51 protein-coding genes and 1 pseudogene (1 of these 52 only partly in view) are annotated in these 56,709 nt (G+C 59.2%); 28 read left to right on the forward strand and 24 right to left on the reverse strand.

Annotated features, from left to right (window positions below; translation table 11 throughout):
* Positions 1–11: 11 nt before the first annotated feature.
* The 6 genes and pseudogenes from FEZ21_RS04565 to FEZ21_RS04590 all read right to left on the reverse strand — a co-directional run bounded on the left by FEZ21_RS04565 (position 12) and on the right by FEZ21_RS04590 (position 7,335).
* Complete coding sequence (locus tag FEZ21_RS04565; RefSeq protein WP_010657423.1) at positions 12–1,154, reverse strand: ABC transporter ATP-binding protein; 1,143 nt, start codon at positions 1,152–1,154, stop codon at positions 12–14.
* A 69-nt stretch (positions 1,155–1,223) separates the two neighbouring features.
* Positions 1,224–2,318, reverse strand: a complete 1,095-nt coding sequence (locus FEZ21_RS04570) for a polyamine ABC transporter substrate-binding protein (protein WP_160626541.1) — start codon at positions 2,316–2,318, stop codon at positions 1,224–1,226.
* Positions 2,319–2,553: 235 nt separating this feature from the next.
* Positions 2,554–3,666 carry a polyamine ABC transporter substrate-binding protein gene (locus FEZ21_RS04575; RefSeq protein WP_003444615.1) on the reverse strand — a complete coding sequence of 371 codons (1,113 nt, stop codon included), beginning with the start codon at positions 3,664–3,666 and terminating at the stop codon, positions 2,554–2,556.
* A gap of 184 nt (positions 3,667–3,850) precedes the next feature.
* Positions 3,851–5,215 (reverse strand): aspartate aminotransferase family protein, encoded by a 1,365-nt coding sequence (locus FEZ21_RS04580; protein ID WP_003444612.1) that lies wholly within the window; start codon positions 5,213–5,215, stop codon positions 3,851–3,853.
* Positions 5,216–5,286: 71 nt separating this feature from the next.
* The gene (locus FEZ21_RS04585; protein WP_003444610.1) at positions 5,287–6,645 is read right to left on the reverse strand and encodes a glutamine synthetase family protein; all 1,359 of its coding nucleotides are present in this window, start codon (positions 6,643–6,645) and stop codon (positions 5,287–5,289) included.
* Between the two features lie 36 nt (positions 6,646–6,681).
* A pseudogene (locus FEZ21_RS04590) lies at positions 6,682–7,335 on the reverse strand (gamma-glutamyl-gamma-aminobutyrate hydrolase family protein).
* A 278-nt stretch (positions 7,336–7,613) separates the two neighbouring features.
* On the opposite strand from FEZ21_RS04590, the gene FEZ21_RS04595 reads away from it, so the two are divergent.
* A complete protein-coding gene (locus tag FEZ21_RS04595) occupies positions 7,614–8,990 on the forward strand; it encodes a glutamine synthetase family protein (RefSeq protein ID WP_003444606.1) in 1,377 nt (458 codons plus the stop codon).
* A gap of 143 nt (positions 8,991–9,133) precedes the next feature.
* Entirely contained in the window at positions 9,134–9,793 is a 660-nt protein-coding gene (locus tag FEZ21_RS04600) for a TetR/AcrR family transcriptional regulator (RefSeq protein WP_003444604.1), read from the forward strand.
* 112 nt (positions 9,794–9,905) lie between these two features.
* On the opposite strand, the gene tauD is transcribed toward FEZ21_RS04600, so the two are convergent.
* From tauD to tauA, 4 genes are read right to left on the reverse strand one after another with little or no spacing between them, the layout of a single operon-like run.
* Complete coding sequence (gene tauD, locus FEZ21_RS04605) at positions 9,906–10,739, reverse strand: taurine dioxygenase (protein WP_003444603.1); 834 nt, start codon at positions 10,737–10,739, stop codon at positions 9,906–9,908.
* 56 nt (positions 10,740–10,795) lie between these two features.
* Positions 10,796–11,632 (reverse strand): taurine ABC transporter permease TauC, encoded by an 837-nt coding sequence (gene tauC / locus FEZ21_RS04610; RefSeq protein ID WP_003444601.1) that lies wholly within the window; start codon positions 11,630–11,632, stop codon positions 10,796–10,798.
* On the reverse strand, positions 11,629–12,423 hold the full coding sequence (tauB, locus tag FEZ21_RS04615) for a taurine ABC transporter ATP-binding subunit (RefSeq protein WP_003444599.1): 795 nt from the start codon (positions 12,421–12,423) through the stop codon (positions 11,629–11,631). The genes tauC and tauB overlap by 4 nt, the downstream gene beginning before the upstream one ends.
* A 27-nt stretch (positions 12,424–12,450) precedes the next feature.
* Positions 12,451–13,434, reverse strand: a complete 984-nt coding sequence (gene tauA, locus FEZ21_RS04620) for a taurine ABC transporter substrate-binding protein (protein WP_003444597.1) — start codon at positions 13,432–13,434, stop codon at positions 12,451–12,453.
* A gap of 497 nt (positions 13,435–13,931) precedes the next feature.
* Between tauA and FEZ21_RS04625 the strand changes: the two genes are divergently transcribed.
* The 9 genes from FEZ21_RS04625 to FEZ21_RS04665 all read left to right on the forward strand — a co-directional run bounded on the left by FEZ21_RS04625 (position 13,932) and on the right by FEZ21_RS04665 (position 21,971).
* Positions 13,932–15,293, forward strand: coding sequence for an OprD family porin (locus tag FEZ21_RS04625; protein ID WP_003444596.1), 1,362 nt, complete (start codon positions 13,932–13,934; stop codon positions 15,291–15,293).
* Between the two features lie 294 nt (positions 15,294–15,587).
* A complete protein-coding gene (locus FEZ21_RS04630) occupies positions 15,588–16,226 on the forward strand; it encodes a peroxiredoxin (protein WP_003444594.1) in 639 nt (212 codons plus the stop codon).
* A gap of 268 nt (positions 16,227–16,494) precedes the next feature.
* On the forward strand, positions 16,495–17,088 hold the full coding sequence (gene ssuE / locus FEZ21_RS04635; protein ID WP_003444592.1) for an NADPH-dependent FMN reductase: 594 nt from the start codon (positions 16,495–16,497) through the stop codon (positions 17,086–17,088).
* Between the two features lie 204 nt (positions 17,089–17,292).
* Positions 17,293–18,258: a sulfonate ABC transporter substrate-binding protein gene (locus tag FEZ21_RS04640; RefSeq protein ID WP_003444589.1), complete on the forward strand. Its 966-nt coding sequence runs from the start codon at positions 17,293–17,295 to the stop codon at positions 18,256–18,258.
* A 31-nt stretch (positions 18,259–18,289) separates the two neighbouring features.
* Positions 18,290–19,438 (forward strand): FMNH2-dependent alkanesulfonate monooxygenase, encoded by a 1,149-nt coding sequence (gene ssuD / locus FEZ21_RS04645; RefSeq protein WP_003444587.1) that lies wholly within the window; start codon positions 18,290–18,292, stop codon positions 19,436–19,438.
* A gap of 7 nt (positions 19,439–19,445) precedes the next feature.
* The gene (ssuC, locus tag FEZ21_RS04650; protein WP_003444585.1) at positions 19,446–20,252 is read left to right on the forward strand and encodes an aliphatic sulfonate ABC transporter permease SsuC; all 807 of its coding nucleotides are present in this window, start codon (positions 19,446–19,448) and stop codon (positions 20,250–20,252) included.
* Positions 20,249–21,055: an aliphatic sulfonates ABC transporter ATP-binding protein gene (gene ssuB / locus FEZ21_RS04655; protein WP_003444583.1), complete on the forward strand. Its 807-nt coding sequence runs from the start codon at positions 20,249–20,251 to the stop codon at positions 21,053–21,055. Before ssuC ends, ssuB begins: the two co-directional genes overlap by 4 nt.
* A 35-nt stretch (positions 21,056–21,090) precedes the next feature.
* Complete coding sequence (locus FEZ21_RS04660; RefSeq protein ID WP_003444581.1) at positions 21,091–21,306, forward strand: molybdopterin-binding protein; 216 nt, start codon at positions 21,091–21,093, stop codon at positions 21,304–21,306.
* 206 nt (positions 21,307–21,512) lie between these two features.
* Positions 21,513–21,971, forward strand: a complete 459-nt coding sequence (locus tag FEZ21_RS04665; RefSeq protein ID WP_039736989.1) for a transposase — start codon at positions 21,513–21,515, stop codon at positions 21,969–21,971.
* A 45-nt stretch (positions 21,972–22,016) separates the two neighbouring features.
* On the opposite strand, the gene FEZ21_RS04670 is transcribed toward FEZ21_RS04665, so the two are convergent.
* The 7 genes from FEZ21_RS04670 to FEZ21_RS04700 form a co-directional block, all read right to left on the reverse strand.
* The gene (locus tag FEZ21_RS04670) at positions 22,017–22,643 is read right to left on the reverse strand and encodes a bifunctional 2-polyprenyl-6-hydroxyphenol methylase/3-demethylubiquinol 3-O-methyltransferase UbiG (RefSeq protein WP_127197071.1); all 627 of its coding nucleotides are present in this window, start codon (positions 22,641–22,643) and stop codon (positions 22,017–22,019) included.
* Between the two features lie 40 nt (positions 22,644–22,683).
* Positions 22,684–23,328 (reverse strand): methionine ABC transporter permease, encoded by a 645-nt coding sequence (locus FEZ21_RS04675; RefSeq protein WP_003444575.1) that lies wholly within the window; start codon positions 23,326–23,328, stop codon positions 22,684–22,686.
* Positions 23,318–24,439 carry a methionine ABC transporter ATP-binding protein gene (locus tag FEZ21_RS04680; RefSeq protein WP_160626544.1) on the reverse strand — a complete coding sequence of 374 codons (1,122 nt, stop codon included), beginning with the start codon at positions 24,437–24,439 and terminating at the stop codon, positions 23,318–23,320. The genes FEZ21_RS04675 and FEZ21_RS04680 overlap by 11 nt, the downstream gene beginning before the upstream one ends.
* A 2-nt stretch (positions 24,440–24,441) precedes the next feature.
* Positions 24,442–25,239, reverse strand: a complete 798-nt coding sequence (locus tag FEZ21_RS04685) for a MetQ/NlpA family ABC transporter substrate-binding protein (RefSeq protein ID WP_160626547.1) — start codon at positions 25,237–25,239, stop codon at positions 24,442–24,444.
* Between the two features lie 82 nt (positions 25,240–25,321).
* Positions 25,322–26,683, reverse strand: a complete 1,362-nt coding sequence (locus FEZ21_RS04690; RefSeq protein WP_003444571.1) for an LLM class flavin-dependent oxidoreductase — start codon at positions 26,681–26,683, stop codon at positions 25,322–25,324.
* Positions 26,683–27,879, reverse strand: coding sequence for an SfnB family sulfur acquisition oxidoreductase (locus FEZ21_RS04695; protein ID WP_003444569.1), 1,197 nt, complete (start codon positions 27,877–27,879; stop codon positions 26,683–26,685). The genes FEZ21_RS04690 and FEZ21_RS04695 overlap by 1 nt, the downstream gene beginning before the upstream one ends.
* Positions 27,880–27,893: 14 nt before the next feature.
* The gene (locus tag FEZ21_RS04700) at positions 27,894–29,135 is read right to left on the reverse strand and encodes an SfnB family sulfur acquisition oxidoreductase (RefSeq protein ID WP_160626549.1); all 1,242 of its coding nucleotides are present in this window, start codon (positions 29,133–29,135) and stop codon (positions 27,894–27,896) included.
* Between the two features lie 969 nt (positions 29,136–30,104).
* Between FEZ21_RS04700 and FEZ21_RS04705 the strand changes: the two genes are divergently transcribed.
* Both FEZ21_RS04705 and FEZ21_RS04710 read left to right on the forward strand, forming a co-directional pair.
* The gene (locus tag FEZ21_RS04705) at positions 30,105–31,037 is read left to right on the forward strand and encodes an SdiA-regulated domain-containing protein (protein ID WP_003444565.1); all 933 of its coding nucleotides are present in this window, start codon (positions 30,105–30,107) and stop codon (positions 31,035–31,037) included.
* Between the two features lie 92 nt (positions 31,038–31,129).
* On the forward strand, positions 31,130–32,029 hold the full coding sequence (locus tag FEZ21_RS04710) for an SdiA-regulated domain-containing protein (protein ID WP_003444563.1): 900 nt from the start codon (positions 31,130–31,132) through the stop codon (positions 32,027–32,029).
* A 70-nt stretch (positions 32,030–32,099) separates the two neighbouring features.
* Here the strand turns inward: FEZ21_RS04710 and rpiA are convergent, their stop codons facing one another.
* Complete coding sequence (rpiA, locus tag FEZ21_RS04715; RefSeq protein ID WP_003444561.1) at positions 32,100–32,771, reverse strand: ribose-5-phosphate isomerase RpiA; 672 nt, start codon at positions 32,769–32,771, stop codon at positions 32,100–32,102.
* Positions 32,772–32,991: 220 nt separating this feature from the next.
* On the opposite strand from rpiA, the gene ilvA reads away from it, so the two are divergent.
* A complete protein-coding gene (gene ilvA, locus FEZ21_RS04720) occupies positions 32,992–34,509 on the forward strand; it encodes a threonine ammonia-lyase, biosynthetic (protein WP_003444559.1) in 1,518 nt (505 codons plus the stop codon).
* A 37-nt stretch (positions 34,510–34,546) separates the two neighbouring features.
* Complete coding sequence (locus FEZ21_RS04725) at positions 34,547–34,975, forward strand: DUF2269 family protein (RefSeq protein ID WP_003444557.1); 429 nt, start codon at positions 34,547–34,549, stop codon at positions 34,973–34,975.
* 61 nt (positions 34,976–35,036) lie between these two features.
* Here FEZ21_RS04725 and FEZ21_RS04730 read toward each other — a convergent pair whose 3' ends face one another.
* Positions 35,037–35,693 carry an HAD family phosphatase gene (locus FEZ21_RS04730; RefSeq protein ID WP_127196542.1) on the reverse strand — a complete coding sequence of 219 codons (657 nt, stop codon included), beginning with the start codon at positions 35,691–35,693 and terminating at the stop codon, positions 35,037–35,039.
* Positions 35,694–35,836: 143 nt separating this feature from the next.
* On the opposite strand from FEZ21_RS04730, the gene FEZ21_RS04735 reads away from it, so the two are divergent.
* Both FEZ21_RS04735 and ptsP read left to right on the forward strand, forming a co-directional pair.
* The gene (locus FEZ21_RS04735) at positions 35,837–36,316 is read left to right on the forward strand and encodes an RNA pyrophosphohydrolase (protein WP_003444551.1); all 480 of its coding nucleotides are present in this window, start codon (positions 35,837–35,839) and stop codon (positions 36,314–36,316) included.
* 21 nt (positions 36,317–36,337) lie between these two features.
* Positions 36,338–38,617, forward strand: a complete 2,280-nt coding sequence (gene ptsP / locus FEZ21_RS04740) for a phosphoenolpyruvate--protein phosphotransferase (protein ID WP_003444550.1) — start codon at positions 36,338–36,340, stop codon at positions 38,615–38,617.
* A gap of 63 nt (positions 38,618–38,680) precedes the next feature.
* Here the strand turns inward: ptsP and FEZ21_RS04745 are convergent, their stop codons facing one another.
* Positions 38,681–39,427, reverse strand: a complete 747-nt coding sequence (locus FEZ21_RS04745) for an NRDE family protein (RefSeq protein ID WP_160626551.1) — start codon at positions 39,425–39,427, stop codon at positions 38,681–38,683.
* Positions 39,428–39,594: 167 nt separating this feature from the next.
* Between FEZ21_RS04745 and lgt the strand changes: the two genes are divergently transcribed.
* Positions 39,595–40,398, forward strand: a complete 804-nt coding sequence (lgt, locus tag FEZ21_RS04750; protein WP_010657386.1) for a prolipoprotein diacylglyceryl transferase — start codon at positions 39,595–39,597, stop codon at positions 40,396–40,398.
* A 53-nt stretch (positions 40,399–40,451) separates the two neighbouring features.
* The gene (locus FEZ21_RS04755) at positions 40,452–41,423 is read left to right on the forward strand and encodes a thymidylate synthase (protein ID WP_003444545.1); all 972 of its coding nucleotides are present in this window, start codon (positions 40,452–40,454) and stop codon (positions 41,421–41,423) included.
* Positions 41,424–41,544: 121 nt separating this feature from the next.
* On the opposite strand, the gene cadR is transcribed toward FEZ21_RS04755, so the two are convergent.
* On the reverse strand, positions 41,545–41,994 hold the full coding sequence (cadR, locus tag FEZ21_RS04760; RefSeq protein WP_003444544.1) for a Cd(II)/Pb(II)-responsive transcriptional regulator: 450 nt from the start codon (positions 41,992–41,994) through the stop codon (positions 41,545–41,547).
* An 84-nt stretch (positions 41,995–42,078) separates the two neighbouring features.
* Between cadR and FEZ21_RS04765 the strand changes: the two genes are divergently transcribed.
* The 7 genes from FEZ21_RS04765 to FEZ21_RS04795 all read left to right on the forward strand — a co-directional run bounded on the left by FEZ21_RS04765 (position 42,079) and on the right by FEZ21_RS04795 (position 51,189).
* Positions 42,079–44,391, forward strand: a complete 2,313-nt coding sequence (locus FEZ21_RS04765) for a heavy metal translocating P-type ATPase (RefSeq protein ID WP_160626553.1) — start codon at positions 42,079–42,081, stop codon at positions 44,389–44,391.
* A 16-nt stretch (positions 44,392–44,407) separates the two neighbouring features.
* Positions 44,408–45,271, forward strand: coding sequence for a LysR family transcriptional regulator (locus FEZ21_RS04770; protein WP_160626555.1), 864 nt, complete (start codon positions 44,408–44,410; stop codon positions 45,269–45,271).
* 230 nt (positions 45,272–45,501) lie between these two features.
* A complete protein-coding gene (locus FEZ21_RS04775; RefSeq protein ID WP_003444536.1) occupies positions 45,502–46,578 on the forward strand; it encodes a putative 2-aminoethylphosphonate ABC transporter ATP-binding protein in 1,077 nt (358 codons plus the stop codon).
* A 1-nt stretch (position 46,579) separates the two neighbouring features.
* Positions 46,580–48,304: a putative 2-aminoethylphosphonate ABC transporter permease subunit gene (locus FEZ21_RS04780; RefSeq protein WP_160626557.1), complete on the forward strand. Its 1,725-nt coding sequence runs from the start codon at positions 46,580–46,582 to the stop codon at positions 48,302–48,304.
* A 47-nt stretch (positions 48,305–48,351) separates the two neighbouring features.
* Positions 48,352–49,374: a putative 2-aminoethylphosphonate ABC transporter substrate-binding protein gene (locus tag FEZ21_RS04785; protein WP_003444532.1), complete on the forward strand. Its 1,023-nt coding sequence runs from the start codon at positions 48,352–48,354 to the stop codon at positions 49,372–49,374.
* A 130-nt stretch (positions 49,375–49,504) separates the two neighbouring features.
* Positions 49,505–50,632, forward strand: coding sequence for a TIGR03364 family FAD-dependent oxidoreductase (locus FEZ21_RS04790; protein WP_160626559.1), 1,128 nt, complete (start codon positions 49,505–49,507; stop codon positions 50,630–50,632).
* On the forward strand, positions 50,632–51,189 hold the full coding sequence (locus FEZ21_RS04795) for a phosphonate degradation HD-domain oxygenase (RefSeq protein WP_160626561.1): 558 nt from the start codon (positions 50,632–50,634) through the stop codon (positions 51,187–51,189). Before FEZ21_RS04790 ends, FEZ21_RS04795 begins: the two co-directional genes overlap by 1 nt.
* Positions 51,190–51,308: 119 nt before the next feature.
* On the opposite strand, the gene FEZ21_RS04800 is transcribed toward FEZ21_RS04795, so the two are convergent.
* Both FEZ21_RS04800 and FEZ21_RS04805 read right to left on the reverse strand, forming a co-directional pair.
* Positions 51,309–52,673, reverse strand: a complete 1,365-nt coding sequence (locus FEZ21_RS04800) for a GTPase/DUF3482 domain-containing protein (protein ID WP_003444529.1) — start codon at positions 52,671–52,673, stop codon at positions 51,309–51,311.
* Positions 52,666–54,045 (reverse strand): DUF2868 domain-containing protein, encoded by a 1,380-nt coding sequence (locus FEZ21_RS04805; protein WP_003444528.1) that lies wholly within the window; start codon positions 54,043–54,045, stop codon positions 52,666–52,668. Before FEZ21_RS04805 ends, FEZ21_RS04800 begins: the two co-directional genes overlap by 8 nt.
* Positions 54,046–54,136: 91 nt before the next feature.
* Here FEZ21_RS04805 and FEZ21_RS04810 point away from each other — a divergent pair, with 91 nt between their 5' ends.
* Positions 54,137–54,649, forward strand: coding sequence for a dihydrofolate reductase (locus FEZ21_RS04810; RefSeq protein WP_160626563.1), 513 nt, complete (start codon positions 54,137–54,139; stop codon positions 54,647–54,649).
* 50 nt (positions 54,650–54,699) lie between these two features.
* On the opposite strand, the gene FEZ21_RS04815 is transcribed toward FEZ21_RS04810, so the two are convergent.
* Positions 54,700–56,091, reverse strand: coding sequence for an L-cystine transporter (locus tag FEZ21_RS04815; protein WP_003444526.1), 1,392 nt, complete (start codon positions 56,089–56,091; stop codon positions 54,700–54,702).
* A gap of 218 nt (positions 56,092–56,309) precedes the next feature.
* On the opposite strand from FEZ21_RS04815, the gene FEZ21_RS04820 reads away from it, so the two are divergent.
* Positions 56,310–56,709 carry the beginning of a haloacid dehalogenase-like hydrolase gene (locus tag FEZ21_RS04820; protein ID WP_160626565.1) on the forward strand. It continues 656 nt past the right edge of the window, so the window shows 400 of its 1,056 coding nt (coding positions 1–400); it begins with the start codon at positions 56,310–56,312; its stop codon lies beyond the right edge, outside the window.

The following is a 56,709-nucleotide window of genomic DNA, read 5'->3' on the forward strand; positions in this document are numbered from 1 at the left end:
TTTTCGAAGGTTCATGAGCGCAGTACCACGCCGCTGTCGTCTTCCCACCAGACGTAAACTTCGTCGTCCCAGGTCGGACGGGCGCCGCGGCGCTCGGCGTTGGCGACAAACGACTGGACGATCTTGCCGCCGGGCAGTTCGACGTAGAACACCGAGTGGCCGCCCAGGTAGGCAATGTCATGCACCTTGCCCCGCGACCAGTTGTATTCACAGGTCGGCTTTTCGGTGGTGACCAGCATTTTTTCCGGACGGATCGCGTAGGTCGTGTGTTTGTCCTCTACCGAGGTGCTCACACCATGACCCACGTAGATGTCGTTCTCCAGCTCCGGGCAGTTGATGCGCGCATAGCCTTCGGCGTCGTCCACCACTTCACCGTCGAACAGGTTGACGTTGCCGATGAATTCGCAGACCAGACGGCTGACCGGCGTTTCATAGATGTCGATCGGGCTGCCGATCTGGGCGATCCAGCCCTGGTGCATGATCGCAATGCGCTGGGCCATGGTCATGGCCTCTTCCTGGTCGTGGGTCACCATGACGCAGGTCACGCCGACGCGCTCGATGATTTCCACCAGCTCGAGCTGCATTTGCGAACGCAGTTTTTTGTCCAGTGCGCCCATCGGCTCATCGAGCAGCAGCAGCTTCGGACGCTTGGCCAGCGAACGGGCCAGGGCCACACGCTGACGCTGACCGCCGGACAGTTGATGGGGCTTGCGCTTGGCGTACTGGGTCATGTGCACCAGTTTGAGCATTTCGCCTACCCGGGCATCGATCTCCGAAGAGGACATCTTGTCCTGCTTGAGGCCAAAGGCGATGTTCTGGGCCACGGTCATGTGCGGGAACAGGGCGTAGGACTGGAACATCATGTTGATCGGCCGCTCATAGGGCGGCATGTCAGTGATGTCTACGCCATCCAGGAAAATACGGCCTTCTGTTGGGCGCTCGAAACCGGCGAGCATGCGCAGCAAGGTGGATTTGCCCGATCCCGATCCGCCGAGCATGGCGAAGATCTCGCCTTTGTTGATTTCCAGGGACACATCGTCCACGGCAATCGTCTCGTCGAATTTCTTCGTGACCCGGTCGATTTTGACCAACACCTGTTTAGGGGTGTGGTCGCCCTCGAGGGCTTTCTTATAGGCGCCGGAGGCAACAGCCATTTACGAAACTCCCAACAAATTTAGCAGCCCGATCAATAGGGTCGGGCCTTGGATAGGTGGTCTTGCGAGTTATTTACCCGTCTTGACCTTGGTCCACGTGCGCGTCATCAGACGTTGCGTTTTCGGGGGTAGTTCGGTTGAAACGTAAGTTTTGTCCAGCACCGCCTGGGTCGGGTAAACCGCTTCGTCGGTACGGATGGACTCGTCCATCACTTTGTCTGCGGCAAGATTAGGGTTGGCATAGCCAACATAATCGCTGACCTGGGCAATCACCTCAGGCTTGAGCAGGTAATTGATGAATGCGTGGGCTTCCTTGACGTTGCCGGAGTCCTGGGGGATTGCCAGCATGTCAAACCAGAGGGCGCCGCCTTCCTTGGGAACGATATAGGCGATGTTGACGCCTTTTTTGGCCTCTTCGGCACGTGCCTTGGCCTGGAATACATCACCGGAGAAGCCGATCGCAACACAGATGTTGCCGTTGGCCAGATCGGAAATGTATTTGGAAGAATGGAAGTAGGTGACGTAAGGACGCACCGACATCAGGGTAGCTTCAGCTTTTTTGTAGTCTTTGGGGTTGGTGCTGTTTGGATCCAGGCCCAGATAGTTGAGCACGGTGGGCAGCATTTCATCGGCCGAGTCCAGGAAAGCCACGCCGCACGATTGCAGCTTCTTCATGTTCTCGGGTTTGAACACCAGGTCCCAGGAGTCGATGGAATCTACGCCCAGTACTTCCTTGACCTTATCGACGTTGTAGCCAATACCGTTGGTGCCCCACAGGTACGGCACCGCGTACTGGTTACCCGGGTCATTGGCCTGCAGACGCTTGAGCAGGACCGGGTCCAGGTTGGAGTAGTCAGGCAGTTGCGACATGTCCAGCTTCTGGAATGCGCCCGCTTTGATCTGCTTGCCCAGGAAGTGGTTCGACGGAACGACCACGTCGTAACCGGTGCGGCCTGCCAGCAGTTTGCCTTCCAGGGTTTCGTTGGAGTCGAAGACGTCATACACCGGTTTGATGCCGGTAGTCTTTTCGAAATCGGCCAGTGTGTTCGGGGCTATGTAGTCCGACCAGTTGTAAATGTGCACGGTGGGTGCCGCTTGAACGCTGACGGCAAGCGTCAAACCAGCTCCGACCAGCAGGGTCTTGCGAAACAAGGATGTAGACACGTGGTGGTCCTCTAAATAGTCGGGCCTCGGTGGCCCGCGTCACACGGCAGCAGAGCTGGCAAAGACAAAACCGGCGCGCAACTTACCCTCGATAAACCGACACGGCAAAGTTTTCTGCGATTTATTGCCCTAAAGCCATGATTTTCCGTGATTTTGCCCTTCTGCAGGAGCGAGCTTGCTGGCGATCCCGGGGATCTGAACAGCTTGCGAGCAAGTGCGCTCCTGCAAAGGGACCTTATTTACCGGATTTGATCTTGGTCCAGCTGCGAGTCAGCAGGCGCAAGGTTGCAGGCGGCAAATCGCTGATGGCATACAGTTTGGCTTTCACTTCATCCGATGGATAAATGCTCGGGTCACCGGAGATGTCTTTATTCACCAGCGGCGTTGCAGCCTTGTTACCGTTCGGGAAACGCACGCTGTTGGTGATTTCAGCCATGATTTCTGGCTGCATCAGGAAGTTCATCCAGGCGTAAGCGGCATCAACGTTCTCGGCATCCTTGGGAATGGCGACCATGTCGTAGAAGCTGCCGGCGCCTTCTTTCGGAATCGCATATTTCAGTTTGACCTTGCCACCGGCTTCCTTGGCACGGGAGATGGACTGTTCCAGGTCGCCGGAGTAACCCACGGCTACGCAGATATTGCCGTTGGCCAGGTCAGAGATGTACTTGGACGAGTGGAAGTAGCCCACCGAAGGACGAATCTTCAGGAACAGTGCTTCGGCTTCAGCCAGTTGCTTCTTGTCCTGGGAGTCGGTCGGGTAGCCCAGGTAGTGCAGGGCGGCCGGGATCATTTCGGTCGGCGAGTCGAGGAAGCTGATGCCACAGCTTTTCAGCTTGGCAGCGTTTTCCGGCTTGAACAGCACGTCCCAGGAATCGATGGTATCGACGCCCAGTGCGGCTTTGACCTTCTCGGGGTTGTAGCCGATACCGATAGTGCCCCACATGTACGGGAACGCGTGTTTGTTGTCTTTGTCGCTGGCATCGCCAACGGCCTTGAGCAACGCAGGATCGAGGTTTTTCCAGTCTGGCAGCTTGGAGCGGTCCAGTTCCTGGTAAACCCCGGCCTTGATCTGCTTGGCCAGGAAATTGTTGGATGGCACGACGATGTCGTAGCCGGACTTGCCCGCCAGCAGTTTGGCCTCGAGGGTCTCGTTGCTGTCGAACACGTCGTAAACCACTTTGATACCGGTCTGGTCTTCAAACTTTTTGACGGTATCGGGCGCGATATAGTCGGACCAGTTGTAGATGTGCAGAACCTTGTCCGCGGCTTGAACTGCCCCAGCCATCACCCCCATCAAGGACAGGGCGAGAAGGGTCTTGCCAGCTTTTTTAAAACCTGATGCCTTCATCTGTAATGCTCCAATTGTTCTTTTAAACCACCGATTCAGCGACCTGATCTCAGGATGACTAAAGCCGGCGGGTAGTCTGGCAAGATCCGGGGCAGGCTTTCAAGGGAAGAGCCTTGATTCTTAAGGCTCCGAGCGCAATTGCCGGCAATAAAACCGCCGATGTCTTTCACCCGGAGCCTGGCGGTCAACCTTGCAGTACTTCCAGAGTCAGATCCAGGCACTTACGGGCCTTGGTTACCAGCTCGTCGATCTCGTCTTTGCTGATCACCAGCGGCGGCGAGATGATCATGGTGTCGCCCACGGCGCGCATGATCAGCCCGTTCTCAAAGCAGAACTGCCGGCAAATCATGCCAGCGCCACGGCCTTCATAACGTTTGCGGGTGGCTTTGTCCTGAACCAGTTCAATGGCTCCCAGCAGACCCACACCGCGCACTTCGCCCACCAACGGGTGATCGTTCAGTTCACGCAGACGCTTTTGCAAATACGGTGCCGTTTCGGCGTGAACCTTCTCGATAATTTTTTCTTCGCGCAGGATGCGGATGTTTTCCAGCGCAACTGCGGCGGCTACCGGGTGACCGGAGTAGGTGAAACCGTGGTTGAAATCGCCACCTTCGTTAAGCACGGCGACCACTTCGTCGCGCACAATCAGGCCACCCATGGGGATGTAACCCGAGGTCAGGCCCTTGGCGATGGTCATCATGTCGGGTTTGAGGTCGTAGAAATCGCTACCGAACCACTCACCGGTGCGACCAAAGCCGCAAATGACTTCGTCAGCCACGAACAGGATGTCGTACTTGGCCAGGATTTCCTTGATGCGCGGCCAGTAGGTGTCTGGCGGAATGATCACGCCGCCTGCGCCCTGAATCGGCTCGGCAATAAAGGCCCCGACCTTGTCGACGCCAATTTCGAGGATCTTTTCTTCCAGCTGGTTGGCAGCCCAGATACCGAACTCTTCCGGGGACATGTCGCCGCCTTCCGCGAACCAGTACGGTTGCGCGATGTGCGTGATGCCCGGGATCGGCAAGTCGCCCTGTTCATGCATGTAGGTCATGCCGCCCAGGCTGGCACCGGCCACGGTTGAGCCGTGGTAGCCGTTCTTGCGGCTGATGATGACCTTCTTCTCGGGCTGGCCCTTGATCGCCCAGTAGTGGCGAACCATGCGCAGCATGGTGTCGTTGCCTTCAGAGCCGGAACCGGTGAAGAACACGTGGTTCATGCCTTCAGGGGCAATCTGGGCGATGACCTTGGACAACTCGAGTACTGGCGGGTGAGCGGTCATGAAAAACAGGTTGTAGTACGGCAGCTCGCGCATTTGCTTACTGGCCGCATCGGCCAGTTCGTCACGTCCGTAGCCAATGGCAACACACCACAGGCCGGCCATGCCGTCGAGAATTTTGTGCCCTTCGCTGTCCCACAGGTACACGCCCTTGGCGTGGGTGACAATGCGTGGACCGACTTCTTTCAATTGCTTGAAATCACTGAACGGCGCCAGGTGATGGTCGTTGCTCAGTTGTTGCCAGTGGAGGGTTTGCGGGTTCTTGTTAGTCATAAAGCACTCTCCTTTATTCCGTTAGGTGCCGCGCCTTCCTGGCGCAGCACTCTGGTGACAGACGGGGTGGATCAGACGGCGAACAGCAGGAATTCCCGCTCCCACGAACTGATGACACGCTTGAAGTTTTCATGCTCGGCACGTTTGACTGCGATGTAACCCGCAATGAATTTGGTGCCCAGGTATTTCTCTACAGTCTTGCTGCTTTCCATGCGTGCCAGGGCTTCTTCCAGGGTCAGCGGCAGGCGCAGGTTGCGGCGCTCATAACCGCGGCCCACCACTGGCGCGCTCGGATTGATCCCTTCCACCATACCGATGTAGCCGCACAGCAAGCTGGCAGCAATGGCCAGGTACGGGTTGGCGTCGGCCCCCGGCAGGCGGTTCTCGACCCGGCGGTTTTGCGGGCCGGCATCCGGTACGCGCAGACCTACGGTGCGGTTCTCTTCGCCCCATTCCACGTTTACCGGCGCCGAGGTATCAGGCAGGAAGCGGCGGAAGGAGTTCACGTTCGGTGCAAACAGTGGCAGCAGTTCGGGAATGAACTTCTGCAAGCCGCCGATGTGATTCAGGAACAGCTGGCTCATGGTTCCATCTTCATTGGAGAAGATGTTTTTGCCGGTTTCGATGTCGATGATGCTCTGGTGCAAGTGCATGGCGCTGCCCGGTTCGCCGGTCATGGGTTTGGCCATGAAGGTAGCGGCTACGTCGTGCTTGAGCGCGGCTTCGCGCATGGTGCGTTTGAACACCAGAATCTGGTCGGCCAGCGACAGTGCGTCGCCGTGACGGAAATTGATTTCCATCTGCGCGGTGCCGTCTTCGTGGATCAGGGTGTCCAGATCCAGTTCTTGCAGCTCGCACCAGTCGTATACATCTTCGAACAGGGGATCGAATTCGTTGGCCGCTTCAATGGAGAACGACTGACGGCCGGTTTCCGGGCGTCCTGAACGCCCGATCGGCGGCTGCAACGGGTAGTCCGGATCGTCGCTGCGCTTGGTCAGGTAAAACTCCATTTCTGGCGCCACGATTGGCTGCCAGCCGTGGTCGGCATAGAGTTTGAGGACCTTTTTCAGCACGTTGCGCGGCGACAGCTCAATCGGGTTGCCTTGTTTGTCGTAGGTGTCGTGAATCACCTGGGCCGTAGGCTCGATCGCCCAGGGCACCATAAAGACAGCGTTCTGATCCGGCCGGCAGATCATGTCGATATCGGCAGGGTCCAGCAGCTCGTAGTAGATGTCGTCTTCGACATAGTCGCCCGTTACGGTTTGCAGCAAAACGCTCTCGGGCAGGCGCATGCCTTTTTCGGCAATGAACTTGTTGGTCGGCGAAATCTTCCCGCGTGTAATCCCGGTAAGGTCGGCGATCATGCATTCGACTTCTGTGATCTTGTGGTCTTTCAACCAATCGGTGAGCTGGTCGAGGTTGTTACTCATAAATGCCTCTGGGCTGAGTGTCCTGACTTGGATAAGTCAGGCGTTTACTGACGCATCCGCGTCGTGTTGAGTGGCGCGCCTTCTGCAGGCATCGCGAGATAAATCGGGTTAGAGCTTACCTGCCATTCGGGGTGCCATTGCACGGCTAAAGCAAAAGCCTTGCCGCCTTCGATCGAAACCGCCTCCACCAGGCCGTCCGGAGCCAGGCCTGCCAGTACGCCGCCCGGTTGAATGTTGCATGGCGTGACTCGGTGCGCTGGGGTCTTCTCGATGCTCGATGAAGCCGTCGACTTCGTGCAATTTCTGGTGAAGTGAGCCACCCGGGGCTACATTCAATTCCTGAAACCCGCCACAGATCCCCGGCACAGGAACACCTGTGGCGAGAGCGGCACGGATCAGGGGGAATGTGGTGCGATCACGGTCAGGATCATGCAGCGTGTCAGGCGCGCTGGTGGGGCCGTGATATAAATGAGGTTCGATATTGGACGGTGACCCGGTAAACAGCAGTCCGTCCAGACTGTCCAGAATATTGGTCGGATCAATCAGTTCCGCCAAGGACGGAAGGATCAGAGGCAAGCCTTTGGCGGCCACCGCGATTGCTCGCACGTACTTATCGCCAGTGATGTGATAAGGATGCAAACCGATCTGCCTGGTGCAGGCGGTGACGCCGATTAACGGCAGGCGTGACATGTAACACCCCGGTATTATTGCTGTTATGGGTTTGAATCGAGCTTAGCCTTGTTCATTTTTTTACACAACACCCCCGTAAAAAATACAATACGCCCCGCTCAAGCCTGCGGGCGGCAAGGTTTTTAAAAGGGCAAAGACGCCCTGAAAAGCGTCAAAAATGGCCTTTAAGCCCTTTTTCAGGGCAAAAAATAGGCTGCTTGACTTCGGTATGCCGTTCGGGTTGACTGAATCCCGTAGCGCTCAATGATTGATATTTTTAACAACAAAGGTGTTGCATCATGTCGGTACCCCCGCGTGCCGTTCAGCTTAACGAAGCGAACGCGTTCCTTAAGGAACATCCTGAGGTTCTGTACGTTGACCTTCTAATTGCGGATATGAATGGTGTGGTGCGCGGTAAGCGCATTGAACGCACCAGTCTCCACAAGGTTTACGAGAAAGGCATCAACCTGCCAGCCTCTCTGTTTGCGCTGGATATCAATGGCTCAACGGTGGAAAGCACCGGTCTGGGTCTGGATATCGGTGACGCAGACAGAATCTGTTATCCAATTCCTGACACCCTGTGCAATGAACCATGGCAAAAGCGCCCCACTGCGCAACTGCTGATGACCATGCACGAACTCGAAGGTGAGCCGTTCTTCGCCGACCCTCGCGAAGTATTGCGTCAAGTTGTTACGAAATTTGACGACATGGGTCTCACCATCTGCGCCGCTTTCGAGCTCGAGTTCTACCTGATTGACCAGGAGAACGTTAACGGGCGGCCACAACCGCCGCGCTCGCCGATCTCCGGCAAACGTCCGCATTCGACCCAGGTTTACCTGATCGACGATCTCGACGAATACGTCGACTGCCTCCAGGACATTCTGGAAGGTGCCAAAGAGCAAGGCATCCCGGCTGACGCCATCGTTAAAGAAAGTGCCCCGGCGCAGTTCGAAGTGAACCTGCACCACGTTGCCGACCCGATCAAGGCCTGCGACTACGCAGTACTGCTAAAACGTCTGATCAAAAACATCGCCTACGACCATGAGATGGACACCACGTTCATGGCCAAGCCTTATCCGGGCCAGGCGGGTAACGGGTTGCACGTACATATTTCGATTCTGGACAAAGAGGGCAAAAATATTTTTGCCAGCGAGGATCCCGAGCAGAACGCCGCATTGCGTCACGCGATCGGCGGTGTGCTCGAGACCCTACCGGCGCAGATGGCGTTCCTTTGCCCTAACGTCAACTCCTACCGTCGTTTCGGCGCACAGTTCTACGTGCCGAACTCGCCGTGCTGGGGCCTGGACAACCGTACGGTGGCCCTGCGGGTACCGACCGGTTCTTCTGACTCCGTGCGTCTGGAACACCGGGTGGCTGGCGCCGATGCCAACCCGTACCTGTTGATGGCCTCGGTTCTGGCGGGCGTGCACCACGGCCTGACCAACAAGATCGAGCCACCACCACCGGTAGAAGGCAACTCCTACGAGCAGAACGAGCAAAGCCTGCCGAACAACTTGCGTGATGCCCTGCGCGAGCTGGATGACAGCGAAGTGATGGCCAAATATATCGACCCTAAATACATCGATATTTTTGTGGCCTGTAAAGAGAGCGAACTGGAAGAGTTTGAACATTCCATCTCCGACCTCGAGTACAACTGGTACTTGCATACCGTGTAAGCGGTTGCAGTCCTGAAAACGCCATCGGCCAACAGCCGGTGGCGTTTTTTTATGTGCGCACCAGCACCTGCGATCCAGGCGAAGGTCTGTGGCGAACATCCAGTCCGGCTCGTACAATGCCTGCTGCCCCGCAGGAGACACCCATGACGCGCCCCGCCTCGCCCCGCGCTACACCTCGCAAGCCCCGCGCCCGCAGTCAGGTCCGAATTGATTCGATACTCGACGCCGCCCGCACATTGCTCGCCGCCGAGGGGGTGTCCAGCCTGTCGATTTACAGTGTGGCGCAGCGTGCGGCAATTGCGCCGTCATCGGTCTATCACTTTTTCCCCAGTGTGCCGGCGTTGCTCCAGGCCCTGACGAGTGATGTCCACGGCGCGTTCCGCGCCTGCCTGAAACAACCGGTTGCCCATGACGAGCTCAATGGCTGGCGTGATCTTTCGCGGATTATCGAGCAACGCATGCTGACTATTTACCACCAGGATGCGGCCGCCCGGCAGCTGATTCTGGCCCAGCACGGGCTTACCGAAGTGACCCGGGCCGACAGTCAGCACGACCTTGAACTGGGCCAGTTGATGCACGGGTTGTTTATGCGCCACTTCGAGCTTCCGGTACTGCCGCAAGAGGTGGACGTTTTTGCCCTGGCCATGGAGTTGGGTGACCGCGTGTATGCGCGCTCCATCCAGATAAACGGCAGCATCACCCCGCGCATGGCCGAGGAAGGCGCGCGGGTGGTCGATGCCTATCTGGGGTTGTACCTGCCGCCGTACCTGCCCAAACGCCCAAGCCCGGCCTTACCCCTGTAGGAGCGAGCTTGCCTCGCGAGCTTTTAACGCTGTATCCCGGGTCGTGAAGAGCTCGCGAGGCAAGCTCGCTCCTACAACAGGCTCGCTCCTGCAACAAGCTTGCCTCTGCAGGTCAGAAGGGCGCATCACCGAGGATAGTTGCGCGGTGCATCACGCGGCGATTCGGGCGGTAATCATCCACGGCGTAATGCTGGGTCACGCGATTGTCCCAGAACGCTACGTCGTTCTCCTGCCAGCGCCAGCGGATGGTGTACTCCGGGCGGGTGCTGTGGGCGAACAGCAACTTGAGGATCGCTTCGCTTTCAGCCTCTGAAAGTTCATTGATTCTGGTGGTGAAGCCTTCGTTGACGAACAACGATTTGCGCCCGCTGACCGGGTGCGTGCGGATCACCGGGTGCGACAGCGGCGGGTTGTTTTTGCGGGTCTGTTCCCAGCGCTGCAAATCTTCGGGTGTCGAACCAAAACGCTCCAGCGGGAACGACTTGGTGAAGTCGTGGGTAGCGGTCAAACCATCCAGCAGCACTTGCAGTGGCCTGGACAGACCCTCGAACGCTGCAATCCCGCTGGCCCACAAGGTATCCCCGCCAAAAGCCGGCAACTGCTTGGCACTCAGCACCGCGCCCAGCGCCGGGGTCGGCAAGAAGGTCACGTCGGTGTGCCACACCGCGTTGTCACGGACATCGGTAACGGCCGTGTCCAGCACCAGCACTTCAGGTTGTTCCGGTACGTTGGGATAAATCGGATGAATATGCAGATCGCCAAAATTGGCCGCAAAGCGTGCTTGCTGTTGCGGGGTGATCGACTGTTGTTTAAAGAAAATCACCTGATATTCGAGCAGCGCCTGCTCGATGGCATCGCGCTGCAGCGGGCTCAGAGGCCGGGTCAGATCGACGCCGTCAATCTGGGCGCCAAGGGCAGAGCTAATCGGGGTAATGGTCAGGCTCATGGTCTATCTCTTTATCAGCGCGCCGATTGATCAGCGTCGAGTGCAATTCGAAGTATCTAGTGAGCCTGGCCGTGCCACGGCACCAGCTTGCGTTGCAGGGCGCGCAGGCCCATTTCCATGGCAAAGGCGATGATGGCAATCACCAGAATCCCCAGGACCACCACGTCGGTGACCAGGAATTGCGCAGCGGACTGCACCATAAAACCCAGGCCGCTGGTGGCGGCGATCAACTCGGCTGCCACCAGGGTCGACCAGCCCACGCCCAGCCCGATACGCACACCGGTCAGAATGTCCGGCAGGGCGCTGGGCAAAATCACATGGCGAATCAACTGCCAGCGAGTGGCACCCAGCGACTGGGCGGCGCGGACTTTGGCCGGGTCGACGGTACGCACGCCGGTGGCAGTGGCAATTGCAATCGGGGCAAAGATCGCCAGATAAATCAGCAGTACTTTCGACAGTTCGCCAATCCCGCACCAGATCACAATCAGCGGCAAATAGGCCAGCGGCGGAATCGGCCGATAGAACTCGATCAGCGGGTCGAAAATCCCCCGCGCGATGCGGTTGTGGCCGATAGCGATGCCCACCGGCACCGCGGTCAGAATCGCAAAGCCCAGGCCCAGGCCGATACGGGTCAGACTGGCGCCCAGGTGCTGCCACAAGGTGGAGTCCATATAACCTGTGGTCGCCAGCAACCAGCCTTTCTCCAGCACGGCCGAAGGTGGCGGCAAAAACAGCGGCTCGATGAGTCCGGCGGCAGTCACGGCCCACCAGACGGCAAGCAGCGTGAGGATGGTCAGGACGCTGATCCAGCGCGTACTCAGGCTGCGTTTTACCGGGCGCGGTGCGTGGGGCGCTGCAACTGCAGCTTCGGCGACGGCTTCATAACTGCTCATGCGTGCTCCTGGTGCCGGGCGGCACCGCGTTGGGAAAACACACGTTCCAGCACGTGTTCACGGGTTTCGATAAAGCGCGGATCGGATTTGATCGAACGGGCCGATTCGCCGGCGTTGTAACGCTGACCGAAGTCCAGGCTCAGCCGCTCAACAATGCGGCCCGGATTGGGCGCGAGCAAAATCAGGTCGGTAGCCAGAAAAACCGCTTCTTCAATGTCGTGGGTAATCAGAAATACGGGTTTGTCCGTGCGCTTGCACACTTGCAGCAGCAACTCTTGCATCTGTTCGCGGGTGAAGGCGTCCAGTGCGCCGAAAGGTTCGTCCATCAGCAACACGCGCGGGTCGGCCGCCAGGGCCCGAGCCAGGCCGACACGTTGTTTCTGGCCGCCCGAAAGCTCCCAGACGCGGCGCTGTTCAAAGCCCGACAAATCCACCAGCGCCAGCATTTCACGGGCGCGGCTTTCACGCTTGTTGCGGGGGACTCCTGCCAGTTCTAGGCCGAAGGCCACATTGGCCAGCACGTCCTGCCAGGGCAGCAGTACATCGTCCTGAAACACCACTCCGCGTTCGGCGCTCGGCCCTTTGACCTGAGCCCCGTCGAGGGTGATGCGTCCGCCGCTGGGTTCAACAAAACCGGCGATCAGATTCAGCAAGGAGGTTTTGCCGCTGCCCGACGGGCCAAGGGCGACCAGCAGTTGCTGAGGGCCGAGGCTGACGGAAATATCCGACAGCACCGGCTCAGCTGCGCCCGGGTACTGTGCGCTGATACGCTCCAGTGATAACAAGGCCATGACGGTCGACTCCTCAGCGGGCGAAAATTATTGAGTAATGAAACTGGCGTTAACCGACGGCGCGTAGTCCGACAGAACCGCGTCGACCTTGCCTTGCTCTTTGAGGAAGGTCGCGGTGTCGGTCAGCGCTTTGGTGGTAGGGGCGCCCAGCAGAACCACCTGATCGGCGGCCAGCGGGTAGACGTTGCCTTGCAGCAGTAGCGCAATATCAGCCGCTTTGGCGCCCGAGAGCTTCACCACCTTGTCGACGTTGCTTTGATTGGCCAGCCAGGCTTTTGGGTCCTTGTGATAGTCGGCGTAAGCATCCAGGGTGACTTTGGCGAACGCTTTAACGATTTCCGGGTGCTTGGCGGCGAAGTCCTTGCGCACGATCCAGGCGTCAAAGGTCGGTGCGCCGAATTTGGCCAGCTCGCCAGAGGTGATCAGCACCTTGCCGTTTTCCTTGGCTGCGCCCAATGCCGGGTCCCACACATAGGTGGCATCAATATCGCCACGCTTCCAGGCCGCCACAATGGCCGGCGGCGCCAGGTTCAGAATCTGTACTTTCGAAGGATCAATATTCCAGTGCTTGAGCGCTGCCAGCAGGCTGTAGTGGCCGGTAGAGACAAAGGGCACGGCGATTTTCTTGCCGATCAGGTCCTGCGGGCCATTGATCCCGGAACCGTCACGGGCCACCAGGGCTTCGGCGCCGCCGATCTGGGTTGCGATCAAAAAGGTTTCCACCGGCACCTTGCGGGTGATGGCTGCGGTCAGCGGGCTTGAACCCAGGTAGCCGATCTGCACATCGCCCGAGGCAATGGCGGCAATGATGTCGGAGCCGTTATCGAATTTGCGCCAGTTGATTTTGGCACCGGTAGCTTTCTCGTAAGCACCGTCGGCCTGGGCGACTTTCGCCGGGTCTACGGTGGTTTGGTAGGCCACGGTCACGTCGTTGGCTGCGGCCTGGGCAAAGAAGCTGGCACCCGCCAGGGACAAAGCTGCCAAAAGGCGTAATGGAGAGTGCAGTTTCATCAAGTAGCTCCTCGGCAGGTGGCCGGATATCGGCAGAGCGCGAGGTTAAATGATCTAAGAATGCGTAAATAAATAACTTTTAAGCATTAGCTTATGTTGTTCCGCAACATGCACAAACGCGCGCGAGCTTTATCTGCTCCGGTGTTTCGCCTGGCAACTGATCGGGTAGGAGTTAAGCGCTAAATGTTATTAAAAAATTCATAAATTTTTGTTTAGGAATTAGACAAAAGGCCGATAGGATTCCTCCGATTTTGCGCGGGTAATATTTAGACATATATCCATTCGATCTGAAAAAATTCTAAACAATTCTTTTTAGTTTTATGGAGTAGCCATTATCCTGCGCATAAATGGCAGACGACTAGACAAAGGTCGTAGACATGATTGGTTACGATTGACTTGTCAGTCATTGTCCGGCGCTAATCGCGCATCTGTAGCACCGAGACGTCAGATCTTGGGTTAAAGAACTACAAAAATTAGAAACGCATAGGAGCAACACCATGAACAAGTCCACCTTGGCCATCGCTGTGGCCGTAGGTTTGTTGGCGCAACAGGCAAGCGCTGCCGGTTTTATTGAAGACAGCAAGGCCACGCTGAAACTGCGTAACTTCTATATCAACAACGATAACCGTGATTCGGGTGCGCCGAAGAACTCCAACTACACCGCTGAATGGGGCCAAGGCTTCCAGCTGGACTACACCTCGGGTTTCACCCAGGGCACAGTTGGTTTTGGTGTGGATGCAATTGGCCTGCTGGGCGTCAAGCTGGACTCCAGCACTGCCAAGCACGGTAACCCGACTGGCCTGAACGCCGGTGGCTCGGTATTCCCAAGCGACGGCGACCACGCTGTGGACGATTTCTCCAGCCTGGGCCTGACGGCTAAAGCCAAGATTTCCCAGACTGAATTGCGCATCGGTACCTTGCAGCCAAAACTGCCGGTCATCGTGACCAACGACGGTCGCCTGCTGCCGCAAACCTTCCAGGGTGGCCAGATCACCTCCAGCGAGTTCAAGGACCTGACCTTCACCGGCGGCCAGATCGAACACGCCAAGGGTCGTAACTCCACCAACAACGAAGGCCTGTCGATTGCTGGCGCCAACGGTGGCTCCAACTACGACACCGGCAAATTTGTTAACAAGTTCTATTACGGCGGTGCCGACTACAAGGTCAACAAAGACCTGTTGCTGCAGTACTACTACGGCAATCTGGAAGATTTCTACAAGCAACACTTCCTGGGTCTGACCCACAACTGGTCCATCGGTCCGGGCGTGTTGAAAACTGACTTGCGCTACTTCAACAGCTCCGATGACGGTAAAAACGGCCATGATCCGCTGTATTACACCTCCGGTGACTACGCCCATAGCTCGACGGGCAACGGCAAAGGCAAGGTTGATAACAACCTGTACAGCGGTCTGTTCCTGTACACCGTTGAAGGTCACACCTTCGGTGGCGGTTACCAGGTCAGCAACGGCAGCAGTGACTTCCCTTGGCTGAACCAGGGCGACGGTTCGTCGGCTTACCTGACTACCGACATGCAAATCCAGAAGTTCGCCCGTGCTGGCGAACGTACCTGGCAGGCTCGCTACTCGTATGACTTCGCCAAGCTTGGCGTTCCCGGCCTGACGGCGGGCGCGGTTTACCTGCGTGGCGACAACATCGACACCTACAGCGGCAACAAGCAGACCAGCAATGGCGCTTCCGAGTGGGAACGCGATATCACTGTGGCCTACGTGGTACAGGAAGGCGCGTTGAAAAACCTCGGCTTCATGTGGAAAAACGCCATGTGGCGCAACGACATTGCCAACCAGCGCGACCAGGACGAAAACCGTCTGATCGTCAGCTACTCGATTCCGTTGCTGTAAGCCGGTTGTAGTAACAGGCAAGAAAAATCCTGCCCGGCGCAATGCCGGGCAGGGTGTTTACCGAAGACCGAATCGATCAATTCGCAACACATTTGAATGTCGCAGCTCCCTGCCGCTCCCCTTGCCTAAACCTGAATCCAGAGTGGCCCCATGCCTTGGCCGCGTCCAATGAAACAGTTTTTAATATTCCTTTATGCTCTAACCAAATCGATATTTATTCTTTTTAATTAGTTCATGGTGCAGGCAGAGTAAGTCCATCACGCCCTGCCATTCCCTATAAAAAGGAGCTGCACCATGAGCCTCAGACTCGGCGACATCGCCCCCGATTTCGAACAGGATTCCAGCGCCGGCAAGATTCGTTTTCATGAATGGCTGGGCGATAACTGGGGCGTGCTGTTTTCACACCCGGCGGACTTCACCCCGGTCTGCACCACCGAGCTGGGTTTCACCGCCAAGCTCAAGGACGAATTTGCCAAACGCGGGGTCAAAGCCATCGCGCTGTCCGTCGACCCGGTGGACTCGCATCACCGCTGGATCGAAGACATCAACCAAACCCAGAACACCCAGGTCAACTTTCCGATCCTGGCCGATGCCGATCGCAAAGTGTCCGATCTCTACGATCTGATTCACCCCAATGCCAGCGATACCCTGACGGTGCGCTCGCTGTTCGTGATTGATCCGAACAAAAAGATTCGCCTGACCATCACCTATCCGGCCAGCACCGGACGCAATTTCAATGAAATTTTGCGCGTGATCGATTCGTTGCAACTGACCGACAACTTCAAAGTTGCCACCCCGGCCAACTGGCAGGACGGCGACGAAGTGGTGATCGTGCCGTCGCTAAAAGATGAAGACGAAATCAAGAAGCGCTTCCCCAAGGGCTACCGCGCCGTGAAGCCCTACCTGCGCCTCACGCCGCAGCCAAACAAATAATCCTCTCCTGTAGAAGCCAGCTTGCTCGCGATCTTTTTGATCTGCACGGCTCGCTCCTGCAGAGTTTCCATCTTCAAGTGCAACAGGGTTTGGGGCCGTTTCGACGGCCCTTTTTTTTGCGCTTTGAATCGTCAAATCTCATATTCATTTAAGGAATAAACAAATGAATAAATATGATTTATAGATATATAAATCACCTGTTAAGGTCTTCTCACTCAAGCGAAAACGCTGACAGCGAATTGCACACATTCACTCAAGGAAATGCCCGATGCTGGTCGTGACACTCGGAGGTAGCCCAAGCCAACGATCCCGCTCCGGGGTGCTGCTGGACCGCGCCAAACACTGGCTCAACCAGCAAGGCGTAGAAGTCGTGAGTTACCAGGTACGTGACTTTGCGGCCGAAGACTTGCTCCACGCACGTTTTGACAGTCCGCAAATCATCAATCTGTTGCAACACATCGAAAATGCCGATGGCCTGGTGATTGCGACGCCGGTGTACAAGGCCTCGTTCAGCGGTGCACTGAAAACCATCCTTGATCTGCTGCCTGAGCGCGCCCTGAGCCATAAAGTGGTATTGCCCATCGCTACGGGTGGCAGCATCGCCCACATGCTGGCCGTGGACTACGCCCTCAAGCCGGTGCTCTCTGCGCTCAAGGCTCAGGAAATGCTGCACGGCATTTTTGCCGATGACAGCCAGATCGCTTACGGCGAAGGCGGCGCACAAGCGCAACTGGTGCCGATCCTGGAACAACGCTTGAGCGAGGCTCTGGAGCAGTTTTACAGCGCCCTGGCCCGCCGTCCGAAACCGCTGGACCCGAACATTCTCAACGAGCGCCTGCGCACGGCTCGCTGGAGTATCTGAACCAATCGATGCCACGGCATCTGTGTGGGAGCTGGCTTGTCAGCGATTGAGGCGCCCCGGATTGCCTGAGGCGATGCAGTGATGCCAGCGCCGGCAAGCCAGCTCCCACAGATACAGCCCACAGTTTCAAGCAATTCCGCCTTACCGATCCGCTAACGGCCCGGCAGGTGCAACCCGAATCTCGAACCTTAATAGGAGAGCGCCATGCGCCCTGTCATTTTGCGTCGTGGAGTGGTCGCACTGTTAGCTGCGGCCGTGTCCTTTGGCGTCGTTTTACACGCTCAGGCCGATGCCCTGCGTATCGGTTATCAAAAGTACGGCACCCTGGTGCTGCTCAAGGCCAAGGGCACGCTGGAGAAGCGTCTGGCCGAGCAGGGTGTCGAGGTGCAATGGACTGAATTCCCCGGTGGCCCGCAGTTGCTTGAAGGCCTGAACGTCGGCTCCATCGACTTCGGCGTGACGGGTGAAACCCCGCCGGTGTTCGCCCAGGCCGCCGGTGCCGATCTGCTGTATGTCGCCTACGAGCCGCCCGCTCCGACCAGCGAAGCGATTCTGGTGCCCAAGGATTCGCCGATCAAATCGGTCAAAGACCTCAAAGGCAAAAAGGTCGTACTCAACAAAGGCTCCAACGTTCACTACCTGTTGGTGCGTGCCCTGGAAGACGCCGGCCTGAAGTACAGCGATATCCAGACCATATTCCTGCCGCCCGCCGATGCCCGTGCTGCGTTTGAGCGGGGCAGTGTCGATGCCTGGGTCATCTGGGACCCGTACCAGGCCGCTGCCGAACAACAGCTGCAGGCACGCACCCTGCGTGATGCCAGCGCGCTTGCCGACAATCATCAGTTCTACCTGGCGACCAAGCCTTACGCCGAACAGCATCCCAAGGTCATCGAGACCCTGATCGAAGAAGTGCGCAATGTCGGTGAGTGGGCCAAAGCCAACCCGGAAGAAGTCACGCAGCAAGTGGCGCCGCTCCTGGGCCTGGCGCTTGATATCACCCGCACGGCGGTCAAGCGCCAGGGCTACGGCGCGCAGTTCTTGACCCCTGAAGTGGTCAACGCCCAGCAAAAAATCGCTGACAGTTTTTACCAGCTCAAGCTGATTCCCAAGCCGCTGGTTGTGAAAGATGTGATCTGGACACCACCGGCCGCTGTGGCCAAAGCCAACTAACGCTTGCCGTACCCATTCAGGAGACAACTCCATGAGCCTCAATATTTTCTGGTTCCTGCCTACCCACGGTGACGGCCATTACCTTGGCACCTCCGAAGGCGCCCGTGCCGTTGATTACGGTTACCTGCAACAAGTGGCACAAGCGGCAGACCGCCTGGGTTTTGGCGGAGTTCTGATCCCTACCGGGCGCTCGTGCGAAGACTCGTGGCTAGTGGCGGCAGCATTGATCCCTGTGACTCAGCGCCTGAAATTTCTGGTGGCGCTGCGTCCGGGTATCGTCTCGCCGACCGTGGCAGCCCGTCAGGCCGCGACCCTGGACCGACTGTCCGGCGGACGCGCGCTGTTCAATCTGGTGACCGGCGGTGACCCGGAAGAACTGGCCGGTGACGGCCTGTTTCTGAGCCACGAAGAGCGCTATCAGGCCTCGGTAGAGTTCACCCGCATCTGGCGCCGCGTGCTTGAAGGCGAAACCGTGGACTACGACGGTCAGCACATCACGGTCAAAGGCGCCAAGTTGCTGTACCCGCCGATTCAGCAACCGCGTCCGCCGCTGTACTTCGGCGGCTCCTCGGAAGCTGCGCAGGATCTGGCCGCAGAGCAGGTTGAAATGGTTCTGACCTGGGGCGAGCCACCGGCTGCGGTCGCCGAAAAAATTGCCCAGGTACGGGCCAAGGCTGCCAAACACGGACGTACCGTACGTTTCGGCATTCGCCTGCACGTCATCGTGCGCGAAACCAACGACGAGGCCTGGAAAGCGGCAGACAAACTTATTTCTCATCTGGATGACGACACTATTGCCCGGGCCCAGGCTTCACTGGCGCGTTTCGATTCCGTCGGCCAGCAGCGCATGGCTGCCCTGCACGGCGGCAGCCGCGACAATCTGGAAGTCAGCCCCAACCTGTGGGCGGGGGTCGGTCTGGTGCGCGGTGGTGCGGGTACGGCTCTGGTGGGTGACGGCCCGACAGTGGCAGCACGGGTCAAGGAATACGCCGATCTGGGCATCGACACCTTTATTTTTTCCGGCTACCCGCATCTGGAAGAGTCGTACCGGGTGGCTGAACTGCTGTTTCCGCACCTCGATATCGAGCGCCCGGAACTGCCGAAAAGTTCGGGATACGTGAGTCCGTTTGGCGAAATGGTGGCCAACGATATTCTTCCTAAAGCTGCTGCGCAGAGTTGAGGCGGCCATGAGCAAGGGCAAGGCTTCAAGCCTCAATAGCATCGGCCACAAACTGGCGCCCTGGGCCTTGCCGGTATTGCTGCTGGCGGTATGGCAGCTGTCGGTATCGGCGGGCTGGTTGTCGACCCGCATTCTGCCTGCCCCTAGCGCCGTATTCGCGGCCGGGGTCGAGTTGGTGCGCAGTGGCGAGATCTGGAAACACCTCGCCATCAGCGGCTGGCGCGCCGGGGTCGGTTTTGTCATCGGTGGCAGCATCGGCCTGGTGCTGGGCTTCATCACCGGCTTGTCGAAATGGGGCGAGCGCCTGCTGGACAGTTCGGTGCAAATGATCCGCAACGTACCGCACCTGGCGCTCATCCCTCTGGTCATCCTGTGGTTCGGGATCGACGAGTCGGCGAAGATTTTCCTGGTGGCGCTGGGGACTTTATTCCCCATCTACCTCAACACCTATCACGGCATCCGCAACGTAGACCCTGCTTTGGTGGAAATGGCGCGCAGTTACGGGCTGTCCGGTTTCAGCCTGTTTCGCCAGGTGATCCTGCCCGGTGCCTTGCCTTCGATCCTGGTGGGGGTGCGTTTTGCCCTGGGCTTTATGTGGTTGACCCTGATCGTGGCCGAAACCATTTCCGCCAGCTCCGGCATTGGCTACCTGGCGATGAACGCCCGGGAGTTTTTGCAAACCGACGTGGTCGTGCTGGCGATTGTTCTGTACGCGGTGCTCGGCAAATTGGCCGATACCGCGGCCCGGGGCCTGGAGCGTGTGTGGTTGCGCTGGCACCCGGCCTATCAAGTGGTTAAAGGCGGTGCAGCATGACGGCTCAACAACCTCCGCGTTTGCGTCAGGGCATTCCGCTGGCCATCAAAGGCCTGCAAAAGTCTTTTGCTGAGCGTCAGGTCCTGCGTGACATCAATCTGCATATTCCTGCCGGTCAATTCGTGGCGATAGTCGGGCGTAGCGGTTGTGGCAAAAGCACCCTGATGCGCCTGCTGGCCGGGCTCGATCAACCGACGGCTGGCCAACTGCTGGCAGGCACGGCAGCACTGGAAGAAGTCCGCGAAGACACGCGGCTGATGTTTCAGGAAGCGCGTTTGCTGCCCTGGAAAAAAGTCATCGACAACGTCGGGCTAGGGCTCAAGGGCGACTGGCGTGCCAAGGCGCTAAAAGCGCTGGAAGAGGTGGGTCTGGCCGAGCGCGCCAATGAATGGCCGGCGGCTTTATCGGGCGGGCAAAAACAGCGTGTGGCCCTGGCTCGTGCGCTGATTCACCAGCCGGGCCTGTTGTTACTGGATGAACCCTTGGGTGCGCTGGATGCCTTGACCCGCATCGAGATGCAGCAACTGATCGAACGCCTGTGGCGCCAGCACGGATTCACCGTATTGCTGGTGACCCACGACGTCAGCGAAGCCGTTGCGATTGCCGATCGGGTCATCCTGATCGAAGACGGCGAAGTGGGGCTGGACCTCACAGTCGAACTGCCGCGCCCCCGGGTGCGCGGATCGCACCGGCTGGCGGCACTGGAAACTGAAGTACTCAACCGGGTACTTGCCTTGCCTGGCTCGCCCCCTGAGCCGGAACCCGTTGCACCGCTGCCTACGCAACTGCGCTGGGCGCAATAACCGCACTTTTCTATCCCAAGACAGGAATCGACACCATGACCATCAAAGCCATCAACGTTCGCAACCAGTTCAAAGGCCATATCAAGGAAATCGTGCTGGGCGACGTGCTTTCGGAAATCGACGTACAGACGGCATCGGGCATCGTTACCTCGGTCATCACCACCCGTTCGGTCAAAGAGCTGGAGCTGGTAGTGGGCAGCGAAGTAATCGCCTTTGTAAAATCCACCGAAGTATCCATCGCCAAGTTGTAAAGCATGAAAGACCGATCCCCGAGCGGTGTAAGCCCCTCGGGGTTTTTTTATGCTTTATCTGTAGGAGCGAGCTTGCTCGCGAGCCTTTGAAGCTCGCGAGCAAGCTCGCTCCTACAGACCAGACATATTCAGAACTACCATCGTGTTTCAGAGCTTTGAGCCCCCATTAGTCTTTGTCTTTTGATACTTATTCAGAGGGTAAAGGAATGTCAGGCTCTATCCATGGATGTCGGCTTCGCACAGGCAGAGTCTCTGAGACGGGTCGGATTTATCTGCTCACGGCCGTGGTGAAAGACCGTGAACCGACTTTCAGCAACTTTCATAGCGCTCGACTTTTAATCAATGAACTTCGCAGAACTCAAAGCGAGGGATTGGTTAAATCACTCGCCTGGGTCGTCATGCCCGATCACTTTCATTGGTTGATCGAACTACAAGACGCCAGCCTAGCGACAGTCATGAGACGGACAAAATCGTGCAGTGCTCGAGTGATTAACGCGGCCTGTAAACGCAATAATCATTTTTGGCAAAAGGGCTATCACGACCGGGCGATTCGTTATGACGAAGATCTGGCAAGCGTCGCCCGCTATGTCGTCGCCAACCCCCTGCGGGCAGGTTTGGTGCAGCGCCTGGGCGATTACCCGCACTGGGATGCCATATGGCTCTAACCCCTGTAGGAGCGAGCTTGCCTCGCGAGCTTTCAAGGCGGGGAGTCAGGCTTTGCGCCACACACTCACCAGCCACGGCTGCTGGTCGCGGGGCAGGCCGGGGGGGCGGTAGTAGTGTTCCAGTTCGACAAAACCCGCCCCGGTAAGCATCGCCTGCCAGTTTTCCAGATCGTGGTATGCCCCGTAACGCTGGCCATTCCAGCCTTCTCGATTGTCCCCGCGCGGGTTGGAACTCAGCAGTACGCCGCCAGGCTTCAGGGTGGCGTGCAGCTTGCCCAGTACTTGCGCAAGCTCTTGGGTCGGTACGTGGAACAACGAGGCGTTGGCGAAGATGCCGTCAAAGTGTTCGGCAGGCAGGTCCAGCTTGAGAAAGTCCTGATGCCATACTTCACAGCCACTGTCCTGGCGGGCCATCTGGGTGAAGCGTTCAGTGCCGTCGAGCCCGACCGCTACATGCCCCAGGCGGGTGAAGGTTTGCAGATCGCGCCCCGGACCGCAGCCAAAATCCAGAAGGGTAAATGGCGCTCTGCCCTGGATATGCCGCAGTAATGCGTCGATGTTCTGGCTCACATCATGGTCGCGAGTCCCTTCGCGAAAGCCTTCGGCACTCTGCTGATAATGCTCCAGCGTGGTGGCAGCAATCTGTTCGAGGGTTTTTGCATCGAGGGTCATGGCAGGCTCGGTCGGCGGCAGTCTGGCCGCCGACTATACCTCAGCGTTTGTTCAGTACGCGGGCCAGGCGATCACCGCCAAGCTGAATCAACGCCACCAGCACCACCAGCAACACAATCACGGTCAGCATGACCTGGGTGTCAAAGCGCTGATAACCGTAGCGGTAGGCAATGTCACCCAGGCCACCGGCACCTATGGCTCCGGCCATGGCCGATGAGTTGATCATGGTCACCAGGGTGATGGTGAAACCGCCGACAATGCCCGGCAAGGCTTCAGGCAACAGCACGTGCCAAATGATGTGATGGCGTTTGCAACCCATGGCTTGCGCGGCCTCGATCAGGCCGTGATCCACTTCGCGCAGGCTGACTTCGGCGATCCGTGCGAAGAACGGCGTAGCGGCGATGGTCAGGGGTACGACGGCAGCCCAGACGCCGTAGGTAGTGCCGACAATCAGGCGGGTGAAGGGGATCAGCGCCACCATCAAAATCAGAAAGGGAATGGAACGGAACAGGTTCACGAACGCGCCCAGTGCCTGGTTCAGCCTGGGGGCCTGATAAATACCGCCCTTGCCGCTGGTGACCAGAATCACCGCCAGCGGAATGCCCAGGATTAATGCGATCAGTGACGACACACCGACCATTAAAAAGGTGTCGATCACACCCTGCCATAGACGTTCAAATCCCATAACCCACGACCTCGACCTGTTGTGCCCATTGTCCGGCGCGCTTGCGTAATTCGTCTGCCCCCAGAGAGCTGCTGGTCACGCTGAGCAACAGTTGGCCCAGGGCGTGCCCCTGAATCTGCTCAACCCCGCCATGCAGCAGCCGCACCTGACCGCCCAGGGCGCTGAACAACGCACCCAGGTCCGGTTCCTGCTCCTGGCTGCCGGTAAAACGCAGACGCAGAATCACACTCGAATGTGACGATGCCGGCTGCGCACTGATGCGGTTTTTCAGGGCTTCGGGCAGGTTGTCCTGCAGCGGTGCGAGCAAGGTTTTGCTGACCTCATGCTGCGGGTCGCCGAACACTTGCCACACCGGGCCCTGCTCGACGATCCGGCCTTGTTCCAGTACCACCACGCGGTGACAGATATCGCGAATCACCGCCATCTCGTGGGTGATGAGGATGATGGTCAGGCCCAGGCGCTGATTGATCTCGCGCAGCAGACCGAGTATCGACTGGGTGGTCTCCGGATCAAGGGCCGAGGTGGCTTCGTCACAGAGCAGGATGGCCGGGTCGTGGACCAGCGCGCGGGCAATGCCAACCCGTTGTTTCTGCCCTCCCGACAGTTGCGCCGGGTAGGCCTTGTGCTTGCCTTGCAGGCCCACCAGCTCCAGCAACTCGCGGACTTTCTGTTCCCGCTGCAGTCTGGGTACGCCAGCTACCTTGAGCGGCAGTTCGACGTTCTGCCACACGGTCTTGGCTGACATCAGGTTGAAGTGCTGGAAGATCATGCCGGTTTGTCGGCGCAGCGCCACCAGCCGGTTTTCATCGAAGTCACCGATGTCGATTTGATCGATCAGCACGCGACCGTTGCTGGGTTGTTCCAGGCGATTGATGGTGCGAATCAGCGAGGATTTGCCGGCGCCGCTGCGACCGATAATGCCGAAAATCTCCCCGTGCTGAATCGCCAGGTCGATATCCTTGAGGGCATCCACCGGCCCCTGTTGGCCGTCATAGGTTTTGCCTACACCGATAAAACGCACATGGGCCTGGCTCAGTTCAGGGTGCAACCGGGTGTGGGTCGCGCTTGGCTGCGGCTGATCGAGCCGCTCGCGAGCAATTGCCACGTTCATGTTCAGTTATCCCAGCCAGGTTGATACAGGGTGCCGTAGGCCTTATCCAGCGAGGCTTTGACCACAGGCGAATGCTGGTAGATATCGACAAATCTGGCCAGCCGCGGGTCGTCCTTGTTCTTGGGCTGGATCACGAATTGAATGACGTATTCCGGGTGGTCGATGCCGTCAAACAACAGCGCCGAGTTGGCATCGAAGTTTTTCGACAGGCGTATGTAGTGCGGGTACCCCTGCACCAGATCGGCATCGTCATAGGCGCGTACCAGCTGTACGGCTTCGACCTGCAGGATCTTGATGTTTTTCGGATTGGCGACGATATCTTCTTCGGTCGCCTTGTAGCCTACGCCGGGCTTGAGGGTGATGAGGCCGGCCTTGGCCAGCAGTTGCAGGCCGCGTCCACTGTTGATCGGGTCATTGGCGATGGCCACCGTAGCGCCCTGGGGAAGTTGGTCCAGGCTTTTGTATTTTTTCGAGTACAGGCCCACGTTGTTGATGATGCCTTTGGCATAGGGCACCAGGTTAAACCCGCCTGCAGCGTTGGCATTTTCCAGGAACGGGATGTGCTGGAAGTAGTTCACGTCGATGTCGCCGCTGTTGAGGCTGACGTTGGGAGCGATCCAGTCGCTGAACTCGATCAGCTCGACATCCAGGCCTTGCTTCCTGGCTTCGTTCACCGTCGTTTCAAGGGCGGGAGCAAAGGCCGCCGTGGTGCCGACCTTGAGCGGGGCGTCGCTGGCGAACACGATGCCGCTGAACAGTCCGAGCGCCAGAACCAGTGGGGTTAAGTTTTTTTTGTGCATGGGGCAAATTCCATTCAAAAATTCAGAATTCAAATCCTTCAGGAGCGAGCATCAGACGGCTCGTGAGCTCGCTCCTGCAGGGTTATTCGGGTTGGCGGTAAGCGGCGCCCGTATGCCGTTCAGGCAAGTGCGCGTCGCCCTCGGTAAAGAGTTTTTGCCGCAGGCTGCCGGTGTCATATGCGGTCTTGTAGGAGCCCCGGCGTTGTAGCTCGGGGACTACCAGATCGATAAAGTCGACATAGCTTTCCGGCGTCACGATGCGGGTCAGGTTGAAGCCGTCCAGACCGGTCTCTTCGATCCACGATTCGAGCTCGTCGGCCACCTGTTGCGGTGAGCCCACCAATGTCATGTAGCGCCCGCCCAGTGCGTGTTGTTCAAGCAGTTTGCGCCGGGTCCAGTCGTTGTTTTGCAGCACTTTGGTAGCGGACTGGATGGCGTTGTTCTTCACGTACTGGATCGGCTCGTCCAGTTCGTAGTCGGCAAAGTCGATGCCTGTGGAGCTGGAAAAATGCGCCACCCCGGCTTCGGCACTGGCATAGCCCAGGTACTCGTCGCGCTTGGCCCGGGCCAGGGCTTCGGTGGGCGCGACTATCACGTTGAGGCCCATAAACAGTTTGATGTCATCCGGGTTGCGTCCTGCCGCCGCGGCGCTGGCGCGAACCTTGTCGACCTGGGTTTTGGTCGCCGCCTTGGTCTGGCCACTGATAAACACGCACTCGGCATGGCGCCCGGCAAACACCAGGCCGCGATCCGAACTGCCGGCCTGAAACAGTACCGGCGTGCGCTGGGGTGAGGGTTCGCACAGGTGATAGCCCTCGACCTGGTAGAACTCGCCGGCATGTCTGACCTTGTGCACCTTGTCGGGACGGGCATAGATGCGCTGTGCCGGGTCGTTGACCACGGCGCCGTTTTCCCAGCTGCCTTCCCAGAGTTTGTACAACACCTCCAGGTATTCATCGGCCTGGTCGTAACGCCGGTCATGTTCGACCTGTTCGCTCAGGCCCATGGCTTTGGCCGCGCTGTCCAGATACCCGGTGACGATGTTCCAGCCCACACGGCCGCGGGTCAGATGGTCCAGTGTCGACATGCGACGGGCGAATAAATACGGGGGCTCGTAGGTCAGGTTTGCGGTCAGGCCAAAGCCAAGGTTTCTGGTTACGGCCGCCATGGCCGATACCAGCAGCAGCGGGTCGTTGACCGGCAGCTGGATCGACTCCTTGAGCGGCACATCAACCGACTGTTGATAGACGTCGTAGACGCCGACGATATCGGCGATAAACAGCCCGTCAAACAGCCCGCGCTCCAGCAGCTGCGCCAGCTCAGTCCAGTATTCGAGGGTGTTGAACTGGGTGGAGTTGTCCCGTGGATGCGTCCACAGACCGTGGTTGATGTGGCCAATGCAGTTCATGTTGAAGGCATTGATCAGGATTTTCTTTTTGCTCATCAGATGGTCCCCCGCAATGGCGGGTTCGTATCGTTGAGGTAGTAATTGCCCACCGCGTGATATTTCCAGCGCACCGGGTCGTGCAGGGTGTGGACCCGGGCGTTGCGCCAGTGGCGATCGAGCCCGTGTTCGGCGAGGGTGGCCTGGCTGCCCGCCAGTTCAAACAGGGTGCTGCCTGCGGCCAGCGAAATCTCGGTGCTGATGGCGCGCGCTTCTGCCACCGCAATCGAGGCAGCTGCCACGGTGCCGGCATGGGTATTGGCCTGGGCGATATCCAGCAGTTCACCGGCGCGCTCCAGCAAGGCTTCGGCGGCATGCAGACGCACACTCAGGCGGCCAAAGCTTTTCAGGGTGAGCGGGTCTTCGCTGGCGATATCGCTGGTGGCGTCGATCCAGGGCCGGGTCTTGGTGCGCACAAAATGCAGCGCGTCTTCAAAGGCGGCGCGGGCGATGCCGGTGTCGATGGCGGCATGGAGGATTTGCGCCAGCGGGCCAACCGGGGTCGGGCGCTCAAAGGCGCTTTGAAACGGGATCACGTCATCAGCGGCGACGAACACATTGTCGAACAGCACCGAGCCGCTGCCGGTGGTGCGCTGGCCGAAGCCGCTCCAGTCGTCAATCACGGTCAGGCCGTCGCTGTCGCGGGGCACGAACGCCAGGTGCTGTACGCCGTTATCATCCACCACCGAGGTCGGAATACGCTGCGCATACAGGGCGCCGGTGGCGTAAAACTTGCGACCGGTGATGCGGTAGCCGTCTTCGGCCCTGGCCAGGTGGGTGGTACGGTCGTGGGCGGTTTTAGTGCCGATTTCGGCCAGGGCATTACCAAAGCGCTGTCCGGCCAGGACCTCGGCATATAGCCGCGCCTGTTGTGCCGGCGTGCCATTGACCCGCAGTACTTCAAGTGCATAGAAATGGTTTTGCGGAATTTGCCCCAGCGAGGCGTCAGCAGCAGCAATCAATGCCACCACCTGAGCCAGCGTGACATTGGACACGCCGGCGCCACCCCAGGCCTGCGGCACGGTAATGCCCCACAGGCCGGTGTGGGAAAACAGTTCGAGTTCATCAAGCGGCAGGCGTCGATCGCGGTCGCGTACAGCACTTTCGCGTTTGAAATGTGCGGCCAGTTCACGGGCTACGCTCAGGGCCTCGGCATCACTGCGGATGACCGGGACCTGTTTGGATATCAGGGACATGGGTATCTCCGTAGTCAAATCCAGGAATGCCGGGCAGGCAGGGTGCCGTTGAGGCGGTAGGTGCCGATGGCGTGGTATTTCCAGCGGACCGGGTCGTGCAGGGTATGAACCCGTGCGTTGCGCCAGTGTCGGTCGAGGTTGAAACGGGCGAGGGTGGCGCTGCTGCCCGCCAGTTCGAAAAGTTTTTCGCTGGCCAGCAACGACAGCTCGGTGCTCAGCACCTTGGCTTCGGCCACGGCAATCGAGGCCCGGGCGGCGGCCTGCGCGTCAATCGGTGCGGCGCTGACTTCATCCAGTACCCGGCCGGCTTTGCGCAACAAGGCTTCGGCGGCATGCAACTCGATCTTCAATTTGCCAATGTCGGCGATGACATAGGGATCATCGCTGTTGCGCTCGACCCTGGCGTCGATCCACGGCCGGGAACGTTCGCGTACAAAACTGATGGTGTCGGTGATGGCTTCGCGGGCGATGCCCAGATCGATGGCGGCCTGGATCAGTTGCGACACCGAGCCCTGAATGTTCGGCACTTCGCCCAAACGCCAGCTGTCGATGACCAGTTCGTCATCAATGCGCACGCTGTTGAGCAACACGGTACCGCTGGCAGTGGTGCGCTGGCCAAAGCCGGACCAGTCATCGACAACGCGCAGGCCGGGAGTCCCGCGGCGAACAAAGGCCATGACCGGTTTGCCGTCGTCGTTGAGCGCCTTGACTGCAATCCAGTGCGCGAACAGTGCACCGGTGGAGTAAAACTTCTGACCACTGATGACGAAATCATTCTTGTCAGCGGTTATGCGTGCCTTCAAGTCCAGGGTGTTTTTACTGCCGCGTTCAGGCCCCGCATTACCGATGCGCCAGCCCTGCAGCACGCTGCTGAACAGTTGCTCTTTTTGCGATTGACTCGCGGTGCTGGAAATCAGATTGAGAATGCCCACCTGGTTCTGCGGAATCTGCCCCAGCGCCGGGTCGGCGGCCGAAATAATGGCAAACACTTCAGCCAGGGTGACGAAGGAAACCTGTGGCCCGCCGAACTCCCGGGGAATGGAGATACTGCCAAGTCCACTGCGGGTGAACTGCTCAATAAGTGACCAGGGCAATTTGCGTTGCTGATCGCGCCTGGCCGCGTGCTCACGGGCGGCGCCAGCCAGATCGCGTGCGGCTTCAAGGGCTTCGTTGTCGGTGCGCAGGATGTGCGCTGCGAGCAACAAGGGGGCGACATCCAGGTCGCTTTGCAGGTGTGCATTAGCCAGATTCGACATCACTGCTGCTCCTTGGCTGCACGCAATGCCCTGGCGATTTCCACAAGGGTAATTGTGTTACGGACCATACCTACCTCGCATCTCATTGGAGCACCGCTTGAGCGGTGCAGATAAAAGCTGGAAAGTCCGGTGGTCCGGTGCATATACCCTAATTGAGTATAAAAATTAAAAGAACTAACTTTTAGGAATATGGATAGACGATTCGTCCTGGCTGGCTGTTGCGCCAGAGGGGCTGCGGCTTTGCATTACCCGGGGGAGCCCTGCGAGTGCCACCCATGCGCGATATGGATCTGTCCTGTTTGCTGGAACAAGGACCAGTCCGTGAGAGGCTTTTGCCGTATTTGTCCCGTGGTGATTTACAAAAACCGGGGCAGACCAACTCAGCGAACAGAAACGCCGTTCATACACCTTGGTCAGCTACGTCACCCTCGCCGGTTACACCTTTTCAGTTACCTTCTCGTACCCCTCGCTCCTATTTTTAAGCTCTCGTTCGAGAAAGGACGAGCCGCCCTGGCTTGACTATCAAACCAGGGAGGCTTTAAAGATAACGTCCATTACATTCAGGTATTCCTGTAGTCGACACCCGATCGCATAACTAACAGAACGACCCATGAACATAGCCGCACTGAAACTTTAAGTGCGGCTTTTTAATCGGCATGTCTATATATGCTGTGATTTTTTTATCTTTGATTCATGTTGCAAACGTATTTGATCAAACCACTCAAACCCTTTCAGGGGACCCACTGAGCACGATCCCGACGCACTCCTCAGTGGCGCTAGAAAAACCCTTTGCAAGCCGTGGCAGGCCTGCCTCGTAACATTTTTTCACAGCCCCCCGATTCCGGTGTGTATTTCGCTGCATTTATCATTTATTTCACAACGCATCTGCATAATAGGTTCGAGCCAGGCAGTGGATTTGCCCGCTTTGTGATATTTAGACGTTGCCAAATTTCCCGGAAGATTATTCAAATGGCTTCAGACCCTCAGCTGACCCCGCCTGCACGCTCTCGCTTTAGCCTGCGCTGGTATTACTGGCTTGTACTGCTTGGCGCCGTGCTCTATGGGGTGGCGGCCATCATGCATTGGGATGACCGGGGGGCGTTGTGGGTGCTGGAGCAATTTGAGAACCCGCAAGAACAGAACGAAAGCGTGTGGTTGCCGGACTACACGGCGGTTATTGATGGCAAGCCATTACCGGGGATGGAAAAGGATGAAGCGTCGGACCTGGCCTATAACCCGCTGAGCAAAACCCTGTTTTCGGTGATGGGCAAGAACCCGTTTCTGGTGGAGCTGACCCTCGATGGCGATGTCCTGCGCAAAATTCCGCTGGTGGGCTGGAGCAACCCTGAAGGCCTGACGGTGATGGAAAATGGTCTGCTGGCCATTGTCGATGAGCGTGAGCACTTGCTGACCATCGTCAATATCGATGCCAATACCAAAACCCTGAATATCGCCGACTTCCCCAAGTACAACCTGGGCCCCTCCAGGAACCAGAACAAAGCCTTCGAGGCCATTGCCTGGGACCCGCGCCGCCAGCAACTGTTGCTGGGCGAAGAGCGCCCGCCGCAGTTGTATGTATGGAAAAGCGACGGCGGCCAGGTCCTCTCTGGAAGCAAGCAGAAGGTGCCTAGCGATGAACTGGATTTGCGCAACCTTTCGGCTTTGAGCATTGATCCGAGAACCGGCCATACCCTGGTGCTTTCGGCGGATTCGCACATGTTGCTGGAGCTCGATGAACTGGGCGAGCAAGTCAGTTTCATGACCTTGCTGCGCGGTTTCAATGGTCTCAAAAACACCATTCCCCGGGCTGAAGGGGTGGCGATCGATGAAAACGGCACCCTGTATATGGTCAGTGAGCCGAATCTGTTTTATCGCTTTGAGAAAACTCCGAAAAAACCTTGAGCCGGTTGCGGCGCAAGACCGGCGGCGTTATTAAGTTTGAGTTCAGCCAGTCGTGGTATTTCACCCGCCTGATTTGTTTAGGGTTCGTCTCAATGCGCCGCTTCAATCGTGCTACCGCTCTTGTGCTGTGCCTGACTCTGCTGGCTGCGGGTTTCGCCGCACAACATTACCGTCTGTTCGAGCACACCTGGTTCAAGGTCAGCCGGCTATGGCAACAGGCTAACCCCGCAGCAATCAATCTGGGCGAGTATCGCGCCGTGCTGCAAGGCCAGGTGATTGAAGGGCTTGAGGACAATGTCTCGGCACTGACCTACGACCCGCTGCGTAAAAGCCTGTTTACCGTGACCAACAAAAAAAGCGAACTGGTGGAGTTGAGCCTGGATGGCCGGATTCTGCGGCGTATTGCCCTGATCGGGTTTGGCGATGCCGAGGCAGTCGAGTTTATTGACGCCAATACCTACGTGATTGCCGACGAACATGAGCAGCGGCTGTTCAAGGTCAAGGTTGATGACAACACTCAGGTACTCGATGCCCGGGAGGCGAAGCAGCTGACGCTGGGGATCCATCAGCGGGGTAACAAGGGATTTGAAGGGTTGGCCTACGACTCGGTCGGCAAGCGTCTGTTTGTGGCCAAGGAGCGGGATCCGATGCTGATTTACGAAGTGCGGGGCTTCCCTCAGGACAATCCCCAAACGCCGTATGCCATCCACGTGGTGAGCAATGCGCGGCGCGATGCCCGGTTATTTGTGCGCGATCTGTCGAGTTTGCAGTTTGACGAGCGCAGCGGGCATTTGCTGGCCTTGTCCGATGAGTCGAGGTTGTTGCTGGAGCTGGATATAGACGGGCGGCCCATCAGCACGCTGTCGCTGAAAAAGGGCCGTCATGGCCTGAAAAAAACAGTGCCACAAGCGGAAGGTGTCGCCATGGACGACGAAGGAGCGTTATACGTGGTGAGTGAGCCGAATCTGTTCTACGTGTTCAAAAAGCCATAAAACATTAAAAACAAACCGTAGGAGCGAGCTCTTGATGGCGGTTTGAGAAGCTCGCTCCTACAAGTTGGGCTTAGCGGGTCAGGGTTTTCACGCCTTCGGCGGTACCCAGCAACAGCAGGTCAGCCGGGCGGGCAGCGAACAGGCCATTGGTCACGACGCCGACGATGGCGTTGATCTGACGCTCCAGCTCTACCGGGTTGGTGATCTGCATGTTGAACACGTCGATGATGATGTTGCCGTTGTCCGTCACTACACCTTCGCGGTAAACCGGGTCGCCGCCCAACTTGACCAGTTCGCGGGCTACATGGCTGCGGGCCATCGGGATCACTTCAACGGGCAGCGGGAACGCGCCCAGTACCGGGACCAGCTTGCTGCCGTCGGCGATGCAGATAAAGGTCTTGGCCACAGCGGCCACGATCTTCTCGCGGGTCAGGGCTGCGCCGCCGCCTTTGATCAGGTTCAGGTTTTCGTCGCTTTCGTCTGCGCCATCGACATAGAACTCCAGGTCGCTGACGGTGTTCAGTTCGTAAACCGGAATACCGTGGCCCTTGAGGCGGGCGGCAGTGGCTTCGGAACTGGCCACGGCGCCGTCGAAGGCACCCTTGTGCAGAGCCAGGGCATCGATAAAGCAGTTGGCCGTGGAGCCGGTACCGACCCCTACAACGCTCTTGTCATCCAGCTTTGGAAGGATGAAGTCGACGGCAGCCTGGGCTACGGCCTGTTTGAGTTGGTCCTGGGTCATGGGGGCTCCGGGCGGGAAGGGGAACAGAAAGGCCGGCATTATAGAGGCAACTAACCGGGGATGTGGACGGCCTGATGTCTGGCGCCATGCTGGTCGCTGGCAAGCCCGCTGCCGCTGGATGGGGGAGCGGGCCAATAAACCTTCCCTTTCGTGTGGTCGGTTGCGCAAACGCTGGGGTAGACTCCTTGGTCCCTGCCAACCCGCCCAGTGAAGCTTTCCGATGCTCGAACAGTACGTTAAGAAAATCCTCACCTCGCGCGTTTATGACGTTGCCGTAGAAACTCCCTTGCAAGCTGCCAACCAGCTCACCGCGCGGCTGGGCAACCATATTTTGCTCAAGCGCGAAGATTTGCAGCCGGTGTACTCGTTCAAGATTCGCGGCGCTTACAACAAGCTCATGCACTTGAGCGACGCCGAGCGCGCCTGTGGCGTAGTTACCGCGTCGGCGGGCAATCATGCACAGGGGCTGGCCCTGGCAGCCAAGGTACTGGGGGTCAAGGCCACCATCGTCATGCCCAAAACCACCCCCGAGATCAAGGTCGAAGGTGTGCGTTCCCGGGGCGGTATCGTGGTGCTGCATGGCGATACTTTCCCGGAAGCCCTGGCCTACTCGCTGCAATTGGTCGAGAAGGAAGGCTACGTCTACGTTCACCCCTACGATGACCCGCATACCATTGCCGGGCAGGGCACCGTGGCGATGGAGATTCTGCGCCAGCACCCGGCACCGCTGGATGCGATCTTCGTGCCGGTGGGCGGCGGCGGGCTGATCGCCGGGATTGCCGCGTATGTGAAATACCTGCGTCCCGAGATCAAGATCATTGGCGTCGAGCCCGATGATTCCAACTGCCTGCAAGCTGCGATGGCGGCCGGCGAGCGCGTGGTGCTGCCTGCGGTCGGGATTTTCGCCGACGGTGTGGCCGTGGCCCAGATTGGCCAGCACACCTTCGATATCTGCAAAGACTACGTCGACGAAGTCATCACCGTCAGCACCGACGAAATCTGTGCGGCAATCAAGGATATTTTCGACGATACCCGCTCGATCACCGAACCTGCCGGCGCCCTGGGTGTGGCAGGGATCAAGAAGTATGTGGAGCAGCGCGGTGTGCGTGGCCAGACCCTGGTTGCCATCGACTCCGGTGCCAATGTCAACTTCGACCGCCTGCGCCATGTGGCCGAGCGAGCCGAGCTGGGTGAGGGCCGCGAAGCCATTATCGCGGTGACCATTCCTGAGGTGCCGGGCAGTTTCAAGGCGTTCTGCCAGGCCGTCGGCAAGCGTCAGATCACCGAATTCAACTATCGCTACCACACCGGCAGCGAGGCGCACATTTTTGTTGGGGTGCAGACCCATCCGGAAAACGACCCCCGCAGCGCACTGCTGGCCAGCCTGACCGAACAGGGCTTCCCGGTGATCGACCTGACCGAGAACGAACTGGCCAAGTTGCACATCCGGCACATGGTTGGCGGGCATGCAGCCAAGGTCAGCGATGAACTGCTGTTCCGTTTCGAGTTTCCGGAGCGCCCGGGCGCGCTGTTCAACTTCCTGCACAAGCTGGGCGGGCGCTGGAACATTTCGATGTTTCATTACCGTAACCACGGGGCGGCCGATGGTCGGGTCATGGCCGGGCTGCAAGTGCCTGCCGATGAGCGTCATCTGGTGCCTGCCGCGCTGGCCGAGATTGGCTACCCATATTGGGATGAGAGCGATAACCCGGCGTATCAGCTGTTTCTTGGCCGATAGCCGCTACGCTGACTGAACGGCTCAAGGGATTAATCAAATGGAAACGTTCACCGCGTTAAAACTGCTGCATGGCGTATCGACACTGCTGCTGTTGGTCAGCGCCATTGTGTTGCTGGTGGTGGTGATTCGACGCTGGCGGGCAGGGGATAAAGACCTGTCGGGCGGCATCGTCAGACGGCCCTGGGCTTTTGTCTGGGCGCTAATGGCCCTGTGCCTGGTAGCGTTGCCGGTGAGCGGCTGGTTTCTGGTGCACATGGCCGGCTGGCCGCTGAGTCAGCTGTGGTTGCTGGCGGGCAGCAGTTTGTACCTGGTGGGCGGCTTGAGCTGGTTGTGGTTGCTGGTACGGCTCAATCGCCTGCGGTTGGGGCGAGTGGCCAGACATCCTGGATTTACGCTGGGGCTGGCGATTTTTTGTACGATTTGCTTTATCGCCATTGCCGGGCTGATGGGTGCCAAGCCGGTTTGACCCTGTTGTATCTGCAGGAGCGAGCTCGCTCCTGCAGTAGGTTGTGGGGGTGGGTGTCGGATCAGTCGCGCAGCGTCATCACTGGCCAGCCGCGTTTTTCGGCTTCGGCCCGCAGGTTCGGATCAGGATCAACCGCCACCGGGTGGGTCACTTGCTCCAGCAGCGGCAAGTCGTTCATCGAGTCGCTATAGAACCAGCTGTCATCCAGGCTGTAGCCATTTTCTTCGATCCAGCGGTTCAGGCGTGTCACCTTGCCTTCACGAAAGCACGGCACGTCTGTGCTGCGCCCGGTATAGCGGCCATCGACGATTTCGCACTCGGTGGCAATCAGGTGTTCCACGCCGAGCTTTTGGGCGATCGGTGCCGTTACCACGCGGTTGGTGGCCGTGATAATGACCAGCGTGTCGCCTGCTGCACGGTGTTTTTCCAGCAGGGCTTGTGCCTTGGGCAACATCAACGGCTCGATGCAATCGCGCATGAATTCGCGGTGCCATTGATCCAGTTGAGCCATGTCATGCCGGCCAAAGATTTCCATGCTGAAATTAAGGTAGGCGGCGTTGTCGAGTTTGCCGGCCAGGTAATCCTGATAAAAGGCATCGTTGCGCGCCTTGTAAGCGTCGCCGTCGAGAATGCCCCGCTGGCACAAGTAATCGCCCCAAGCGTGATCGCTGTCACCGCCCAGAAGGGTGTTGTCCAGGTCGAATAAAGCCAGTCGCATTGAAATTACCCGCTGAAGTGTCTGTTAAAAGGCCACAAGAATACGGTCTTTTCATAAGAGTGCACATAAGGCGGGAAGGCGCGTTGCTGCTTTCACAACCTTTGTGGAACAATGCGGTGACATGCGTTTGCGAGGTTGTTGCCGTGATCGACCCCGATGGTTTCCGCCCTAATGTCGGGATTATTCTGACAAATGATGCTGGTCAGGTACTTTGGGCTCGCCGAATCAATCAAGACGCGTGGCAGTTTCCCCAGGGTGGTATCAACCCTGATGAGACGCCGGAAGACGCCTTGTACCGTGAGTTGAACGAAGAAGTTGGCCTTGAGCGCGAAGATGTGGAAATACTCGCCTGCACGCGAGGCTGGTTGCGTTATCGTTTGCCGCAACGTCTGGTCCGTACCCATAGCCAACCGCTGTGTATCGGTCAGAAGCAAAAGTGGTTTTTGCTGCGCCTGGTCTCCAACGAGAAACGGGTGCGGATGGATTTGACCGGTAAACCGGAGTTCGATGGCTGGCGTTGGGTCAGTTATTGGTATCCGTTGGGCCAGGTGGTGACATTCAAGCGCGAGGTTTACCGTCGCGCTCTCAAAGAGCTTGCCCCGCGCCTTTTAACGCGCGCCTGACACGGAGTTCGACCCCGAGCCATGCTCAATACGCTGCGCAAGATCGTCCAGGAAGTTAACTCCGCCAAGGATCTCAAGGCGGCGTTGGGGATTATTGTGCTGCGCGTCAAAGAGGCCATGGGCAGTCAGGTCTGCTCGGTCTATTTGCTCGATCCAGAGACCAATCGTTTTGTCCTGATGGCGACCGAGGGCCTGAACAAGCGCTCGATCGGCAAGGTCAGCATGGCGCCCAACGAAGGCCTGGTGGGTCTGGTGGGCACCCGTGAAGAACCTCTGAACCTCGAAAACGCCGCCGATCACCCTCGTTATCGTTACTTTGCAGAAACCGGTGAAGAGCGGTATGCCTCTTTCCTCGGCGCGCCGATCATCCACCACCGCCGAGTGGTGGGGGTTCTGGTCATCCAGCAAAAAGAACGTCGTCAGTTCGATGAGGGTGAAGAAGCCTTCCTCGTGACCATGAGCGCGCAGCTGGCGGGGGTTATTGCCCATGCCGAAGCCACGGGCTCGATCCGCGGCCTGGGACGTCAGGGCAAGGGCATTCAGGAAGCCAAGTTCGTCGGTGTACCGGGTTCGCCCGGTGCGGCGGTCGGTACGGCGGTGGTCATGTTGCCCCCGGCCGATCTGGACGTGGTTCCGGACAAGAGCATTACCGATATCCCGGCTGAAATTGCGCTGTTCAAAACCGCCCTCGAAGGTGTGCGCAACGATATGCGCGCGGTGTCGAAAAAACTCGCCACCCAGTTGCGGCCCGAAGAACAGGCGCTGTTCGACGTGTATCTGATGATGCTCGACGATGCGTCGCTGGGCAGCGAAGTCAAAAATGTGATCAAGACCGGCCAGTGGGCCCAGGGCGCGTTGCGCCAGGTGGTGTCTGATCACGTCAACCGTTTCGAATTGATGGACGACGACTACCTGCGCGAGCGGGCGTCGGATGTGCGTGACCTCGGGCGGCGTCTGCTGGCCTATTTGCAACATGACCGCCAGCAAACCATGGTCTACCCCGACCACACCATCCTGGTCAGCGAAGAGCTGACCGCGACCATGCTCGGTGAAGTACCCGAAGGCAAGCTTGCGGGCCTGGTGTCGGTACTGGGTTCGGGCAACTCCCACGTGGCGATTCTGGCCCGGGCCATGGGGATTCCGACGGTAATGGGTCTGGTTGACCTGCCGTACTCCCGGGTCGACGGCATCCAGATGATCGTCGACGGCTACCATGGCGAGGTCTACACCAACCCCAGCGATGTGCTGCGCAAGCAATATGCCGAGGTTGTCGAAGAAGAACGCCAGCTGTCACAAGGCCTGGATGCCTTGCGTGAGCTGCCGTGCATCACACCTGACGGGCATCGCATGCCATTGTGGGTCAACACCGGCCTGCTGGCAGATGTGGCCCGTGCACAGCAGCGTGGCGCCGAAGGCGTAGGTCTGTACCGCACCGAAGTGCCGTTCATGATCAATCAGCGCTTTCCGAGCGAAAAGGAGCAGCTGGCGATTTATCGCGAGCAACTCGCAGCCTTCCATCCGCAACCGGTGACCATGCGCAGCCTGGACATTGGCGGCGACAAGTCACTGTCGTACTTCCCCATCAAAGAAGACAACCCGTTCCTTGGCTGGCGCGGGATCCGCGTCACCCTCGACCACCCCGAAATCTTTCTGGTGCAGGCCCGGGCCATGCTCAAGGCCAGCGAAGGCCTGAACAACCTGCGTATTTTGCTGCCGATGATTTCCGGCACCCACGAACTTGAAGAAGCCCTGCACCTGCTGCACCGTGCCTGGGGTGAAGTGCGCGACGAAGGCACTGATGTACCGATGCCGCCAATCGGGGTAATGATCGAAATTCCGGCAGCGGTGTACCAGACCAAGGAGCTGGCGCGCCAGGTGGACTTCCTGTCGGTGGGCTCCAACGACCTGACCCAATACCTGCTGGCCGTGGACCGTAACAACCCGCGGGTAGCCGATCTGTATGACTACTTGCACCCGGCGGTGCTGCAGGCCCTGCAATCAGTGGTGCGCGATGCACATGCCGAAGGCAAGCCGGTCAGTATTTGCGGTGAGATGGCGGGTGATCCGGCGGCGGCAATCTTGCTGATGGCCATGGGTTTTGACAGTTTGTCGATGAACGCCACCAACTTGCCGAAAGTGAAGTGGATGTTGCGTCAGGTCAGCCTGAGCCGCGCGAAGGAACTGCTGGCCGAAGTGATGACCATCGACAACCCGCAGGTGATTCGCAGCACCGTGCAACTGGCTCTGAAAAACATGGGCCTGACCCGCATGATGAATCCGGCGGCGATCAAGCCGTATTGATCGTCCCTCTGCAGGACTGTAGGCGCGAGCTGTTAAAAGCTCGCTCCTACAGTGGAATCCGAGTCATCCCTGGATTCTTACCTCTCCCAGGCGCCCACCCAACGGGCCAAAGCTGTGTTCAACCATCAGTCTCGAGCCGTCTGCGTTGACAATCAGCGCGGTGCTGGCGCGGGTGCCGTAGCTGGGGCTGGAAATGAATACGCTCGACAGCAAGCTTTCCGTGGCCAGGCCCACACCGGTATCAGGCAAATCACTGAAGGGCGCCGTCTGGCGATCACTGAGCAGTGCGAGCAGGGCCTGGGGTTGAGGGTCATTGAGAACCTCGGCCAGAGCCGCCTTGGCTTTCAGCAACTTGGGCCATGGCGTATCCAGCCCGGCATTCGACAAGCCATATACCCCTGCGTCGAGCAGCTGCGGTGCGACATCCTGGGAGTTGTAGTGCCAGAGCTGATCGGCAGTGCCCAGTAACAGATTGAACCCGGCATATTCCACAGAACGGCGGCCAACATCGGCGAAATACTCGCCAATTGACTGGTTTCCACTCAGAAAGTCAGATACCAGCTCCCCCCGCGAACGCCGTGAAGGCGGCTTGTGCGGCTCACGAATATTGGTCAGCGCCGCAAAGCGCCCGTTGGCGCCAATGCCCAGCCAGGTGCCCCCGGCCTCCAGATCACGGCCGGCATACACTTGAGGCGTATCGACCCACTGCGCCAGGGGCTTTGCCGGGCGTGCATAGAATTCATCACGGTTGGCCGCCACGACCAGAGGCTGGGCGTGGCCGGGGCGCCAAGCGAACACAATCAGACACATGGGCAGTCCTTAATGTTTTTTTAATCACTGTACTTATAGATTGCCTGAGCCTGTCACGCCATTCACTAGAGCCCAAGGCCTCCCTTCCGTTACCATGCCGATCAAATTTGTATGCGGCGCTGTTGTCCTGTGCCGGTTTGAGTTTCCTGATCTAACAAGGAGTCGCAATGCTGCCTTACCCGCAGATTGACCCGGTGGCACTGGCCATTGGTCCGCTGAAAATCCATTGGTACGGCTTGATGTACCTGATCGGCATTGGTGCTGCCTGGCTGATCCTGTCGCGACGTCTCAACCGCTTCGACCCGACCTGGACCAAGGAGAAGCTCTCTGATCTGGTGTTCTGGGTGGCCATGGGCGTCATTGTCGGCGGCCGTTTGGGGTACGTGCTGTTCTACGACCTGAGCGCCTACATTGCCAACCCGCTGCTGATTCTGGAGGTCTGGAAAGGCGGCATGGCGTTCCACGGTGGGCTGATCGGCGTGATGCTGGCCGTCTGGTGGTTCGGCAAACGCAACGGCAAGTCGTTTTTCCAGATCATGGACTTCATTGCGCCTGTGGTGCCGATTGGCCTGGGCGCAGGACGTATCGGCAACTTCATCAATGCCGAGTTGTGGGGCAAGGCCAGCGATGTGCCGTGGGCAATGATCTTTCCTACCGATCCCCAGCAACTGGCGCGCCATCCGTCGCAGCTTTATCAATTTGCGCTGGAAGGTGTGGCACTGTTCCTGATCCTTTGGCTGTACTCGCGTAAACCACGGCCTACGATGGCAGTTTCCGGGATGTTCGCCCTGTTCTACGGCATCTTCCGCTTTATCGTCGAGTTCGTCCGCGTGCCGGATGCCCAGCTGGGCTATCTGGCGTTCGGCTGGGTGACGATGGGGCAAATTCTCTGCATCCCGATGATCCTCGGCGGTCTGCTCCTGATCTGGTGGGCATACCAGCGCGATCCAGCGGCTCATAAAGCTGCGTAATGAATTCGAATCGCAGGGCGTACAGCGCCCTGCATTCAAACGGTAGGAAAACCATGAAGCAATATCTCGACCTCGTCGCCAACGTCATCAAAAATGGCACCTTGCAAGCCAACCGCACCGGGGTGAAGACCATCAGTCTGCCCGGCGCCATGTTGCGCTATGACCTCAAGGAAGGCTTTCCGGCCATCACCACCCGCCGTATGGCGTTCAAATCCGCGATTGGCGAGATGTGCGGTTTTCTGCGCCCGGTAAACAGTGCTGCAGATTTCCGCGCCCTGGGTTGCAAGGTGTGGGACCAGAATGCCAACGAAAACGCCCAGTGGCTGGCCAACCCGTTCCGTCAGGGTGAAGACGACCTGGGTGAAATCTACGGTGTGCAATGGCGCAAATGGCCGGCATACAAGCAAATCGCCAGCAGCAACCAGGCGGCTATCGAGCTGTGCCTGAGCCAGGGTTACCGGCAGATTGCCGAGGGCGAAGAAGACGGCCAGGCCTACGTGGTGCTGTACAAGGCCATCGATCAGTTGCGCCAGTGTGTCGACACCATCATCAACGACCCGGGCAGCCGGCGAATTCTGTTCCACGGCTGGAACTGCGCCCAGCTCGACGAAATGGCCCTGCCGCCGTGCCATCTGCTGTATCAGTTCCACCCGAATGTCGAGACCAGGGAAATTTCCCTGACGCTCTACATCCGCTCCAATGATCTGGGCCTGGGCACGCCGTTCAACCTGACCGAAGGTGCCGCACTGCTGAGCCTGATCGGTCGCCTGACCGGTTACACGCCACGCTGGTTCACCTACTTCATCGGTGATGCCCACGTGTATGAAAACCACCTGGACATGCTCAACGAACAGCTGACCCGCGAGCCGTTCCCGATGCCCAAACTGGTGATTTCGGACCGTGTACCGGAATTTGCCAAGACTGGCGTGTACCAGCCGGAGTGGCTGGGCCTGATCGAGCCGGGTGACTTCAGCCTCGAAGGCTACCAGCACCATGCGCCCATGACTGCGCCGATGGCGGTGTAAACCCCTGTCTCCTGTAGGAGCGAGCTTGTCTCGCGAACCTTACAAAGCTCGCGATCCTTAAAAGGCTCGCGAGACAAGCTCGCTCCTACAGGTTTTGCTGTTATTGCTGTTATTGCTGTTATCAATGCCCGTGGCTTCTGCCCACATGACTCGGCTCGCCTTCCGGGGCGCTGACTGAGCCGCTGACCTCCAGCTGCTGCAAAATCCCGCAATGTTCGCCGTTCGGCCCTTCACCACAGCGTTGGCGCAGGTCAAAAAGCTGTGTCTGCAAGGCCAGCAAGCTGTCGATCCGGGCCTTGACGTGGTGGATGTGCTCGTCGATCAGCGCATTCACGCTTTCACACTGATCCTGCGGACTGTCCCGCAGGTTCAGCAGGCTGCGAATCTCCTCCAGGGTCATGTCCAGGCTGCGGCAATTACGAATAAACGTCAGTCGCTCTACATGGGCCTGGGTATACAGGCGGTAGTTGCCCTCACTGCGTGCCGGCTCCGGCAGCAGCCCTTCGCGCTCGTAATAACGGATGGTTTCGACCTGACAGTCGGTCAATTTCGCCAGTTCACCAATTTTCATCAGGTTATCTCCGAAAGGGTGCTTGACCCTATAGTGGCTACAGGGTCTTTACTTGGCAACAGGCACCTTTTCGGACGCAACCTGATGAGCGATTCCATTCACACCCACCACAAGCCCCATGCTGATCACGATCACGATCACGATCACGATCACGATCACGATCACGATCACGATCACGATCACGATCACGATCACGATCACGGCAAGAAAGATCAACATGCCGGCCATGGGCACGGCTGCTGCACTGCGGCCGAAGCTCCGAGCGTGATCAAGCTCAGCGCTGCCCCTACGGCGGGCGCCCGCTTGAGCAGCTTCCGTATCGAAGCCATGGACTGCCCCACAGAGCAAACCCTGATCCAGAACAAACTGGGCAAGCTGGCGGGTGTGCAGCAACTGGAATTCAACCTGATCAATCGGGTGCTGGGTGTGACCCATGACCTGCCGTCCACCGAGCCGATCATTGCGGCCATCAAGTCCCTGGGCATGCAGGCCGACCCGCTGGAATCGGAAACGGATGCCGGCCCCGTCACCCCGCCGGCCAAGAAACACTGGTGGCCGCTGGCCGTGGCCGGTGTTGGCGCACTGGCGGCCGAAGTGCTGCACTTTACCGATGCCGCTCCTGCCTGGGTGATTGCCCTGGTGGCGTTGGTGTCGATCCTCAGCGGCGGCCTGACCACCTACAAGAAGGGCTGGATCGCCCTGAAGAACCTCAACCTGAACATCAACGCGCTGATGAGCATTGCCGTGACCGGCGCGGTGCTGATCGGCCAATGGCCAGAAGCGGCCATGGTGATGTTCCTGTTTACCGTGGCCGAACTGATCGAAGCCAAATCCCTGGACCGGGCGCGCAACGCCATCGGCGGCCTGATGCAAATGGCGCCGGACAAGGCCACCGTGCAACAGCCTGATGGATCGTGGCGGGAACTTGAGGTCAAAGACGTCGAACTGGGCGCTATCGTGCGGGTTCGCCCCGGCGAGCGCATCGGTCTGGACGGTGAAGTGGTTTCGGGCAGTTCGACCATAGATCAGGCGCCGATCACCGGTGAAAGCCTGCCGATCGAGAAGACTGTCGGCGATAAAATTTTTGCCGGCACCATCAACCAGGCCGGCTCGCTGGAATACCGGGTCACTGCTGCGGCCAGCAATTCGACCCTGGCGCGAATCATTCACGCCGTGGAGCAAGCCCAGGGTGCCCGGGCTCCGACTCAGCGCTTTGTCGACAGCTTCGCGAAAATCTACACCCCGGTGGTGTTCATCTTCGCGTTGGCGGTGGCCGTGATTCCACCCCTGTTTATGGGGGGCGTATGGTTTGACTGGATCTATCGCGCCCTGGTGTTGCTGGTGGTGGCGTGCCCTTGTGCACTGGTGATCTCGACTCCCGTGACCATCGTCAGCGGTCTGGCGGCAGCGGCGCGCAAAGGTATTCTGGTCAAGGGCGGTGTGTACCTCGAAAGCGGTCACAAGCTGGATTTCCTGGCACTGGATAAAACCGGCACCATCACCCACGGCAAGCCGGTGCAAACCGATTACCTGCCACTCGACCCGCTGATGACCGAGAGCGCCGTGTTGCTGGCAGCGAGTCTGGCCAGCCGCTCCGATCACCCGGTGTCTCTGGCGGTGGCCAACGCCGCGGTGGATAAAAACCTGGCGCTACGGCCTGTGGATAACTTCACTGCCCTGGCCGGACGCGGCGTACGCGGTGAAATCGACGGCAAGCTCTACCACCTGGGCAACCATCGTCTGGTTGAAGAGTTGAACCTGTGCTCCCCGGCCCTGGAAGAAAAACTCTTTGCCCTGGAAGAGCAGGGTAAAACCGTGATTTTGCTTTGCGACAGTTCAGGTCCGCTGGCGTTGTTCGCCGTGGCCGATACGGTCAAGGAATCCAGCCGCGAAGCGATCCGCGAGTTGCATGAACTGGGGATCAAAACCCTGATGCTGACCGGCGACAACCCGCATACCGCCAGTGCCATTGCGGCCCAGGTGGGTATCGATCAGGCCCGGGGCAACTTGTTGCCCGACGACAAGCTCAAGGCGATTGAGGCGCTGTACGCCCAGGGGCATCACGTGGGCATGGTCGGCGACGGGATTAACGACGCCCCGGCACTGGCCCGTGCCGAAATTGGTTTTGCCATGGCGGCTGCAGGCACCGATACCGCGATAGAAACCGCCGATGTCGCCCTGATGGACGACGATCTACGCAAAATACCGGCATTCATTCGTCTGTCACGTCAGACCTCCAGCATCCTCAAGCAAAACATTGCTCTGGCACTGGTCATCAAAGGGATCTTTCTTGCGGTAACCTTCCTGGGTCTGGCCACCATGTGGATGGCCGTGTTTGCCGACATGGGCGTGAGCCTGTTGGTGGTGTTCAACGGTTTGCGCCTGTTGCGCAAATAGATCATGAGAGGCCGCAGTGCTGAGTGCCGAGCTGAAAGCGTTTTACCGGGTGGCCCAATTGGGCAGCATTACTCAGGCAGCGAAAAAGCTCGGGCTCAGTCAGCCGACCGTGACCACACAGATTCGCCAGCTTGAAAGCCAGTACGCGGTGGAGTTGTTCTACCGCGGCGGACGGCGCCTGACCCTCAGCGATGACGGCGTGCGTTTGCTGCCGATGGTCAAGGCGCTGATTCAGCAAGAGGGCGATATCGAGTTTTTTCTACGCAACAGTGGTCAGGGCACTGGCACCTTGCGCATCGCGGCCACTGCGCCGTACTACATCCTCGATCTGGTGAAAAACTTTCGCGAGCGACTGCCGCAAATTGCCGTGTCGGTGGACATCGGCAATTCCCAGCAAGTGCTCGAAGCCCTGGACGAGTACCGGGTTGATATCGCCGCTTCGTCGCAACTGGTGGAGGATCCACGGCTGATTCGCCGGACTCTGGGCACCGACCCGCTGGTGCTGGCGGTGCATCGCAATCACCCGCTGGCCAAGTTCGAACACGTGCCGCTCAGCGCGCTGGCCGGGCATTGTCTGCTGATGCGCGAACAGGGTTCGACCACCCGCAAACTCACGGAGCAGCTGCTGGGCGGCGCCGGTGTGGGCTTTGGTCCGCTGCTGGAAATCGGCAGTCGGGAGTCGATTCGCGAGGCGGTGTTGCGCAACATAGGGATCAGCATCATTGCCCGTCAGGAAGTGCCCCACGATCCGCAATTGCGGGTGCTGACCCTCGAAGGTGCGCCGCAGATCGCGGAATACCTGTACTGCCTCAAAGAGCGCAAATCGGCGCGGCTGCCGGCAGCCTTTTTGGGCCTGGCGCAGGAAATGGCCCCGGCCTGAGCCCATACAAAAAAAACCGTAGGGGCGAGCTTGCCTCGCGATCGAATCACCTCGTTTTGACTGGTTAACCGAGTTACCTGTATCGCGAGGCAAGCTCGCTCCTGCGGGAATCTGTGGGGCTCTGTATCCAAAATCCACCAATACCCCTATCGGCTGATTTTGCGTTCTTGCCACATTCTGTACGCATTGCGTCTCTAGGATGACCCCCATCTGCTTGATGAGGTGCATCCATGAACAGCTCGAACGCAACCGCTTTTACCCAACCGGGCGTACCGATGAAGGTGCGCAATGTGAGCAAACGCTTTGGCGCTTTCAATGCGCTGGATGATGTGTCGCTGGAGGTCGCCGCTGGCGAACTGGTGTGCCTGCTCGGGCCTTCGGGCTGCGGCAAGACCACCCTGCTGCGCTGCATCGCCGGGCTCGAACGCCAGGACAACGGTGTGCTGTATCTGGGTGATCGCGATGTATCTGACCTCGCACCTCAAGCTCGTGATTACGGGATTCTGTTTCAGTCCTACGCGCTGTTCCCCAACCTGACAGTCGAAGCCAACATCGCCTACGGCCTGGCCGGTAGCAATCGCGACGTGGTGCGCAAGCGGGTGGCAGCCATGCTCGAGCTGGTGGGCCTGACCGGCAGCGAAAAGAAATTCCCCGGCCAGCTCTCCGGCGGCCAGCAGCAGCGGGTAGCCCTGGCCCGAGCCCTGGCGCCGTCACCTTCGCTGTTGTTGCTCGACGAGCCCATGTCGGCCCTCGACGCCCGGGTGCGTGAGCATCTGTGTACCGAACTGCGCCAACTGCAGCGCAGCCTGGGCATTACCACGTTGATGGTGACCCACAACCAGGACGAAGCGATGTTGATGGCCGACCGCATTGCCGTGATGAACAACGGCAAGGTCGAGCAATACGCCACGCCGCAGGAAATCTACGACAGGCCAGCGACGCCCTTTGTGGCCGAGTTCGTCGGGCAAGGCAACTGGTTGCCCTTTGAGCGCAACAGCGCCACCCACGCCCAGGTCGGCGGCATGAACATGCGTCTGGCGGACGACGCTGGGCGTGCTGCATCGGGCCGCCTGTTCTGCCGCCCCGAAACCATCAGCGTGAACCCGCTGCTGCACCAGGAGAACCTGTTCCCGGCGCGGGTGCGCGAGATCACCTTTCTTGGCAATCGCTGCCGCATGAGCTTTGAGCTCAATCATTTGCCAGGCCATGCACTCACTGCCGAAGTCGGCACCCAGGATCTGCCGCGCCTTGGCGCTCCGGACATCTTTGTCGCCCTGCCGCCCAACAGCTTGCAGGTGTTTGCCTGAGATGGCCGCTGAAATGGCCCTGCCAGTGCCCGGCAAAGTGATAGCCATAACCTCCAGCGCTGAACTCGGCGACAGGATTTTCGTGGTCGGCGGCAAGCTGCTGCTCTTGCTGCTGCTGGGTGTGGCGGTATTGATGCCATTGCTGGCGATCTTCTGGCGCGGCTTCAGCGCCGAGGATGGTCAGGGTGGTGGCTGGGTGGCAGCGCGGGAGCTGGTTACCAGCGATAATTTTCACTGGCTGGTGGGTAATAGCCTCAAGGTATCCCTGAGTGTGGCGGCGATTGTCGTCCCGCTGGCCTACCTCTTTGCCTACGCGCTGCAACGCACCATGATCCCCGGCAAGCGCATCTGGCGCGGTCTTTCGCTGCTGCCGCTGATGGCGCCGTCGATGTTGCCGGGCATTGCCCTGGTGTACCTGTTTGGTAATCAGGGCATGTTGCGCGGGCTGATTTCGGACAATATCTATGGCTTCTGGGGCATCGTGCTGGGCGAGGCGATTTACACCTTCCCCCACGCCCTGATGATTCTGCTGTCCGCGCTGTCCCTGGCTGATGCGCGTTTGTTCGACGCCGCAGCGAGTATGGGGGCGGGGCCCTTCAAAGCCTTTCGCAGCATCACCTGGCCGGGCACCCGCCAGGCGGTGTTCGCCGCCTTCTGTCTGGTGTTCACCCTGACCATCACCGACTTTGGCGTACCGGTGGTGGTGGGGGGCGATTACCAGGTGCTGGCGCTGGAAGCCTACAAGGCTGTGGTCGGACAGCAACAATTCGGCCGCGGTGCCTTGATCGGCATGGTGCTGCTGTTGCCCGCGCTGTTCAGCTTCGCCGTGGATGCCTGGCTGCGCCGTCAGCATGGCGACTCGATGAGCGGTCGGGCCCAGGTCTTCAAGCCGCTGCCCTCGAAAGTCCGCGACCGCTGCTACCTGGCCATTGTGCTGCTGATTTGCGCCACCCTGGTGCTGGTGTTCGGCATGGCGGTGTACTCGTCACTGGTCAAATTCTGGCCGTACAACCTGTCGCTGTCGCTCAATCACTACCAGTTCAACGATACGGCAGGCGGGGGCTGGCTGGCCTACCGCAACAGCGTGACCATGGCGTTATGCGCGGCACTGATCGGTAGCGTGCTGATTTTCACCGGCGCCTACCTGATGGAAAAGAGCAAAGGCCAGAAAGGCCTGAACCTGGCGCTGCGCATGCTCAGTTTCGTACCCATGGCGGTACCGGGGCTGGTCCTGGGTCTGGGCTACGTGTTCTTTTTCAACCTGCCGGGCAACCCGCTGCATGTGCTCTACGGAACCATGACGCTGCTGGTGGTGTGCACCATTGCTCACTATTTGACCACCGCACAAATGACCGCGACCACCGCGCTGCGGCAACTGGACAGTGAGTTTGAAGCGGCCGCGCTGTCACTGAAGGCGCCGCTGTATCGCCACTACTGGCGCGTCACCGTTCCCATCTGTCTGCCCGCGTTGCTCGACATCGTGCGCTACCTGTTCGTCTCGGCCATGACCACGGTGTCGGCGGCGATCTTTCTCTACAGCCCCGACACCATCCTCGCGGCGGTGGCGGTGCTGAACATGGACGACGCCGGCAATGTTGGCGGCGCGGCGGCCATGTCGACCCTGATTCTGTTCACCTCGGCGGGCGTGTCCCTGCTGCTGGCCTGGGCTTCACGCGGCTTGTTACGCCGCTCCCAGGCCTGGCGCCAGGGCGTACCTGCGCAATGATCCGCGCCCATCAAAGCCTGCCCTCTACAACCAAAAGGAACCGCACCATGTTCAAGCCGCTTGCCCTTGCCGCTGCTGTCCTCACTGCTTTTAGCTTCAACGCCTTTGCTGCCAAAACCGAGCTGACCGTGTACACGGCCCTCGAAGCCGAGCAGCTGAAAACCTACAAGCAGGCTTTTGAGAAGGCCAACCCGGACGTTGAGATCAAGTGGGTGCGCGACTCCACCGGCATCATCACCGCCAAGCTGCTGGCGGAAAAAGCCCGCCCGCAAGCCGATGCGGTATGGGGGCTGGCCGCCTCCAGCCTGGCGATACTTGATCAGCAGGGCATGCTGCAAAGCTATGCGCCCCAAGACCTGGCCAAGATCGGCGCCAACTATCGCGATCCAGCCAATCCACCGGCATGGGTGGGGATGGACGTGTGGGCCGCAACCATTTGCTTCAACACCATCGAGGCACAAAAACAGGGTCTGAGCAAACCGGTGAGCTGGCAGGACCTGACCAAACCGGAATACAAGGGCAAGATCGTGATGCCCAACCCGGCGTCCTCGGGCACGGGTTTTCTGGACGTAAGTGCCTGGCTGCAAACCTTCGGCGAGAAACAGGGCTGGCAGTTCATGGATGACCTGCACCAGAACATCGGCCAGTACGTTCACTCCGGCTCCAAGCCATGCAAACTGGCGGCTTCTGGCGAGTTCCCGATCGGTATTTCGTTCGAATACCCGGCGGTGCAACTCAAGCGCCAGGGTGCTCCGCTGGATATCGTGTTGCCCAAGGAAGGCCTGGGCTGGGAAATCGAAGCCACCGCGGTGATCAAGGGCACGCCCCATGAAGAGGCGGCGAAAAAGCTGGCCGACTTCTCTGCCAGCCCGGCAGCGATGGAGCTTTATAAAGAGAACTTCGCCGTACTCGCGCAACCCGGCATCGCCAAGCCGCAGACCGAACTGCCAGCGGACTACGAACAGCGCCTGATCAAGAACGACTTCGCCTGGGCCTCGCAGAATCGTGACAGCATCCTGGCCGAATGGCGCAAGCGCTATGACGGCAAGTCCGAGAAAGTGGCGCAGTAACTTCTCAGCAAATAAAACCCGTAGGAGCGAGCTTGCCTCGCGAGCTTTTAATCGCGGTCATGAAGAAATCGCGAGCAATCGAGCGTCGACCGGCTGCTCCTACAGAAGCCCGCTCCATCAGGACATGCTTATGACTCAAACAATCCTTATCGTCGGCGCCGGTATTCTGGGGCTGTCCCACGCCTATGCGGCGGCCAGGCGCGGGCTCAAGGTTCAGGTCTTCGAGCGCACCAGCACCCCGCTGGGGGCCTCGGTGCGCAATTTCGGCATGGCGCTGGTGACGGGCCAGCCGCCGGGCGTGATGCTGGATCTGGCCCACGCCAGCCGTGAAATCTGGACCGGCTGGGCGCAGCATGCGGGCTTTGATCTCAAGCAAAACGGTTCGTACCTGTTCGCCCGTACCGAGGCCGAAGAGCATCTTCTGCACACCTTCTGCCAGGGCCGTGGCCCCGAATTCGGCTACCGCGCCGAGCTCCTGCGGGGCGCCGATATGCAGCGCCTCTACGGTGGCCAGTTCAGCCATCATCGCGCCGCACTGCACGGGCTGGATGACCTGCAGCTGTACTCACGCGAAGCGATCCCGGCGTTGATCCAGTACCTGCAACGGGAGCTGGGGGTCGAGTTTCACTTCTCGACCCTGGTCCGCGAGGTCGAACCAGGCTTGGTCCATACCACTGCCGGGAGCTTTAAAGGCGCCCAGGTGATTGTGTGTTCGGGGCATGACTACCTGACCCTGCTGGCTGAACCGTTGGCCCGCCTCGAGCCGCAGATCTGCCGCCTGCAAATGCTGCGTGTACGACCAAAAATTGATTTGCAGCTGCAACATGCGCTGATGACCGGCCTCAGTTGCGTGCATTACGGCGCCTTTGCCGACTTGCCGGAAGCGGCAGCGGTACAGGCCCAGATCCTGCGCGACAGCCCGCATCTGGACCGGCACGGGATTCATCTGCTGGTCAGCCCGACACCTTACGGTGAATTGATCATCGGTGATTCCCACGATTACGGTGGCGATCCATCACCGTTCAACGGCGAACAGGTGGACAACTGGATGCTGCAACTGTGCGAGCAAACCCTTGGCTGTGAAGTGCAGGTGGTTGAACGCTGGCAGGGGGTCTATGGTGCCCGGGGGGCCAAACCGTTCACCTGGCTGGAGGTAGCCCCCGGCTTGAATGCCGCCCTGATGCAAACCGGAGTGGGCATGAGCGTGGGCCCGGCCATGGCCGAAGGCAATATTGCCCGGCTGCTGGAGGAGGTGTGATGAGCGAGGCGCAGCAAGTGCTGGAAGAGGTGTTTGGCCTGTACCGCCAGTACGGCGCTGATGATTACATTGGCGAGCCGGTGTCGCAGATCGAACACATGTCCCAGGCCGCACAGCTGGCGTTGGCTGAAGGCTGTGACGATGAAGTGGTGCTCGCTGCGTTCTTTCACGATATCGGGCACTTGTGTGGCAAAGATGCGAAGAACATGGGCGGTTATGGGGTGGTCAGTCATGAACGGGTCGGGGCTGATTACTTGCGCCGCGCAGGCTTCAGCGAGCGGATGGCGAAGCTGGTGGAGTACCACGTGCAGGCCAAGCGCTACCTGACCCTGCGTCAACCGGGCTATTACCAGCTGTTGAGTGAAGCCAGCATTCGTACCCTGGGCTACCAGGGCGGGGTGATGAGCGAGTCAGAAGCCGATGCCTTCGAGCAAGACCCGCTGTGCCAGCTCAGCTTGCGGATGCGGGTCTGGGACGAACAGGCCAAGCAGATGCAGGTGCCGGTCATCGACCTGCAAATTCTCAAGGACAAGGCAGTGCGGCTGTTGGCCAGCTGACCTTTTGACCTTTTGCCCATGACCTGTAGGAGCGAGCTTGCCTCGCGAGCTTTTAATCTGCGGTCATGAAGAGCTCGCGAGCAATCGAGCGTCGACCGGCTGCTCCTACAGGGGGTTGTTCAGATCTGTTGGGCCAGCAGCCCGATCTGCTCCTGGCGCTCGCTCTGGCTCAGTTTCGGGTGCGGGTTGAGCGATGACCACTGCGGGTGCGCACGGGCTTTGTTCAGCTCTTGCGGCAGTTTGCCTTCACGCCAGGTCTTGTCCTGCGGGGTGGCAACCTTGATGCTGTCCACCGCCGCATGCCCACGGGCATTCAATGCATGCAGCAGTTGGCGCTGGCGCAGAGCCAGCAACCGCAGCACGCTGTCGTCCACGGTCAGTTCGCGCTGGCCCTTGAATTTACCCAGCAAGCGGCTGCCATAGCTGCGCGCGGTCTGCAGGGCGCCGCCAGCTATGGCTCCGGCCAGCGCTGCCGCACCCAGCGTCAGGCCGCCGACCATCAAGTCCACTCCCGCCCCGGCTGCAGCGCCGGCGGCAATCCCGCTGCCCACGCGAACCCCCAGTTGCTTGAGCGTTTCGGGGTTGAACAGGTCATCGCCCCAGCGGCCGTCCAGCAACGGCAAATCACTGGCCGCAGCATCGCTGGCGCGAAAGCCGTAGAGTTTGAGCAAGGCTTCAACGCAGCGCTGTTCCCGCTGCCGGATTGCCTGGCGCAGTTCGTTGATGGCCTGTTGCTCGGCGGCTTTCTCGCTGACCACACTGCGTCGACAGGCGGCGCAGTCGATCAGCAATTCGGCAATCAGGCGCAGGGCGCTGTGTTTGCGTGCCTCGCGCTGTGCCTGCTGGTCGGTAATCAGGCGTTGCAAGGCCTCGCGTGAATGTTCCAGCAGCAGCGCCAGGCTTTCGTACAGTCGACGCTCGCCGTCTTCGGGCGGGGCCACGCTGTCAAACCGCACCAGTGCATGTAGACCAAGGCGGGCCAGGGCTTCGCGCCATTCGGGTTCGCGATGCTGGGGGCTGCTGACAAAATTCAGCACCGGCAGCAGCGGCTTGCCGCAACTGGCCAGCACACTGAGTTCGTCGCGGTATTTGGCCAGCACCGGCTCGCGGGCGTCGATCACATACAGACCGGCGTCCGAGGCCAGCAGCTGGCGCAGGACTTTGGCTTCCTGCTCAAAACGCTGGCGCGCCTCGCTGCCTTCCAGAAACCGTGCCACCCGTGCCGGGCCATCGAGGCGTTCGCCGGGACGGTCGAGGCGCTCCAGATAGTCGAGCAGGGCGATGGCGTCTTCCAGGCCGGGAGTGTCGTACAGCTCCAGCAGCGGTTCGCCGTCCACCGACAGCCGCGCGCCTTCGACATGGCGGGTGGTGCTGGGTCGATGGGAGACCTCGCCAAAGCCGACATCCCGGGTCAGAGTGCGCAGCAACGAGGTTTTGCCGACATTGGTATGGCCGACCACGGCCAGGGTCAGTGGCTTAGTCATGGCCTGTCTCCAGCCAGTTCAGGGGGGCGCTGGTGGCGAACGGCAGCTCCAGTTGTTGCAATGCGTTATGCCAGTCGCTCAGGCGGTCAGCGTCCAGCGCCTGGCCTGACGGTGCCTGCAGCAGCCAGATGCGGGTCTGGGCGGCACTGCGTGCCAGTTCGCCAATCAGCGCCAGGCTGCCGCGATCCGGGGACCGGCGCGGGTCGCAGGCAATGGCCAGGCGGGCCGGCGGGAAGCGGGTCATTTGCTCCAGCAGCCTTTGCCGGGATTCGCGGCTGTCGAGGATGCCGGCGTCCTTGACCGTGGCGGGCAGTTTGGGCGGCCAGGGGTGTTGATCGTCCAGTTCGATGGCCACAATCAGCGCGCCATCGGTTTGCAAGTCGGTATGCCCGGCCTGCACGTTGTGCAGTTGTTCGGGGGCCAGATCGTTGACGCCGAGGCGTTCGCTGCTGGGCATCAGGCGCTCGCGCAGCTGGTTGTAACCCGGCAGGTTGAGGTCCAGTTGCAGGGCGTTGCGCCCGTGGTTCCAGCGCCACAGGCAGAACGTCGCCAGCAGCAGACGCGGTATTACCCCGTAGAACAGCACGATGCCCACCAGCCAGACCGCCCAGGCCTGACGCAGCAATTCGCTGTTGTAGCGGGTGTCAGTGCTGACGCGGATCATCTCATCCGTCGGTACACCGAACCCCAGCCAGCCCGGCAGTGCGCCGAGGCTGCGGGTCACCGCCACAAACACATCCGGGCTCAGAATGGTGGTCTCCCAGATGAAGCCATACCGGCGGGTGGCCATGAGCAACAGCATCATCAGCAGTGCGCTGAGCATTGCCAGCAGCCACAGGCCATTGACCAGCGAGCCGAGTGCCCAGCGATTGAGCCTGTGGCGTTGCAGCAACAGCAGCAACGCCGGCGCCAGTTGCGCGGCCTTGGCGTCGCGGGCGAATTTTTCGCTCAGCCACAACCAGAGGCGGCCCAGACTGGCGCCGTGTTCACCGGCAAACAGCAGGCCCAGTGCCCAGCTCAGCAGCAGAATCAGATTGAGCCCGAGCAGGCTGCCCAGTGCCCAGAACACATTGACCGGGTTTTGTCCGTCGCCCAGGGCGGCAAAGGCCAGCCCGGCGCCACTGATCACGGCCAGTACGGCCAGCACCAGTAACGCCAGACGGGCACCTTGCAGCCAATGCTGCATGGCGCTGAGTAAACCATCGCGTTCGGCCAGCCACAGGGCCCGGTTTTGCAGGCGTGTGGATAAATCACCGCCGCCCGTGCGGGCGCGGCGACTGGCTTCAAGATCATCCAGCGGGCCAGCGTGTTCTTCGCGCAGGCGCACGGTTTCGGTCAGCCAGAGGCGGTGCAGGGGGGAAAGTTGAGTCACGCGACATTCCATTCAAGTGAGCCAAGAGCATACCCGCTGTTACGTCGGACCGGGTACTGCTGGCGCGGGCGGCTCTGGTATCCTCGCGCTCATGAAAAAATCACTCCCCCTCAGCCTGATCGTGGCACTTGGTGAAAACCGCGTGATCGGCGTCGACAACAGCATGCCGTGGCATTTGCCGGCGGATTTCAAATATTTCAAGGCCACCACCCTGGGCAAGCCGATCATCATGGGGCGCAAGACCTGGGATTCCCTGGGCCGCCCGTTGCCGGGCCGCTTGAACCTGGTGGTCAGTCGTCAGACCGGTCTGCAGCTCGAAGGTGCCGAAGTTTTTGCATCACTGGAGGCCGCGGTTGAGCGCGCTGAAGAGTGGGCCAAAGAGCAGGGCGTGGGCGAGTTGATGTTGATCGGTGGCGCGCAGCTGTACAGCCAGGGCCTGGCAGATGCCGACCGCTTGTACCTGACGCGGGTGGGGCTGAGCCCGGAAGGCGATGCGTGGTTTCCCGAGTTTGATCAGGCGCAGTGGAAGCTGGTATCGAACGAGCCGCACCCGGCGGTGGATGACAAACCGGCGTTCAGCTTTGAGGTGTGGGAAAAAATCTGAGGGGTTGCACCTGCCCTGCAGGAGCGAGCTCCTGCAGGGCGATGCGGTGTTCAGGCGTGGGCTAGGTCACCGTGATCGTCTTCAGCCAGAATGGCCTTGTCGGTCTGGTGCAGGATCTGGCTGGTCACCGTACCGGCTACCATCGAACCGCTGACGTTGAGTGCCGTACGGCCCATGTCGATCAAGGGTTCGACCGAAATCAGCAACGCCACCAGCGATACCGGCAAGCCCATGGCCGGAAGCACGATCAGGGCGGCGAAGGTAGCACCGCCCCCCACGCCTGCCACGCCGACCGAACTCAAGGTCACAATCGCTACCAGCGACGCGATCCACACCGGGTCCAGCGGGTTGATGCCCACTGTCGGCGCAACCATTACCGCCAGCATGGCCGGGTACAGACCGGCGCAGCCGTTTTGACCGATGGTGGCGCCAAACGAGGCGGCAAAGCTGGCGATCGAGGACGGAATCCCCAGGCGACGGGTTTGTGCTTCGATACTCAGCGGGATGCTGGCTGCGCTCGAACGGCTGGTGAAGGCAAAGGTCAGAACCGGCCATACCTTGCGGAAGAAGCGCAGCGGGTTAACCCCGGATATCGACACGATTACGCCGTGGATGACAAACATCAGCGCCAGGCCGATGTAGGACACCACCACAAAGCTGCCTAGCTTGATGATGTCTTGCAGGTTGGATGTGGCGACCACTTTGGTCATCAGGGCCAGCACACCGTAAGGGGTCAGCTTCATCACCAGGCGCACCAGGCGCATTACCCAGGCTTGCAGGGTGTCGATGGCGCTGAGGATTTTCCCGCCTTTTTCCGGCTCGTCCTTGAACAGTTGCAGCGCTGCAATCCCCAGGAACGCAGCGAAAATCACCACGCTGATGATGGACGTAGGCTTGGCCCGGGCCAGGTCGGCAAACGGGTTCTGCGGGATGAACGACAGCAGCAGTTGCGGCACATTGAGGTCCGAAACCTTGCCCGCATAATCGCTCTGGATCACGTGCAGGCGGCTCATTTCAGCCGCGCCTGCCACCAGGCCGTCGGCCGTCAGGCCGAACAGGTTGGTCAGGCCGATCCCGACCAGGGCTGCGATCATGGTGGTGAACAGCAGAGTGCCAATAGTCAGAAAGCTGATCTTGCCCAGGGAAGAGGCATTATGCAGTCGCGCCACGGCGCTCAGGATCGAAGCGAACACCAGCGGGATCACGATCATTTGCAGCAATTGCACGTAGCCGCTGCCGACCAGATCGAACCAGCCGATGGAGGTCTTCAGGGTCGTGCTGTCGGCACCGTAGACCAGGTGCAGGCCCAGGCCGAACAGCACGCCGATAACCAGCGCCAACAAGACTTTTTTCGCCAGGCTCCACGCGGTATGGCGGGTCAGCGACAAGCCGAACAGCAACGCGAGGAACACCAGCAGATTGAGGATCAGCGGGAAATTCATGAAAGCTCCGAGGGACGACTTGTACCAGTCTTGAGTTGTAGCGATTTCGAACCGGAAATCCTAACAGGTTGATATATCTGCAAATATACCGTTGTGGAATGAGTACCTAGGTTTTGGGAATAAGGCGGTGGCGCTATTAGAACGTCAACGGTCGCGCTCACGTTAAAACTGTCACGCAGGTTTGTTAGCGTCGATGCCTTTAAATAGGAGCATAGCTGATGAACCTGAGTCTAAAGTTGATCGCTGCAACCCTGTGTCTGGGCCTTGCCGGCCAGGCCCTGGCCACTGATTTGAAGCACTGGCCGGCTGATCAGGCCAAACAGCTGGACGCGATGATCGCCGCAAACGCGAACAAGGGTAACTTTGCAGTTTTTGACATGGACAACACCAGCTATCGCAACGATCTGGAAGAAGCGCTGCTGCCCTATATGGAAAACCGCGGCCTGATCACCCGTGACAGCCTTGACCCGTCACTCAAGCTGATCCCTTTCAAAGACACGGCCGAGCACAAGGAGAGCCTGTTCAGCTATTACTACCGATTGTGCGAAGTTGACGACATGGTCTGCTACCCCTGGGTGGCGCAGGTGTTTTCCGGGTTCACCCTGCAGCAACTCAAGG

This window comes from Pseudomonas sp. 9.1(2019) (assembly GCF_009910445.1).
GTDB lineage: Bacteria > Pseudomonadota > Gammaproteobacteria > Pseudomonadales > Pseudomonadaceae > Aquipseudomonas > Aquipseudomonas paraversuta.

Excerpts from the sequence above, each read along its gene's own strand:
- FEZ21_RS04565 (WP_010657423.1), bottom strand. The coding sequence starts at position 1,154 with ATGGCTGTTGCCTCCGGCGCCTATAAGAAAGCCCTCGAGGGCGACCAC.
- FEZ21_RS04575 (WP_003444615.1), bottom strand. The coding sequence starts at position 3,666 with ATGAAGGCATCAGGTTTTAAAAAAGCTGGCAAGACCCTTCTCGCCCTG.
- FEZ21_RS04580 (WP_003444612.1), bottom strand. The coding sequence starts at position 5,215 with ATGACTAACAAGAACCCGCAAACCCTCCACTGGCAACAACTGAGCAAC.
- FEZ21_RS04585 (WP_003444610.1), bottom strand. The coding sequence starts at position 6,645 with ATGAGTAACAACCTCGACCAGCTCACCGATTGGTTGAAAGACCACAAG.
- FEZ21_RS04595 (WP_003444606.1), top strand. The coding sequence starts at position 7,614 with ATGTCGGTACCCCCGCGTGCCGTTCAGCTTAACGAAGCGAACGCGTTC.
- FEZ21_RS04600 (WP_003444604.1), top strand. The coding sequence starts at position 9,134 with ATGACGCGCCCCGCCTCGCCCCGCGCTACACCTCGCAAGCCCCGCGCC.
- tauD (WP_003444603.1), bottom strand. The coding sequence starts at position 10,739 with ATGAGCCTGACCATTACCCCGATTAGCTCTGCCCTTGGCGCCCAGATT.
- tauC (WP_003444601.1), bottom strand. The coding sequence starts at position 11,632 with ATGAGCAGTTATGAAGCCGTCGCCGAAGCTGCAGTTGCAGCGCCCCAC.
- tauB (WP_003444599.1), bottom strand. The coding sequence starts at position 12,423 with ATGGCCTTGTTATCACTGGAGCGTATCAGCGCACAGTACCCGGGCGCA.
- tauA (WP_003444597.1), bottom strand. The coding sequence starts at position 13,434 with ATGAAACTGCACTCTCCATTACGCCTTTTGGCAGCTTTGTCCCTGGCG.
- FEZ21_RS04625 (WP_003444596.1), top strand. The coding sequence starts at position 13,932 with ATGAACAAGTCCACCTTGGCCATCGCTGTGGCCGTAGGTTTGTTGGCG.
- FEZ21_RS04630 (WP_003444594.1), top strand. The coding sequence starts at position 15,588 with ATGAGCCTCAGACTCGGCGACATCGCCCCCGATTTCGAACAGGATTCC.
- ssuE (WP_003444592.1), top strand. The coding sequence starts at position 16,495 with ATGCTGGTCGTGACACTCGGAGGTAGCCCAAGCCAACGATCCCGCTCC.
- FEZ21_RS04640 (WP_003444589.1), top strand. The coding sequence starts at position 17,293 with ATGCGCCCTGTCATTTTGCGTCGTGGAGTGGTCGCACTGTTAGCTGCG.
- ssuD (WP_003444587.1), top strand. The coding sequence starts at position 18,290 with ATGAGCCTCAATATTTTCTGGTTCCTGCCTACCCACGGTGACGGCCAT.
- ssuC (WP_003444585.1), top strand. The coding sequence starts at position 19,446 with ATGAGCAAGGGCAAGGCTTCAAGCCTCAATAGCATCGGCCACAAACTG.
- ssuB (WP_003444583.1), top strand. The coding sequence starts at position 20,249 with ATGACGGCTCAACAACCTCCGCGTTTGCGTCAGGGCATTCCGCTGGCC.
- FEZ21_RS04660 (WP_003444581.1), top strand. The coding sequence starts at position 21,091 with ATGACCATCAAAGCCATCAACGTTCGCAACCAGTTCAAAGGCCATATC.
- FEZ21_RS04665 (WP_039736989.1), top strand. The coding sequence starts at position 21,513 with ATGTCAGGCTCTATCCATGGATGTCGGCTTCGCACAGGCAGAGTCTCT.
- FEZ21_RS04670 (WP_127197071.1), bottom strand. The coding sequence starts at position 22,643 with ATGACCCTCGATGCAAAAACCCTCGAACAGATTGCTGCCACCACGCTG.
- FEZ21_RS04675 (WP_003444575.1), bottom strand. The coding sequence starts at position 23,328 with ATGGGATTTGAACGTCTATGGCAGGGTGTGATCGACACCTTTTTAATG.
- FEZ21_RS04680 (WP_160626544.1), bottom strand. The coding sequence starts at position 24,439 with ATGAACGTGGCAATTGCTCGCGAGCGGCTCGATCAGCCGCAGCCAAGC.
- FEZ21_RS04685 (WP_160626547.1), bottom strand. The coding sequence starts at position 25,239 with ATGCACAAAAAAAACTTAACCCCACTGGTTCTGGCGCTCGGACTGTTC.
- FEZ21_RS04690 (WP_003444571.1), bottom strand. The coding sequence starts at position 26,683 with ATGAGCAAAAAGAAAATCCTGATCAATGCCTTCAACATGAACTGCATT.
- FEZ21_RS04695 (WP_003444569.1), bottom strand. The coding sequence starts at position 27,879 with ATGTCCCTGATATCCAAACAGGTCCCGGTCATCCGCAGTGATGCCGAG.
- FEZ21_RS04700 (WP_160626549.1), bottom strand. The coding sequence starts at position 29,135 with ATGTCGAATCTGGCTAATGCACACCTGCAAAGCGACCTGGATGTCGCC.
- FEZ21_RS04705 (WP_003444565.1), top strand. The coding sequence starts at position 30,105 with ATGGCTTCAGACCCTCAGCTGACCCCGCCTGCACGCTCTCGCTTTAGC.
- FEZ21_RS04710 (WP_003444563.1), top strand. The coding sequence starts at position 31,130 with ATGCGCCGCTTCAATCGTGCTACCGCTCTTGTGCTGTGCCTGACTCTG.
- rpiA (WP_003444561.1), bottom strand. The coding sequence starts at position 32,771 with ATGACCCAGGACCAACTCAAACAGGCCGTAGCCCAGGCTGCCGTCGAC.
- ilvA (WP_003444559.1), top strand. The coding sequence starts at position 32,992 with ATGCTCGAACAGTACGTTAAGAAAATCCTCACCTCGCGCGTTTATGAC.
- FEZ21_RS04725 (WP_003444557.1), top strand. The coding sequence starts at position 34,547 with ATGGAAACGTTCACCGCGTTAAAACTGCTGCATGGCGTATCGACACTG.
- FEZ21_RS04730 (WP_127196542.1), bottom strand. The coding sequence starts at position 35,693 with ATGCGACTGGCTTTATTCGACCTGGACAACACCCTTCTGGGCGGTGAC.
- ptsP (WP_003444550.1), top strand. The coding sequence starts at position 36,338 with ATGCTCAATACGCTGCGCAAGATCGTCCAGGAAGTTAACTCCGCCAAG.
- FEZ21_RS04745 (WP_160626551.1), bottom strand. The coding sequence starts at position 39,427 with ATGTGTCTGATTGTGTTCGCTTGGCGCCCCGGCCACGCCCAGCCTCTG.
- lgt (WP_010657386.1), top strand. The coding sequence starts at position 39,595 with ATGCTGCCTTACCCGCAGATTGACCCGGTGGCACTGGCCATTGGTCCG.
- FEZ21_RS04755 (WP_003444545.1), top strand. The coding sequence starts at position 40,452 with ATGAAGCAATATCTCGACCTCGTCGCCAACGTCATCAAAAATGGCACC.
- cadR (WP_003444544.1), bottom strand. The coding sequence starts at position 41,994 with ATGAAAATTGGTGAACTGGCGAAATTGACCGACTGTCAGGTCGAAACC.
- FEZ21_RS04765 (WP_160626553.1), top strand. The coding sequence starts at position 42,079 with ATGAGCGATTCCATTCACACCCACCACAAGCCCCATGCTGATCACGAT.
- FEZ21_RS04775 (WP_003444536.1), top strand. The coding sequence starts at position 45,502 with ATGAACAGCTCGAACGCAACCGCTTTTACCCAACCGGGCGTACCGATG.
- FEZ21_RS04780 (WP_160626557.1), top strand. The coding sequence starts at position 46,580 with ATGGCCGCTGAAATGGCCCTGCCAGTGCCCGGCAAAGTGATAGCCATA.
- FEZ21_RS04785 (WP_003444532.1), top strand. The coding sequence starts at position 48,352 with ATGTTCAAGCCGCTTGCCCTTGCCGCTGCTGTCCTCACTGCTTTTAGC.
- FEZ21_RS04790 (WP_160626559.1), top strand. The coding sequence starts at position 49,505 with ATGACTCAAACAATCCTTATCGTCGGCGCCGGTATTCTGGGGCTGTCC.
- FEZ21_RS04795 (WP_160626561.1), top strand. The coding sequence starts at position 50,632 with ATGAGCGAGGCGCAGCAAGTGCTGGAAGAGGTGTTTGGCCTGTACCGC.
- FEZ21_RS04800 (WP_003444529.1), bottom strand. The coding sequence starts at position 52,673 with ATGACTAAGCCACTGACCCTGGCCGTGGTCGGCCATACCAATGTCGGC.
- FEZ21_RS04810 (WP_160626563.1), top strand. The coding sequence starts at position 54,137 with ATGAAAAAATCACTCCCCCTCAGCCTGATCGTGGCACTTGGTGAAAAC.
- FEZ21_RS04815 (WP_003444526.1), bottom strand. The coding sequence starts at position 56,091 with ATGAATTTCCCGCTGATCCTCAATCTGCTGGTGTTCCTCGCGTTGCTG.